38 protein-coding genes are annotated in these 48831 nt (G+C 62.8%); 25 read left to right on the top strand and 13 right to left on the bottom strand.

What is annotated here, in order from left to right:
- Positions 1–184 precede the first annotated feature (184 nt).
- From PQQ96_RS29530 to PQQ96_RS29425, 22 genes are all read left to right on the top strand, one after another.
- Positions 185–1144 carry an AAA family ATPase gene (locus tag PQQ96_RS29530; RefSeq protein ID WP_408299178.1) on the top strand — a complete coding sequence of 320 codons (960 nt, stop codon included), beginning with the start codon at positions 185–187 and terminating at the stop codon, positions 1142–1144.
- A 53-nt stretch (positions 1145–1197) separates the two neighbouring features.
- On the top strand, positions 1198–2169 hold the full coding sequence (locus tag PQQ96_RS29525) for a DUF58 domain-containing protein (protein WP_408299176.1): 972 nt from the start codon (positions 1198–1200) through the stop codon (positions 2167–2169).
- Complete coding sequence (locus tag PQQ96_RS29520; protein ID WP_408299174.1) at positions 2166–2699, top strand: DUF4381 domain-containing protein; 534 nt, start codon at positions 2166–2168, stop codon at positions 2697–2699. Before PQQ96_RS29525 ends, PQQ96_RS29520 begins: the two co-directional genes overlap by 4 nt.
- The gene (locus tag PQQ96_RS29515; RefSeq protein WP_408299172.1) at positions 2686–3723 is read left to right on the top strand and encodes a vWA domain-containing protein; all 1038 of its coding nucleotides are present in this window, start codon (positions 2686–2688) and stop codon (positions 3721–3723) included. The genes PQQ96_RS29520 and PQQ96_RS29515 overlap by 14 nt, the downstream gene beginning before the upstream one ends.
- The gene (locus tag PQQ96_RS29510) at positions 3713–5305 is read left to right on the top strand and encodes a vWA domain-containing protein (RefSeq protein WP_408299171.1); all 1593 of its coding nucleotides are present in this window, start codon (positions 3713–3715) and stop codon (positions 5303–5305) included. Before PQQ96_RS29515 ends, PQQ96_RS29510 begins: the two co-directional genes overlap by 11 nt.
- Positions 5302–6654 carry a hypothetical protein gene (locus PQQ96_RS29505; RefSeq protein ID WP_408299169.1) on the top strand — a complete coding sequence of 451 codons (1353 nt, stop codon included), beginning with the start codon at positions 5302–5304 and terminating at the stop codon, positions 6652–6654. The genes PQQ96_RS29510 and PQQ96_RS29505 overlap by 4 nt, the downstream gene beginning before the upstream one ends.
- Before the next feature lie 259 nt (positions 6655–6913).
- The gene (locus tag PQQ96_RS29500) at positions 6914–9655 is read left to right on the top strand and encodes a winged helix-turn-helix domain-containing protein (RefSeq protein ID WP_408299167.1); all 2742 of its coding nucleotides are present in this window, start codon (positions 6914–6916) and stop codon (positions 9653–9655) included.
- A gap of 157 nt (positions 9656–9812) precedes the next feature.
- Positions 9813–10952, top strand: a complete 1140-nt coding sequence (locus PQQ96_RS29495; protein WP_408299165.1) for an acyl-CoA dehydrogenase family protein — start codon at positions 9813–9815, stop codon at positions 10950–10952.
- Between the two features lie 25 nt (positions 10953–10977).
- On the top strand, positions 10978–12165 hold the full coding sequence (locus PQQ96_RS29490; RefSeq protein WP_201108425.1) for a lipid-transfer protein: 1188 nt from the start codon (positions 10978–10980) through the stop codon (positions 12163–12165).
- Positions 12166–12238: 73 nt separating this feature from the next.
- The gene (locus PQQ96_RS29485; protein WP_408299162.1) at positions 12239–13174 is read left to right on the top strand and encodes an SDR family oxidoreductase; all 936 of its coding nucleotides are present in this window, start codon (positions 12239–12241) and stop codon (positions 13172–13174) included.
- Between the two features lie 36 nt (positions 13175–13210).
- Entirely contained in the window at positions 13211–14779 is a 1569-nt protein-coding gene (locus PQQ96_RS29480; protein ID WP_408299160.1) for an acyl-CoA synthetase, read from the top strand.
- 43 nt (positions 14780–14822) lie between these two features.
- Positions 14823–15980: an acyl-CoA dehydrogenase family protein gene (locus PQQ96_RS29475; RefSeq protein ID WP_408299158.1), complete on the top strand. Its 1158-nt coding sequence runs from the start codon at positions 14823–14825 to the stop codon at positions 15978–15980.
- Positions 15981–16007: 27 nt separating this feature from the next.
- Complete coding sequence (locus PQQ96_RS29470) at positions 16008–17009, top strand: acyl-CoA dehydrogenase family protein (RefSeq protein ID WP_408299156.1); 1002 nt, start codon at positions 16008–16010, stop codon at positions 17007–17009.
- An 87-nt stretch (positions 17010–17096) separates the two neighbouring features.
- A complete protein-coding gene (locus PQQ96_RS29465; protein ID WP_408299154.1) occupies positions 17097–17891 on the top strand; it encodes a crotonase/enoyl-CoA hydratase family protein in 795 nt (264 codons plus the stop codon).
- Between the two features lie 66 nt (positions 17892–17957).
- Positions 17958–18980: an NAD(P)H-dependent flavin oxidoreductase gene (locus tag PQQ96_RS29460; RefSeq protein WP_408299152.1), complete on the top strand. Its 1023-nt coding sequence runs from the start codon at positions 17958–17960 to the stop codon at positions 18978–18980.
- An 87-nt stretch (positions 18981–19067) separates the two neighbouring features.
- Entirely contained in the window at positions 19068–20624 is a 1557-nt protein-coding gene (locus tag PQQ96_RS29455; protein ID WP_408299150.1) for an acyl-CoA synthetase, read from the top strand.
- Positions 20625–21394: 770 nt separating this feature from the next.
- Positions 21395–22456 (top strand): porin, encoded by a 1062-nt coding sequence (locus tag PQQ96_RS29450; RefSeq protein WP_408299148.1) that lies wholly within the window; start codon positions 21395–21397, stop codon positions 22454–22456.
- A gap of 137 nt (positions 22457–22593) precedes the next feature.
- Positions 22594–23952, top strand: a complete 1359-nt coding sequence (locus PQQ96_RS29445) for an MFS transporter (RefSeq protein ID WP_408299146.1) — start codon at positions 22594–22596, stop codon at positions 23950–23952.
- A 137-nt stretch (positions 23953–24089) separates the two neighbouring features.
- Complete coding sequence (locus PQQ96_RS29440; protein ID WP_408299144.1) at positions 24090–25658, top strand: AMP-binding protein; 1569 nt, start codon at positions 24090–24092, stop codon at positions 25656–25658.
- A 576-nt stretch (positions 25659–26234) separates the two neighbouring features.
- Positions 26235–27395: a CaiB/BaiF CoA transferase family protein gene (locus tag PQQ96_RS29435; protein WP_408299142.1), complete on the top strand. Its 1161-nt coding sequence runs from the start codon at positions 26235–26237 to the stop codon at positions 27393–27395.
- A 39-nt stretch (positions 27396–27434) separates the two neighbouring features.
- Positions 27435–28184 carry an electron transfer flavoprotein subunit beta/FixA family protein gene (locus tag PQQ96_RS29430; RefSeq protein WP_408299140.1) on the top strand — a complete coding sequence of 250 codons (750 nt, stop codon included), beginning with the start codon at positions 27435–27437 and terminating at the stop codon, positions 28182–28184.
- A 10-nt stretch (positions 28185–28194) separates the two neighbouring features.
- Complete coding sequence (locus PQQ96_RS29425) at positions 28195–29142, top strand: electron transfer flavoprotein subunit alpha/FixB family protein (protein ID WP_408299138.1); 948 nt, start codon at positions 28195–28197, stop codon at positions 29140–29142.
- Between the two features lie 85 nt (positions 29143–29227).
- Here the strand turns inward: PQQ96_RS29425 and PQQ96_RS29420 are convergent, their stop codons facing one another.
- From PQQ96_RS29420 to PQQ96_RS29380, 9 genes are all read right to left on the bottom strand, one after another.
- On the bottom strand, positions 29228–30307 hold the full coding sequence (locus tag PQQ96_RS29420) for an MBL fold metallo-hydrolase (RefSeq protein ID WP_408299136.1): 1080 nt from the start codon (positions 30305–30307) through the stop codon (positions 29228–29230).
- Between the two features lie 155 nt (positions 30308–30462).
- The gene (locus PQQ96_RS29415; protein ID WP_408299134.1) at positions 30463–31287 is read right to left on the bottom strand and encodes an SDR family NAD(P)-dependent oxidoreductase; all 825 of its coding nucleotides are present in this window, start codon (positions 31285–31287) and stop codon (positions 30463–30465) included.
- A gap of 26 nt (positions 31288–31313) precedes the next feature.
- Positions 31314–31727 carry a MaoC family dehydratase gene (locus tag PQQ96_RS29410; RefSeq protein WP_408299132.1) on the bottom strand — a complete coding sequence of 138 codons (414 nt, stop codon included), beginning with the start codon at positions 31725–31727 and terminating at the stop codon, positions 31314–31316.
- Between the two features lie 12 nt (positions 31728–31739).
- Positions 31740–32180, bottom strand: a complete 441-nt coding sequence (locus tag PQQ96_RS29405) for a MaoC family dehydratase N-terminal domain-containing protein (protein ID WP_408299130.1) — start codon at positions 32178–32180, stop codon at positions 31740–31742.
- Positions 32181–32207: 27 nt separating this feature from the next.
- Positions 32208–33392: a lipid-transfer protein gene (locus PQQ96_RS29400; RefSeq protein ID WP_408299128.1), complete on the bottom strand. Its 1185-nt coding sequence runs from the start codon at positions 33390–33392 to the stop codon at positions 32208–32210.
- Between the two features lie 30 nt (positions 33393–33422).
- Positions 33423–34562 carry an acyl-CoA dehydrogenase family protein gene (locus tag PQQ96_RS29395; RefSeq protein WP_408299126.1) on the bottom strand — a complete coding sequence of 380 codons (1140 nt, stop codon included), beginning with the start codon at positions 34560–34562 and terminating at the stop codon, positions 33423–33425.
- Positions 34563–34607: 45 nt separating this feature from the next.
- On the bottom strand, positions 34608–36497 hold the full coding sequence (locus tag PQQ96_RS29390; RefSeq protein ID WP_408299124.1) for a feruloyl-CoA synthase: 1890 nt from the start codon (positions 36495–36497) through the stop codon (positions 34608–34610).
- A 251-nt stretch (positions 36498–36748) separates the two neighbouring features.
- Positions 36749–39589 (bottom strand): winged helix-turn-helix domain-containing protein, encoded by a 2841-nt coding sequence (locus PQQ96_RS29385; RefSeq protein WP_408299122.1) that lies wholly within the window; start codon positions 39587–39589, stop codon positions 36749–36751.
- A 141-nt stretch (positions 39590–39730) separates the two neighbouring features.
- On the bottom strand, positions 39731–40345 hold the full coding sequence (locus tag PQQ96_RS29380) for a DUF2889 domain-containing protein (protein ID WP_408299120.1): 615 nt from the start codon (positions 40343–40345) through the stop codon (positions 39731–39733).
- 322 nt (positions 40346–40667) lie between these two features.
- Between PQQ96_RS29380 and PQQ96_RS29375 the strand changes: the two genes are divergently transcribed.
- Complete coding sequence (locus PQQ96_RS29375) at positions 40668–41831, top strand: porin (protein ID WP_408299118.1); 1164 nt, start codon at positions 40668–40670, stop codon at positions 41829–41831.
- An 87-nt stretch (positions 41832–41918) separates the two neighbouring features.
- Positions 41919–42269 carry a BON domain-containing protein gene (locus PQQ96_RS29370; protein ID WP_408299116.1) on the top strand — a complete coding sequence of 117 codons (351 nt, stop codon included), beginning with the start codon at positions 41919–41921 and terminating at the stop codon, positions 42267–42269.
- Between the two features lie 85 nt (positions 42270–42354).
- On the opposite strand, the gene PQQ96_RS29365 is transcribed toward PQQ96_RS29370, so the two are convergent.
- The 4 genes from PQQ96_RS29365 to PQQ96_RS29350 all read right to left on the bottom strand — a co-directional run bounded on the left by PQQ96_RS29365 (position 42355) and on the right by PQQ96_RS29350 (position 48025).
- On the bottom strand, positions 42355–43776 hold the full coding sequence (locus PQQ96_RS29365; protein ID WP_408299114.1) for an aldehyde dehydrogenase family protein: 1422 nt from the start codon (positions 43774–43776) through the stop codon (positions 42355–42357).
- A 38-nt stretch (positions 43777–43814) separates the two neighbouring features.
- On the bottom strand, positions 43815–44732 hold the full coding sequence (locus PQQ96_RS29360) for a TauD/TfdA dioxygenase family protein (protein ID WP_408299112.1): 918 nt from the start codon (positions 44730–44732) through the stop codon (positions 43815–43817).
- Positions 44733–44894: 162 nt separating this feature from the next.
- Positions 44895–46583 carry a GMC family oxidoreductase gene (locus PQQ96_RS29355; protein WP_408299110.1) on the bottom strand — a complete coding sequence of 563 codons (1689 nt, stop codon included), beginning with the start codon at positions 46581–46583 and terminating at the stop codon, positions 44895–44897.
- A gap of 125 nt (positions 46584–46708) precedes the next feature.
- On the bottom strand, positions 46709–48025 hold the full coding sequence (locus PQQ96_RS29350; protein WP_408299108.1) for an MFS transporter: 1317 nt from the start codon (positions 48023–48025) through the stop codon (positions 46709–46711).
- A gap of 426 nt (positions 48026–48451) precedes the next feature.
- Here PQQ96_RS29350 and PQQ96_RS29345 point away from each other — a divergent pair, with 426 nt between their 5' ends.
- On the top strand, positions 48452–48757 hold the full coding sequence (locus PQQ96_RS29345; protein ID WP_408299106.1) for a hypothetical protein: 306 nt from the start codon (positions 48452–48454) through the stop codon (positions 48755–48757).
- Positions 48758–48831 lie beyond the last annotated feature (74 nt).

Here is a 48831-nt window from a genome sequence, read left to right as displayed (position 1 = left end):
GAAATATGTCGCAAGCTGGTTAGCAACACCACACGCAGGCTAACAATATTTCAATTACATTTCACTCTTTTTTTTCATTCGCGAGGAAACTTTGACGGAATAGCGCGCGTGCATTAACGTGTCTGGCGGCGGGCGTTGGCATTCGGGTTGTTCCACCATCCAATGATTGGGGAAATCAAGAGCTATGCGCGAAACGATCCTGCGTTTCGAATCGAGTGTCAATGAAGCGATAGTGGGCCAGAAAGCAGTTGTCCGGCAGTTACTCATTGCGCTTCTCGCAGACGGCCACGTACTGCTCGAAAGTCTGCCGGGACTCGCCAAAACGCGCGCCGTCAAGGCCATTGCGACGCGCCTCGCGGCCACGATGAGCCGCATTCAGTTCACCCCCGATCTGTTGCCGTCCGACATCACCGGTGCCGAGACATTGCTGCAAAGCGGCGCGGAACACACCCTCAGTTTTCAGCCCGGCCCTATCTTCGGCAATCTGATTCTTGCCGATGAAATTAACCGCGCGCCTGCCAAGGTCCAATCCGCATTATTGGAGGCGATGGAAGAGCGGCAGATATCCGTGGCGGGAAAAACCCATCGAATGGCGGATCTGTTTCTTGTCATGGCCACACAGAATCCGATCGAACAGGAAGGCACCTATCCCTTGCCTGAAGCGCAAATGGACCGCTTTCTTCTTAAAGTGCTAATTAGCTATCCATCGCCGCAAAGCGAGACCGACATGTTGCGGCTGCTGCGGCGCGAAAGCGGCAAAGTCTCCGACGCGCCCGGTGTCCTCGCGCAAGATGTCATTTTCGCGGTGCGTGAAGAAATCAGGCAGATCACGGTTGCCCCGGCGATGGACGACTATATTGTGTCGCTCGTCAATGCGACCCGGCATGGTAAGGAGTTCGACGCCGACCTCGGCAAATGGATCGAAATCGGCGCGAGCCCGCGCGGTTCGATCGGCCTCGACCGGGCGAGCCGCGTGCAGGCCTGGTTGCAGGATCGAAAGTTCGTCACGCCCGACGATGTGCGCGCCGTCGTTCATCCTGTGCTGCGGCATCGGTTGATCCTCTCTTATGACGCCAATGCCGAGAACGTCAGTGCCGACGCTGTGGTCGACCGGCTGATCGAAAAGGTTGCCGTGCCGGCCTGACGCATCGCGCAATAAGCAACGTCGCATCGACGCGGGGGATCACCGTGGTTTTGATGTCCGAATCTGCAAGCGCTGCAACTTCTGCAATCGGCCGTGTGTATGTCGACGCGGCGTATCTGGCCAAGCTCGAGTTTCAGGCCCGCGGGCTGAGCTTCGTTGCACCCGCGCCGGTATCGAGTGTGCTGTCGGGCAATCACGCGTCGCGATTGCGCGGGCGTGGGCTCAATTTCGAAGAGATTCGCGCCTACCTGCCCGGTGACGATGTCCGCCACATCGACTGGAAGGTCTCGCTGCGCCTCGGCAAGCCGCAGATTCGCGCCTATACCGAAGAGCGTGACCGGCCGCTGCTGGTGGTCGTCGATCAACGCGTGAGCATGTTTTTTGGATCGCGCCGCGCGTTCAAGTCGGTGGTGGCCGCCGAGGTCGCCGCGCTTGCCGTGTGGATGGGCTTCACCGCCGGCGACCGGGTCGGTGGCGTGCTGTTCGACGACAGCCGGATCGTGCCGGTGAAGCCGCTGCGCAGCCGCAACCGGATCAAGGTCCTGTTCGGCGCGCTGGCAGGTATGAACAACGCGTTGCATGCCGATAGCGAAGCGCGCACCGACTATGCTCAACTGAACGCCGCGCTCGAAGGCGTGCTTCAGTTAGCCGGTCACGACTACCTGATCTGCATCATCAGCGATTTCGCCGGCGCGAACGAACGCACGCAGCGGCTGTTGCGGCAGTTGTCGGTGCACAACGACGTTGTCGCGGCAATGATCTTCGATCCCTTGTGGCAGCACATGCCCGAACACCGTGCGCTGGTGGTGAGCGAAGGGCATCTGCAGGTGGAACTGCGTATCGAGCAGGAGCGGGTGCGCGCGCCGCTATCGAGTCTGTTCAGTGGCCGCACCGCCGAGGTGGCGGAATTGCTGCGTTCAAGCGGCGTACCCCTGATGGCGCTCTCGACAGCGGAGCCGACGGTCGACCAGGTGCGGCGGCTGTTCGGCCAGCGCGCGCGGCCGGCCACAGGGAGCGGTCTATGAGCAACACGGCGGCGCTGGTTCCACCTGACTCGTCCGGACAACTCAAGCCCTTGCAGGAGCTGCCGTTGCCTGACACGGTGTCGTATGTGCCGCAGACCATCGGCTGGGTGTTGGTTGCCGTCGTGCTGCTGGTGGCAATCGGGGTAGCGATCTGGTTTGGCAGGCGACGCCGCGAGAAGCAGCGCTACCGGCGGGCCGCGCTCACGGAGCTGGCGAGTATCGAAGCCAGTCTCGCGGCCACTCATGCGGACCGTGAACAACGCGCGCACGCGCTTGCCGACATACCACGCCTCATCAAGCGTACCGCGCTCGCGGTCGTGCCGCGTGAGCAGGTCGCGGCGCTGACCGGCGACGAATGGCTCGCGTTCTTGCAACGCACACACGGCCGCTTCGACGCCAGAAGCGGGGCGCTTCTCGCGCTCGCGAGCTATGCGCCGCCGGAAGTCGTTGCAGCGATTCCCGACGACGACGCGGCAGCCCTCATCGTGCATACACGCGACTGGATCGAGCATCATCATGTGGAAGTTTGATTTCCCGTGGATGTTTGCGCTGCTGCCGCTGCCGTTCCTGGCGTGGTGGCTGGTGCCGGCGTATCGCACCCGGACCTCCGCGGTGCGCATGCCGTTCTTTCATGAAATGGCGCAGGCCGCCGGCGAGAAGCCGGCGCCAGGCGGCGTGCGGCTGCGCCGCAACTGGCTGCAACGTCTGCTGATGCCGCTGCTATGGGTGCTGCTGGTGATCGCCGCCGCCAAACCGGTCTATGTCGAAGCGCCGATCGTGCGCGAAGAGCCCGCGCGCGATCTGATGCTCGCGATCGACCTGTCGGGCTCGATGGCGACGCGCGATTTCGTCGATGCCGCCGGCGTCCGGATGGACCGGCTTAGCGCGGTCAAGCAGGTGGTGGCCGACTTCATCGCGAAGCGCAAGGGCGATCGCCTCGGTCTTGTCGTGTTCGGTGACGCCGCCTATCCGCAGGCGCCACTCACGCTCGATCACGACGCGGTGCAGGTTCTGCTCGATCAGATGCAGATCGGCATGGCGGGGCCACGTACCGCCATTGGCGACGCGATCGGTCTGACGGTCAAGCTGATGGCGAATTCGCAGGCACCGGAGAAGGTGCTGATCCTGCTGACCGACGGCAACGACACCGCCAGCGCTATTCCGCCCGAGCGCGCCGCCGAAATCGCCAGAGACCACAAGCTGGTGATCCATACCATTGGCATCGGCGATCCGGATGCGACTGGCGAAGACAGGGTCGATCTCGACGCGCTTGCGCGTATTTCAAGCATTACCGGGGGCCGGTCGTTTCGCGCACTCGGCCGGCAACAGGACCTGGCCGATGTCTACGCCACACTCGATAAACTCACGCCCGAGAAAGTGAGGCGCGAAATCTACCGGCCGCAGCGCGATTTCTACTGGGTGCCAGCCGGGCTGGCGGTGGCGATTTTCGCGCTCTACCACGTGCTCGCGCTGCTGATTGCCGTGCTGCGCGCCCCGCGTCGCGAGCGGCCGCCGGAGCGCGTGAAAATAGCGGAGGTCCGTCGTGGAAATTGATCTGACGGCCTTCCATTTTCTGCGGCCGGAATGGTTGCTGCTGCTGATTCCCGCCGTGCTGTTGCCACTCGTCTGGTTCCGCCGCAACAGCGTGCGCGCGCGCTGGCGCAACATCATCGATCCGGTGCTACTGGAACATCTGATCGTCGGCGACACGAAGCGCCGCGTGATTCAGCCGGTTCACACGGTGGCTCTGCTGCTCGGCATCGGCGCGCTCGCCGCCGCGGGGCCGACCTGGCAGCAGGAGCGCCCGCCGTTCAATCAGGACAAGGCGCCGCTCGTCGTCGTGCTTGAACTGGCGCATTCGATGGACGCAACCGATGTCGCGCCCACGCGGCTCGAGCGTGCCAAACAGAAGGTGCTCGACCTCGCGAAGGCGCGCAAAGGCGCACGCACCGGGCTGGTGGTGTTCGCCGCGACGGGCCACCTCGTTGTGCCGCCCACCGAAGACCCGGCCATGCTCGAACTGTATGTGCCCGCGCTGTCACCGTCGCTGATGCCGCGCGACGGCAAGAACGCCACCGCCGGACTCGATGCGGCCGAGCGCCTTCTGGCGAACGATCCCACCGCGGGCACGATTGTTTTCATGAGCGACGGCTTCGATACGAGTCAGACCGACGCCTTCGTGCGAAAGGCCAAATCGCTTCGCCATCAACTATTGTGGCTGGCGGTCGGCACGGAAAACGGCGGGCCGATACGCGGCCCCGACGGCACGATCGCCATGGACCCCGAAGGCCACCCGCTGATGGGGACCTTCGATGCTGACGCGATCCGCAAGGTAGCGAACGAAGCTGACATTCCGCTCGCCAGCATGCGCGTGGATGACGACGACGTGGTGTGGGTCCAGCATCGTGCGCAGGCCTATCTGGCGCAAGAGGAGGAGTCGAAGATCGTGCCGCGCTGGAAAGAAACGGGCTACTGGCTCGTGATTCCGTTGCTGCTGCTCGCGCTGTGGAGTTTCCGGCGGGGCTGGACCGTCAAGTGGCTTCCTGTGGTGCTGATCTCGCTAGCCTTCAGCGCTATTCCTCGTCACGCACAAGCCGGAGAGTGGCACTGGATCGACCTGTTCGCTACGCACGATCAGCAGGGCCGTTGGAATTTCGAGCACGGCAACTACAAGGTGGCCGCGCAACGCTTCGACGATCCGATGTGGAAGGGTCGCGCGCAATATCTCGCGGGCGACTATACCGGCGCCCTCGAAAGTTTTTCGCGTCTGAAGACGGCACAAGCGTATTTCTACATGGGCAACACGCTCGCGCATCTCGACGACTACGCCGCCGCCCTCAAGGCGTACGACAACGCGCTCAAACTTCAGCCTGCGCTGCCCCAGGCCGCAGTCAATCGGGACTTCCTGCAACGACTGCTGGCGAAAGACGAGCAGGATGAGATGGACCCGGAGGAGGATCCGCCCGATCAGGTTCAGGCCGACAAAAAGAAAGGGCGGGGCACGTCGACCGTGATCGAGGGGGCGCCGCGTCCGAGCGAAGAACTCTGGATGCGCAATCTGAATACATCGCCGGCCGTGTTTCTACAACAGCGCTTTGAACAGGAATCCACAGCAACAGGAGCGGGCGCGCCATGACAGCGTTTTTCCGACGGCTTCTGATCGTCATCGCGTGGCTTGGCGCCGCTTGCGCTTTAACGCCGGCCTTTGCCGACCCCGCACCGCGCATCATGGTTCGTGCGCATCTCGACCCCGCGGGTCCGGTCGTGGCGGGCAGCGAGGTCAAGCTCGTCGTCGACCTGCTGACGACCACATGGTTTACCGAAGCGCCGAACTGGCCGCTCTTTACTGTTGCCGATGCGATCGTGACCTTGCCGGACGAGCAGGCCGACAACCTTTCTGAAGACATCGGCGGCGTGCACTGGTTTGGCGTGAGCCGGGCCTATCGCATTGCGCCTCAGGCGGGCAAGACTTACGACATTCCGCCTGTTGCGATTGCCGTGTTCCCGGGTGGTGGTGCCAACACCCCGGTGCAGGTCATGACGCCCGCGCTTAAGCTCGTGACGACTTTGCCGCCGGGTGCGCAGGACATGGCCGTATTCTTTCCGACGACGGGGCTCACGGCCACGCAGACAGTTGAACCACCGAAGCAGGCGCTTCGGGTCGGCGATTCGATCACGCGCACCATCACGCAACGCGCAGCCGGCACTGAATCGATGCTGATTCCGCCGGTGAGTCTGGGCGAGGTCGATGGCCTGAAGCGCTACGCTAAAGCGCCCACGACGCGCAACATTGTGCAGGACCGGGTGGGGCTGGTCGCGGGCGAGCGAACCGACAGCGTGACCTACATCGCCGATCACAACGGCCGGTTCAAGCTGCCGCCTGTGAAGATTGAATGGTGGAACACGAAGACGCAAAAGAAAGAGACGATCGAGTTGCCGGGGGCGACGTTTTCCGCATCCGCAGGGCACGAGAAACCCCTCTTTGAGATCCCTGCCGATGTGATGAGCCAAGGTCTGCCGCACAGGATCATTGTGATTCACGGTGGGCAGTTGACCGCCGGCTGTGCGATCGTGCTGGGGCTTATCATGGCAATCTGGGCGCGCGCGCGAGTCGCAACGTTCTTGCGGCGCGCAAGGAAGGGCGCGAGCGAAGCACACAGGCGCTACCTTGAAGGCGACGCCGTTGCATGGCGCAGGCTTTGCCGTGTTGCTCGTCAAGGTGATTGGCAGCGGACCATTCCGGCTTTGTATCGCTGGATGGACAGAACATATGACTTTGGACGTCCGGCTCGGCTGGAAAGCCTTCCTCGCGCAGACGACGCTAGCGTCGCTGAACTGGTCGACGCTGTGACCGTGCACTATGCCGGAGGTGTCGCGCGCGACCTTAGCTGGGAGCATGCGGAAACTGCGTTGCGGCAGGCTGCGAAAACGGCAAGGTTGCAAAAGCTTGAAACGAGATCGCTTCCACCGCTCAATAATTTTTAGGCACATAAAGAGACCTGCCCGGTAATCACCCCCTTGGAAGTGGCATGGGCGGCCAATGTTCCAGCTTCGGATTCGAAGTTGGGATCGTGAGGCCAGAGGGTTTTCACCGGGGCCATCACCCACCCGCATCGGGTGGGTAACCGCAAATTTGCACCGGGACGCTGCATTGCAATCCTATACTCGGGCAGATGCGTTCCGTAGTGACGACCTATGTCGCCTGACTTTGCTCACGTTCTTTGGTCTCTTTAGTCTTCCCAGCATGTCCGATTCCGGTGAACACCCAGTAAACGTGCGCGTCTCGCCCAGCCTTGCGTTCGAGGCCGTGACGGGTACGAGGCTGATTCCGCCTCGTGGCGCACGGCAACTCATGCCGCGCGAAGCCTTGATGGCGCGGCTGCTCAACGCGCGACGGCAGCGTTGCGTGGTGATCCAGGGGCCGGCCGGGAGCGCCAAAACCAGCACAATGCTGGCCCTGAGGCAGGCCATGCTGACGTTGGACTTCGACGTGGCCTGGCTTTCGCTTGCTCCCGAGGACGATGACCTGACCGCGTTCTTTCACGGTCTGCTCGCGAGCCTTGCTACCGTGGATCCGGCGATCGCGCGCGAAGCGGAACTGCTGGTTGGCCGTGAGAGCGACGAGACCGCGGTTGAACACTGGGTGATCACACTCGTTCGCGGTATGGCTCGCCGCAAGCGCGAGCTGGTCCTGATGCTCGACGACGTTCATTACCTTCAGAGCCCCCGGATTCTCGAGGCATTGCGCTGGCTGCTCGACTACGCACCACCGCAGCTTCACGTGGTGTTGGCTTCACGGCGGGCGCTGCCCATCTCGCTGGCGCGCCTGCGCTCACAGGGCCTCGCGACGGAACTCGATCGACAGGATCTGCGCTTTTCGGCCGAAGAGTCGGAGCGGTTCCTGCGCGAGCAACTGGGTGACATCGCAAAGCGGGATGCGCAGGTCGTGCATGAACTGACCGACGGCTGGGCGGCGGGCCTGCAGTTGTTCGCGATCGACCTGAAGACCCGGAAAGGCGCGGCTTTCGCGCCAGCGACCGTGCGCGATGCCGAAACCTTCGCGCGCTACTTTGAACGCGAGGTGCTGGTGCGCCTCGCCCCCGACGATCTTCTTCTGCTCACCCGCGCGGCGCTATGCGAACGATTTTGCGCGCGCCTCTGTGCAAGTTTGATGCGGCATCCGGGCTCCGTTGGAGACGTCGGCTCCCGACTCAGTCGGCTGGAAGGAAACAATCTGTTCATCACCCGGATGGGTGTGGGACAGGAGGGCGAAACCTGGTATCGCCTGCATCCTCTACTGCGCGAGGTCTTGCAGCGCCGGGTCGCCGCACTGCCCGCTGCGGAACGACGCGAACTGCACGCGGCAGCCTGGCAATGGCTCAGTGTGCAAGGTTATGTCGACGAAGCGGTGCATCATGCCGTGCTGGCAGACAACGCACAGGCGGCTGCCGACCTCGTGGAAGGGTGTGCGCACGATCTGCTCGCGCGAGGCGAACTCCGGCAGCTTGCAGGCCTGGTGCGCCGGCTACCCCCGGCGCAGATTGCGGGGCGCTTCGATTTGCGCGTGATCACGGCGTATCTGCAAATGTATGCGGGCGAAACGGACGCGCTCATGCAGAGCATTCAGCAGATCGCAGCGCGCAGCGAGCGACCGGATCCGCGTCAGCGCTACGCGCTCGCGCTGCTTCGCGGCGGCCTGGCGCTACAGCGCGACGATACGGATTCGGTCGTAGCATTATTGCCGGAACTACAGCGCGTCCCGCCAGATGCGGACGATTTCACCCGAGCGGGTCGCGGCAATATCCTCTCGTGGATGTTTATCCATCGCGGCGAGTACGAACAGGCGCGCAAGGTGCTGGAGGAGGGGGCGCCGCATGGTGGCGCACCGCGCGGCATCCTGCTCGGCCGTTGCATGAGTGGCATGACGCACGCCGCCGAGGGGCAGGTGCTACTCGCCGAGCGGGTGTTTTGCGACGTGCTGGCGGAGGCGGAGAAGCAAGGCCCGGCCTACGTCGGCATTGCGTGTATGGCCGCCGCGCTGCTTGGCGAGGCGCTTTACGAACTGAACGATGTCGATGCCTCGTTCAGACTGTTGGACGAGCGTATCGACGTGCTCGAGCGTGTGTCGATTCCGGACACGGTCTTGCGGGCTCTGATGGCGCTTGCCAATGCGCACTGGTTCGCGGGCCGTCGGCTCGAGGCGGGCGATTGCCTCGAACGACTCGAAGACTACGCGAAGCGTCACGGTGTGGATCGGCTCCTCGCCAACGCACTATGCTTGCGCTCACGCTGGCTGCTGGAAGATGGACGTCTTGATGAAGCCGAGGCGGCGCTGCTGCGCTGCGAAGCGCTGGCGGCGCGTTATGCCGGCGCGGTACGCAGCACAGCTTGGGAAATCAGCGTCTGCGCCGACCTCGCGCGTATTCGCATGTGCCTGCATCTGAACGATTTCGACGGCGCGATGAACCGGCTGATGCCCCTCAGCGCACTGTCCGAAGCGGGAGGGCGGTGGTGCCGCGTAGCCGGGCTGCGCTTGCAGATGTCGATTGCCGAGAAGGGACGGCACAACGATAGAGCGGCTCGTGAGCATCTGGTCGAGGCTTTGCGCCTGGGCCACCGGCTAGGGTTGATGCGCAGCCTGCTCGACGAACTCGGTACAGGTCGGCAAATTCTCGAAACCCTGCCGCAGGAACAGGGCTTCGACCCCGTCCTGGCGTTCTACGCCCAGCGGCTGATCGATGCCGGGCAGGCAACGGCGCCTGTCGCACCACAAACGGCCGCGATGCACGTGCCGATCCAGTCGCTTAGCGAACGTGAGAATGAAGTGCTGGGTCTGCTGGCGCTTGCGCTACCCAACAAGAAGATTGCGCGTGTCATGGACGTTTCGCTCGACACGGTGAAGTGGCACCTGAAGAACATCTACAGAAAGCTGGAAGTGTCAGGCCGCGACGGCGCCGTCGCGAAGATGCGCGACGCAAACGCGTGATAGCCGCTTTCTCACTCGCGCCCATCCATTTACCCCACCCCACTCCACGGGGGTAGGCTTGCTCTCCACCCCCGCCGCGCACAATGCGTTTATGGAAGCAGCCGGCCGATGAACCCGGTCCGCGCTGCCAACGCATTTAATCGATGAGGAGCGTGCGGTGGAAATCAAACGTAATGTCTATCGCGAGGATCACGAGATGCTGCGTGAAACCGCGCGGCGTTTCTTCGAGCGTGAATGCCTGCCGCGTCAGGCTCAGTGGGACGCGGCGGGTTGCGTCGATCGTGAGACCTGGCTGAAAGCCGGCCGGGAAGGTTTGCTGTGCGTGACCGTGCCGGAAGAATACGGCGGCGGAGGTGGCGATTTCGGGCATTCGGCGGTCGTCGCGGAAGAGTTGCATCGTTCGGGCGTCTCGGGCTTCAGCTATTCCGTGCACTGCGATATCACCGCGCCTTACATCGTGCGGCTCGGCACGGAAGAACAGAAACGCAACTGGCTGCCGGCGATCTGCCGGGGCGAGAAGATTCTGGCCATTGCCATGACTGAGCCTGGGACCGGCTCCGACCTGAAGTCGATCCGCACGACGGCGGTACGTGATGGCGATGACTACATCATCAACGGCAGCAAGACCTTCATCTCGAACGGTCTCAATTGCGACATGGTGGTGGTGGTCTGCAAGACCGACCCATCGGCGGGTGCGAAGGGCGTGAGCCTCATTATGGTCGAGACGGACCGCGCGGGTTTTCGCCGGGGCCGCAAGCTGGAGAAAGTGGGGCAGGCTGCGGCCGATACCGCTGAACTCTTCTTCGACAACGTGCGCGTGCCGGCTGGCAACCTGATCGGCAACGAGAACGGCGGCTTCATCCACCTCATGGAAGAACTGCCGCAAGAGCGTCTGATCATCGCAGTGTATTGCGCCGCGAAGCTGGAACGGCAACTCGAATTGACGCTGCAGTACGTGAAAGATCGCCGCGCGTTCAATCAGACCGTATGGGATTTTCAGAACACCAAATTCAAGTTGGCCGATGTGAAGGCCCAGGCCGTCGCGGTCCGCACGCTCGTCGACTACTACATCCGCGAGCACATGGAGCGCAAGCTCACGCTGCAGGAAGCGGCGATCGCGAAGCTGTTCGCGACCGAAACGATGTGGAAGTGCATCGACGAGATGGTCCAGCTGCACGGCGGTTACGGCTACATGCTGGAGTACCCCATTGCGCGCGCTTTTGCCGATATGCGGGTAACACGCATCTTCGGCGGCACCAGCGAGGTGTTGCGCGATCTGATCTCGCGCAAGCTGTAAGTCTCCTTACCTTTCAGGAAGCATCATGAGCGAAAAAGTACTGGTAGCAGGCGTCGGCATGATTCAGTTCGCCAAGCCCGGCGCAAGCCAGAGCTACATTGAAATGGGCGCCGAAGCGACGCGCCGCGCGCTGGCCGATGCCGGCATTGCCTACGATCTCGTGCAGCAGGCGTTCGCCGGCTACGTCTACGGGGACTCCACGTGCGGTCAAACCGCGCTGTACGAAGTGGGCATGACGGGTATCCCCATTGTCAACGTCAACAACAATTGCTCGACGGGATCGACCGCGCTGTATCTCGCCCGTCAGGCCATCGCCACCGGCGACGCCGACTGCGTGCTGGCGCTGGGTTTCGAGCAGATGCAGGCCGGTGCGCTGAAGTCGCACTGGGACGACCGCCCGGTGACTCGCGCCCGGTTCGTACCGATCATGCATGGTCTCACCGCCGACCTCGCACATCTTCCGCAGGCGCTGCGCACGTTCGGTGGCGCGGGACGCGAACACATGCAGCGCTACGGCACGCGCATGGAGACGTTTGCCGCGGTGCGCGCCAAGGCGAGCCGTCACGCTGCGAACAACCCGCTGGCGTTGTTTCGCAAACAGCTCACGACCGAAGACGTCATGAACGACACGGTGCTGATGCCTGGCGTGATGACGCGTCTGATGGCCTGTCCGCCGACTTGCGGCGGCGCCGCCGCGATCCTGGTCTCCGAGCGCTTTGCGAAGAAGCACAACTTGCGCACGGGTGTGCAAATCGTTGCGCAGTCGCTTACTACTGATCCACCCGCTTCGTTCGACCCGCCGTCGATGCTCAACTACGTCGGTACGCACATGACGCGTTCGGCCGCGAACAAGGTCTACGAGAAAGCCGGCATCGGACCTGAAGATGTCGACGTGTGCGAACTGCACGACTGTTTCGCGCACAACGAAGTCATCTGCTACGAATCGCTTGGGTTCTGCCCGGAGGGCGGCGCGGAGAAGTTCGTCAGCGACGGCGACAACACGTATGGCGGGAAGGTGGTGGTCAATCCGTCGGGCGGCCTGCTTTCCAAGGGACATCCATTGGGCGCGACCGGCCTCGCGCAGTGCTATGAGCTGACGCATCAGTTGCGTGGCACCGCCGACCAGCGCCAGGTGCAAGGCGCAAAGCTTGCGCTTCAACACAACCTCGGCCTTGGCGGCGCTTGCGTGGTCACGCTGTACGGAAAGCACTGAGCCGCGGGTACCGAACGGTGGGCGCGTCGTGCCTTACGCGAACTTACGTAATAAATAGTACTGAGGATTCGCCATGCAGCAGATTTGCAAAAATCGCGTTGTTGTCATCACCGGCGCCGGACGAGGCCTCGGACGTGAATACGCGCTGGAGTTCGCCCGGCAGGGCGCGAAAGTCGTCGTCAACGACCTCGGTGGTAAAGGCGACGGCTCCGGCTCGGCGAGCGGCCCCGCGCTCGACGTGGTCGCCGAAATCGAAGCGCTCGGCGGCGAAGCCGTCGCCAACTTCGACGACGTAGCCGACTGGGCTGGTGCAAAGAATATGATCGACACGGCTATTTCCGTCTACGGCGGACTCGATGTGCTGGTCAACAACGCAGGCATTCTGCGCGATCGCACGCTCGCCAACATGAGTGAGGAAGACTGGGACTCGGTGATTCGCGTGCACATGCGTGGGACCTTCGCGCCGTCGCGGCACGCCGCCGCATACTGGCGCGATGAGGCCAAGGCCGGGCGCGCGCGGGCGGCGCGGTTGATCAACACCAGTTCGTCGTCGGGGCTTTACTGCAACCCGGGTCAGGCGAATTATGGCGCGGCGAAAGCGGGCATCGCAGCCATGTCGGTGATTGCGGCGCGTGAACTGGAGCGTTACGGCGTGACCGTGAACGCGATTTATCCGACGGCGATGAGTCGCCTGACCGAAGACATCTTCGCGACCCGGCGCGACGAATTTACCGCCGGTGCGGCACCCGGCTTCGAACCGCTTGACCCCAGCAACGTCGCGCCGCTAGTGGCATGGCTCGGCAGTGACGCGTCGAGCGGTGTCACCGGCCGGGTATTCGGCGTGCGTGGCGGCCGCATCACGGTGGCTGAAGGCTGGAGTGCCGGTCCGCGCATCGAGAAGGAAGGGCGCTGGGACGCCGCGGAACTTGGCGCGCTGATACCGGAGATGGTGCAAGAAGCGGCGCCGAACGCATTGACCTCCGGCGAGATTCCGGCAACCGTGGCATAAGCGCCTAAAATCGTCTCGCAGCGCAGGAGAGCATCCATGAGTGGCACCCCGAAGTACCTCGGCGACCATGCGGAATTGAGCCCGGATAAGGCCGCTGCGATCAATAGCACGAGCGGCGACGTTCTGACCTATCGCGAACTCGATGAGCGCTCCAATCGCTTCGCGCAGTGTTTGTACGCCGCGGGGCTGCGGCGCGGCGACCATATCGCGATGGTGCTCGAGAACAATATGCGCTGCTTCGAGGTGTGTTGGGCGGCGCTGCGTTCCGGTCTGATGATCACGCCGGTCAATCGATATCTGACCGCGTCGGAAGCGGCCGGCATTATCGAGGACAGCAATGCGCAAGTGGTGGTCAGTTCGTATGCCATGCGTGAGCTTGCGACCGAACTGACCGGCATGATGCCGACGTGCCGCTCGCGGCTGATGGTCGACGGCACCATCCCCGGCTGGGACAGCTACGAAGCCCTCACGGATCGATACCCCGCGACGCGTCTTGCCGACGAATGGCTGGGCGCCACGATGATCTATAGCTCAGGCACAACCGGCCGCCCCAAGGGCATCATTCGTGCGCAGCCCCAAGGCCGGGTAACCGAAGGTTCCGGTTCCGCGCGCCGCCCGCAGTTCGAGCGTTATGGCTTCGACGCGCAAACCGTTTATTTGTCCCCCGCGCCGCTTTATCACACCGCGCCGCTTGGCTACGGGCTCGAGACGCAGTTCGGCGGCGGCACGGTGGTCTTCATGGAGAAGTTCGACCCGCTCGAGGCGCTGCAGGTGATCGAGCGCTATCGCGTCACGCACAGCCAGTGGGTGCCGACCATGCTGATCCGCCTGCTCAAGCTCGGCCCCGTGGCGCGCAATTCATTCGACCTGTCGAGCCATCGGGTGGCGATCCATGCGGCCGCGCCGTGCCCGCAGGAGATCAAGCGGCAGATGATCGACTGGTGGGGGCCGATCATCGAGGAGTATTACTCGTCGACCGAAGGCAACGGCGTGACGACGCTCAATACCGAGGAGTGGCTCGCGCATCCCGGCTCGGTTGGCCGCGCGCTGCTTGGCATCATTCATATCTGCGACGACGACGGCAATGAGCTGCCGGTGGGGGAGACCGGACTCGTCTATTTCGAACGCGACCAGTTGCCGTTCCACTACCACAACGATCCGGACAAGACCCGTGCCGCACAACATCCGCGCCATCCGGGCTGGACAGCCGTCGGCGATATTGGTCATGTCGATAGCGACGGCTATCTGTACCTGACCGATCGCAAGGCGTTCATGATCATCTCGGGCGGTGTCAACATCTATCCGCAGGCGATCGAAGACGCGCTAGCCGTGCATCCTGATGTGCAGGATGCGGCGGTGATCGGCGTGCCTGATGTCGAGATGGGCGAACAGGTCAAAGCGATTGTTGAACTGGCACCTGGCATAGCGCCATCGGACGCAGTCGTGGAACAACTGTTGGCCTATCTGCGCACGCGGGTGGCGCGCTACATGGTGCCGCGCTCGATCGACTTCATCGACGTCATGCCGCGACTGCCTACCGGCAAGCTATACAAGCAGGCGCTGCGTGAACGCTATGTTGTGCGAACGGAGCGCGCGAATTCATAGCCCGTGGCAGTGAGGCGACTACAAAGAAAACCTGGAGTGAGACGTGAACAACCTGTTGGATGCTTTTCACCTGACGGCGCTGCCCGCTGAAGCAGAAGCCTTCCGCGCGGAAGTGAAGCACTTTCTTGCCGAACACCTCCCGCCGGCGCCTGTCGACGTTCGTGCCCGTTCGTGGATGGGCTTCGACGCGGACTTCAGCCGGCGCCTCGCTGCACGCGGCTGGATCGGGCTGACCTTGCCGGCCAGTTACGGCGGCGCGGGCATGGACGCGTTCCGTCGCTTCGTGCTGGTCGAAGAACTGTTGGCGGCGGGTGCGCCAGTCGCCGCGCACTGGATTGCCGACCGTCAAAGCGGTCCGCTGATTCTGCGCTACGGCACCGAGGCGCAGAAGGACTTCTACTTGCCGCGCATCTGTGCCGCGAGCGCGTTTTTCTGCATCGGCATGAGCGAGCCCGACTCGGGCTCCGATCTCGCCAGCGTGCGAACTCGCGCTGTGCGTTGCGAAGGCGGCTGGCGTTTGACCGGTCGTAAGATCTGGACGACTAATGCGCAGCACTGCCAGTACATGATCGCGCTCGTGCGATCGTCAGGCGTGCCGGAAGACCGGCAGAAGGGCTTGTCGCAATTCATTGTCGATCTTTCGCTGCCGGGGGTGGATGTGCGGCCGATCGTCGACCTGACTGGCGATGCGCACTTCTCCGAAGTGACTTTCGACGACGTTTTCCTCGCCGACAATACGTTGATCGGCGACGAGGGCGGCGGCTGGCAGCAGGTGACGGCCGAACTCGCCTTCGAACGTAGCGGTCCCGAACGGCTCTATTCGAGCGTCGTGCTGCTCGACTGCTGGCGCGCACATCTGCGCCGCCACGGCGCGAGCGACGCCGAACTCACCTTGCTCGGCAGCTTCGCGACGCAACTGGCCACGCTGCGCTGCCTGTCGATCGCGGTCACGGCGAGGCTTGCGCAAGGCGAGAGCCCGGTGGTCGAGGCAGCGCTCGTCAAGGACATCGGCACCGAGTTCGAACAGGCCATTCCCGCGCAACTGGAAGCCGCGATCAGCGCGGACCCCTCGCAGTCTATCGACCCCGAGCTTTATCGTACGGTGGCCTACCTCAGCCAGATTTCGCCGACCTTCTCGCTGCGCGGTGGCACGCGCGAGGTGCTGCGCGGCATGATCGCGCGTGGCCTTGGTTTGCGCTAACCCATCCGGACCAGGAAAGAGACCTGCATGTTTACCGAAGCTATCGAAGCTATCCTGCGCGACCGCGCCACGCCCGAGGCAATCCGGGCGATCGAGAACGGCGGCGCTCCCGCGTCACTCTGGAGCGCAGTCGAGGAGGCCGGATTTCTGGAGTTGCTGACGCCGGAAAGCGCGGGCGGCGCTGGATTGTCGCTGTCGGCGATTGCGCCGGTTTTCACGGCCTTTGGACGTTATGCAGTACCCGTGCCGCTCGCGCAGAGTATCGCGGCGCGAGCGCTGTTGCGCGACACCGGGAGCGCGGTGCCTGCCGGCATGACGACGTTCGCCGGCGCCTGTCGCCGTCGCGAGGACGGCTCATTGGTGGCGCCGCTGGTGCCGTTCGGCATGACCTGCGATCACGTGCTGGCCAACGTCGACGGGGATCTGGTGCTGCTCGACGCAGCACGAGCCGAACGCAAGCCTTGCGGCGTGCACGGCAGCTTGTCCGGCGCGCTGAGTTGGCGTTTCGATGCTGTCCCCGCACCGCTTGCCTCGAATGGCGAAGAGGTGCTGCTGTTCAGCGCTGCGATTCATGCGGCCGCCATCGCCGGTGGGATGGATCGCGTGTTCGCCATGACGCTGCAGTACTGCAACGATCGCTCGCAATTCGGTAAGTCGATTGGCAAATTCCAGGCGGTTCAGCATCAGTTGAGCGTAATGGCCCAGCACGTGGCGTCGGCTGGCATGGCATCCGAACTGGCGTTCTCCGGCGCGGGTGCCGTTCCTGAGCGGCTCGCGACGGCGATCGCCAAAGCGCGCACGAGCATGGCGGTGACGCTGGTGGCATCGACGGCGCATGCGTTGCATGGCGCAATCGGCGTCACCGCCGAATACGATCTCCAGCTCTATACGCGCAGGCTGCACGAATGGCGCATGGCCGATGGCTCGGAGGCGTTCTGGAATCGCATGGTGGGGAACGCAGTACTCACGCAGGAGCAGGCCACGATCGTCGACTTCGCGCGAACCGCGCCATACGGCATGGCCGCGTGAGCGAACGAATGGCTGACAGCCCGTCCGTTTGCGCCTCTTTGGCGTTTGCGGAAAACCTTTACCGCAGCAAAGACGATTAGACATCCTATGAGCCAATTTCTGAACTACGAACAGGACGAACACATCGTCACGCTGACGATGAACGAACCGGAGCGCCGCAATCCGCTCACCGGCAACACGGCGGTGGAGGAGTTTCTGGCGGCGATCGGACGCATCGAAGCTGACCGTTCCGTGCGGGCCGTCATCCTGACGGGTGCCGGCACGGCGTTCTCGTCGGGCGGCAATATCCGCGACATGGAGCGGCATGCGTCGGGCAGCGTGCCCGGTATGGAAATCCGCCAGGACTACCGGCGCGGCATTCAGCAACTGCCGCTGGCGTTGTTCAATCTCGAGGTGCCGGTCATCGCCGCCGTGAACGGCGCGGCAATCGGTGCGGGACTCGATCTCGCCTGCATGTGCGACATCCGCATCGCATCCGAGCTCGCAAAATTCGCCGAGAGCTTCGTCAAGCTGGGCATCATTCCCGGCGACGGTGGCGCGTGGCTGCTGCCACGCATCATTGGTTTGTCGCGCGCCGCGGAGCTGACCTTCACCGGCCAGATGATCGATGCGCAACAGGCGCTCGAATGGAATCTGGTTTCCCGCGTCGTGCCGCACGATGCGCTGCTCGCGACCGCGCAGGGCCTCGCACGCTCGATTGCCGCCAATCCTCCCCATGCCGTGCGGCTTGCGAAACGGTTGTTGCGCGAAGGCATGCATTGCCGTCTGGATACGCTGCTGGAAATGTCGGCGGCTTATCAGGCACTCTCGCATCAGACGGCCGATCATCGTGAAGCTGTGTCGGCGTTCATTGAAAAACGGCCGCCGTCGTTCAATGGTTAGAACGCCCGCCGATCGTCCGCTGCGCGATGCCGCAGCGCGTGCAACGGCTCTCGCGAGGCGGTGATCATGCAGGGCTTTCGCACACGCATTACCGATTGCTTCGGCATCCGGCATCCGATCCTGCTGGGCGGCATGCATCACCTTGGCGAGTCGGGCATCGTTGCGGCCGTTGTGAATGCGGGCGCGATGGGCTTTATTACCGCGCGTTCATTCAGCAACGCGGATGCATTGCGCGCCGATTTGCGCCGCTGCAGGACGCTGACTGATGGTCGGCCCTTCGGTGTGAATTTGACGTTGTCACGCCGCGCCGATCTGAATCGCGACGTCGCCGACTGGATCAGGATTGCGCTCGAAGAAGGCGTGCGTCACTTCGAAAGCGCGGGTGCTTCACCCGAGCAACTGATCGAACCGATTCAACGCGGCGGCGGCTTGCTGATCCACAAATGCCCGAGTGTGCGCCATGCATTGAGTGCACAACGCCTCGGTGTGGATGCGGTCGCGCTGGTCGGCCTTGAAGAAGGCGGACATCCTGGTGCCAATCAGTTGTCCGCATTCGTGAACGGCGCTTATGCGCTGGAGCAGATTCGTATTCCGCTCGTGATCGGCGGTGGCATCGGCAATGGGCGGCAGATCGCCGCCGCCCTTGCGCTTGGCGCCGAGGGTGTGGTGATGGGCAGCCGCTTCATGGTCGCCTCGGAAATCATTGCACACGATGCGTTGAAACAGCGCATCGTCGCCGCCGACGCGCATTGCTCGACCGCGATCCTCGCTTCGCTCGGCGACACCTGGCGTGTGCTGGACAACGAGGCCGCGCGCGAGGTCCAGCGGCTCGAAGCCACGGGCGCTCGCCGGCACAGCGACTTCGGCGATCTCATCCTGTCATCACGGACGCGGCAACGCGTCTATCAGGACGGCGATGTCGAGGCCGGCATCGTATCGCTCGGTCCGGCGGGCGGCTTTGCGGACGCGATCGTTCCGGCCGCGCAGATCGTCGAGCAATTGATGAGCGATGCGGCGCTCGCTGCACGCGCGTTTGCGCAGCGCGTTGTCAACGTGGACGCAAGCTGCTGTTCGGCGCCAGTGGCCTGAGCTATATGCGTCGCCAACGCGTGCAAGATCCTGCGCGGTCCGCGGTGCGGCTCTCTGAATTGCACATACACAGCCAAGGAGACAAGCATGTATTTGACCCAGGGCCTGCATCGCTCGCTGCAGCAGAACCCGGACCGGTTGGCGATTTCGTTCAAGGGGCGCCGACGGACTTTTCGTGAATTCGCGGATCGGGTTGCGCGCCTGGCTACCGCGTTGCGTGGGATCGACATGGCGGAGGGCGACCGGGTCGGCATGCTCGCGCTCAATTCGGACCGTTACCTCGAATACGTGATGGGCGTGTGGTGGGGCGGCGGTGTGCTGAACCCGGTCAACATCCGTTGGAGCGCGGCGGAAATCGCGTATTCGCTGGATGATTGCGACACGCGCATCCTGATCGTCGACGACCACTTTGCCGATATCGCGCGGGAGGTTTGCGCGCTTCTACGGACCGCGCCGATCCTGATTCATGCCGGCGAAGGCGCGGCGCCACCGGGCATGCTCTCGTTCGATGCATTGATTGCAGCGGCAGTGCCGATGCAGGACGCCGGCCGGGGCGGCGCGGATCTCGCATGCATCATGTACACCGGCGGCACGACCGGTTTTCCTAAGGGCGTGATGCAGACGCATCTGAACATGTGGTCGTCATGCATCATGCGGATCGCCGAATCTGCGCCGCTCCCCGGTACTGCCGTGCTGCACGCTGCGCCGTTTTTCCACGTGGCCGGGCTTGGGCGCGCGCTCGTACAGTTCATCGCCGGCGAGGCCCACGTGATCATCCCGGCTTTCGACGCGGGCGACGTGCTCAAGGCGATCGGCGAAGAGCATGTCTGCGATGTGCTGCTCGTGCCAACCATGATCCAGGCGGTGCTGAATCATCCTGATTTCGCCACGACCGACCTGACAGGTCTGAAGCGGCTCACCTACGGCGCATCACCGATCCCGGAGTCGCTGCTCGACCGGGTGATCGAACGCCTGCCCGGCGTCGGGCTGTCGCATTCGTATGGGATGACAGAGGCGTGTCCGAGCATTTCGGCCAATTCGCCTTCCAACCACGATGAAGCAGGGCGAAGGAGCGGCCTGTACCGCTCGATCGGTCGCGGCTTGCCGGGCCTGATGGTGAGGGTGGTCGATGCCGGCGGCGAGGAGGTTCCGCGCGGCACGGTCGGCGAGATCGTCGTGCGCGGGCCGAACGTCATGGCGGGTTACTGGAAGAAGCCCGAGGAAACCGCGCGGGCCGTTCGCGACGGTTGGCTCCATACAGGCGACGGCGCTTATATGGACGCGCAGGGCTACCTGTACATCGTGGACCGCATCAAGGACATGATCGTCAGCGGGGGCGAGAACGTTTACACCGCCGAGGTGGAGAGTGTGATCGTCCGCCATCCCGCGGTCGCGACGTGCGCCGTTATCGGGATTCCGCACGACGTGTGGGGCGAAGCCGTTCATGCCGTGGTGGTGTGCAAGCCCGGCGTGACGCTCAGCGAAGACGACATCCGCGGACATTGCCGCCAGTTCATCGCCGCCTACAAGTGTCCGAAGACCGTTGAGTTCCGGGAGCAACTGCCGTTGTCGGCTGCCGGCAAGATTCTGAAGCGGGACATCCGCGCGCCGTACTGGGCGGGCAGGCAACGCGCCGTCAATTAACCCGCCTCGCCGCCCGGTCGGGGTGGTCAGGGTTCGCGTGCGTTGCTGCGCATTCACTCCCACTTCCAGCGCCCGGGTCCGGTCGAACTGCACGAAGACGACCGCCCGTTTAATCCACCCGCGCTACAAACTGCATCGTAGCCGTCACCTCCAACGGCATCGTTCAGGACTGGAATGTACTGCTCAACGCGAAACGCTTCGAAGTCGTTTCGTTCACTGTGCCGGCTCATCTCCCCATTGGCTCGTACGTTACTACCAACAAAAAGGTGGCCACGATATTTTTTTGTCCGTGGTTACCCGCGGTCTGGTTGGTGGCGGCTTTCGCATGAGCATTCGAGTGTCAATGCATGATCACCTACCCGCGTAGGGTGGGTGGCGAACTATTGCTTGCCATCAGCCATCCTGTCGCAATTACTATGTACCCACACGGACGGCAGACAATTGCCACGGCCAGGAACATCACAGGAGTACGAACGGTGCGAAAACTGACCAGGGAGTGGCACATGGTATGGCGGTATAAAAATCCCTTCAGGTGATTGTTTCACGTGGGGGATCCCCGCAAGATGAATCGCGGCGATCGTTCACTGGCGCCACCCGCGTCGTGGCGTTCAATGCGGTTGAATACATTAGTACAACCAGTACCGAATGTCCGGCCACTACGCGGGTAAGGTGCCGCGATACAAATCTTTCCCGCTCGCAAAAATACGCTTCTTTAAGAATTAAGTTTTTCCGGTTAACTAAGTATAACTAATTTAAGAGGAGAATGATTTGTGAGGAAGTCGCTTCTGACATTGACGCTGGTGGGCATGGCAAGTGGAACCGCATTCGCGCAAAGCAGCGTAACCTTATACGGTGCTGTCGACGCTGGTCTGCTTTACGCAAGTAGAACGCTCAACGCGGAAACCGGAGGCAATGCCGGTTCGAGTTATTCGATGATCGATGGCGGTCGTCTTCCCTCGTTGTTCGGTTTCACCGGTACGGAGGATCTGGGCGGCGGCCTCAAGGCGAAGTTCAAGATCGAAAGCGGTATCAACGTCGCCACTGGTGGGCTCAACAATTCGGATGGCAATGTATTCGGACGTCAGGCCTGGGTCGCTCTGGACGGACGCTTCGGCGAGTTCAAGGCGGGGCTGCAATATTCGCCGTTCTTTCTGGCTGTAGATGAGTCGGACCCACGTTCTTTCTCTCTGTTCGGTAGTGGTGCAACCATCTATGTCGATCACGTCATCGGGACAGGCGTCTTCAATCCCAATGCAGTGTCCTATACCACGCCTCGCCTAGCCGGGTTCCAGGGCAGCGCAATGCTTGCGCTCGGCGGTACCGCCGGTGACTTCCAGGCAGGCCGACAGTATTCGGTGAGCCTGAACTACCGCAACGGCGGCCTGATGGGCAACGCAGCCATTTACGAGGGTAATGCCGGGGGCACGGCAAACACACCGGTTCCGTCCAATTTTTCCTTTGAGGGCCGCACGCTCGGTGCTTCATACGTATTCGGGCCTGTGGTCGTCAAGGCGTCGTTCGTGAACTACAAGGTCGCCGGATCGTTTAACAGCAATGTCTACAGCGGCGGACTGACCTACTACGTATCGCCCGCTCTCGATGTCAATGGTGGCGTCTATGTGACGAGCGATCGTAACAATACGTCTAATCATTCTCTAATGGCTGCTGTGGGTACCGACTATTTCCTCTCTAAATCGACTTCGCTGTATGCGCAGGTCGCAGTAGTGAACAACCACGGAGCGATGAACACGGGGATAAACATCGCGAATACTTTGTATGGTCTGCCGGGTGCGACGACGGGCGTGGATCTTGGGATACGACACACCTTCTAAGGGGAATCGAATTGCCTGCTTGAAGCTGCGAGGACCAGTCGAACGCGGTTTGGCCGTTCAGTGGCTCCGCATGTCATGAATGAAGATATTTCCATAGCACCGCGAATTTTACGGTCCGATAAGATCAGGAGACAGGTATGCCTTTAGCATCGCAGAAAATAGACGTAAAGCAGTTCATCGACGACCGAAGCTTCTCGCTATATCAATGGCTCGTCATCGCATTGTGTTTTCTGATTCTCACAGTCGACGCGTATGACATTGTCGCCATCGGCTATGCGGCGCCGTCACTCATCGGTGAGTGGCATATTACGAAAGCACAACTGGGCACGGCGATGAGTGCTGGCGTGCTGGGAATGACGGCCGGCGCGCTGCTTGGGGGCGTGCTTTCAGACTGGAGCAGCCCTAAGCGGGTGTTGGTCATCATGATGATGACGTCTGCAATTGGGAGCATCCTGACCGCTTTCGCCGGCAGCGTTGCAGTACTCGCGGGACTGCGCTTTATCACCGGCATGGGGTTGGGGGCGGCGATGCCTGTGGCTTTGACGGTTGTGTACGAATACACGCCGACTCGCCGCGGTCCGCTGCTCGTCAATTTTGTGAATTGCGGCGTCATGCTGGGTGCGGCGGCGTGCGGCCTGATTGCGGCGGTCGCAATCCCGGCGTTTGGCTGGGCGAGCATTTTCGTCATCGGCGGGGTGATACCGCTTGTCGTCGCCGTGCTGTCGATATTTGTGTTGTCCGAGCCACTTCGATTCATGGTGTCGCGGGGCTGGCCGTCTGAACGCGTGGCCGCGGTGCTGCGACGCATCGCCCCTGATGCTTCCTTCGATGGGGTTCACTTCGTGCTTTCAGAAGACGTAGAAACCCGGCAAAAGCAGGGCGTGTCGGTGATTCTGTCGCGCGGTTTCCGGTTCGGTACGCTGATGCTCTGGTGCGCGTACTTCTGTGCTGCGTTTGTGTTTTACCTGTTGAACGGCTGGATGCCGCTGTTGCTTCGAGGCAGCGGTATTACTGCCGGTCAGGCTTCGTTCATTACCAGCCTGTTCTCGCTAGGCGGTGCGGGAGGCAGCCTTTTCCTGGGGTGGTTGATGGGGCGGTTCGAGAAGAACAGGGTGGTGGCAATTGCCGTTGCCGTTGGGGCGCTGGTCCTCTGGCTACTCGGCGAGCAAAAGGGCAATCTGGCGCTCCTCGCGGTGAGCACATTTGCTGCAGGCGTGTGTGTGAATGGTGCGGTGATGTCGATGGCGGCTCTGGCTGCGTCGTTCTATCCAACCAGCGGCCGCACGACCGGCGTGTCGTGGATGACGGGCATGGGCCGGTTCGGCGGCATGTTGGGTCCGGTTGCGGGCGGGCTGATGCTGAAATTCAATCTCGACGTGAGTACGGTGTTCACGCTGCTGGCGATTCCACTGTTGATCCAGGCGGTGGCGTTGTGGCTCAAGCGTTCCGTAACCAATGGATCCGCAGCGGTCGAATACCCGTCGAACCTCGCGTGAACCGTCAAACGCTCAAGCGTGGGTCGATTCTGTGAGCTGCCTCGCGGCCTGACGAGAGGCAGCGTAACGATCCCGGGCACCGGCCTGACCCAGCGTGCTCGCGTGCCCGGGCGCTACAGCAAAAAGAGGACGTTGGAATGCCCAGCAAGATTGCCCCGCATGAAGGCGCCACGGTAGGCGCACTGTACCGTTCCGCATTTAAGGCCTTTGCGTCGCGCGAAGCCCTTGTCGGTGACGGCGTACGGTTGAGTTATGAAGAGCTTGCGTCCCGTTGCAAACGCATGGTGGCTTATTTTGAGTCCATCGGACTTCGCCACCAGGATGGCATCGGGCTACTGTCAGGCAACAGTCCTGACGCCGTCGTCGTGCTGATCGCCGCGCAACTGTTCGGACTGCGTCTTATCCCGCTACATCCGCTTGGCTCCGAACAGGACCATGCCTTTGTGCTGCGCGATAGCGAAATGAAAGCGCTGGTGGTGGACGCTGTCCGCTATGCCGGGCACGGGGCCGCATTGGCACGCCGGGGCATCGTCGAGCACGTGCTCACGCTGGGCCCGTCTTCGTTTGGAACAGACATCCGGATGGCCTCGGCCAACATGGATACTTCCGACGTGGAGTACGACACCCAGCCCGGCGACATTGCCAAGATCTCCTATAGCGGCGGCACGACGGGTCAATCAAAGGGCGTGCTTCAGCGGCATCGCACAATCGTAACGATGACACTGCAGCAACTGGCGTGCTGGGAATGGCCGGCGCAACCTCGTTTTCTGGCTGCAACGCCGATCTCCCATGCAGCGGGCGCATTCATCCTCCCCACCTTTTTGCTCGGTGGCACTGTCTTTTTTATGGACAAGTATCATCCGCAAGTATTCCTCGAGACTATTCAAGCCCACGGCATTACCTGCACGTTTCTTGTGCCCAGCCAGATCTACGGACTGCTCGACTCGCCGGTCCTCGGCGAGTACAACCTGGCGAGTCTGCAACGTCTCTGGTACGGGGCTTCTCCCATCACGCCCGCGCGTCTGGCAGAGGGCCTGCAGAAGTTCGGTCAGATTTTTGGGCAGATATATGGTCAGGTGGAAGCCCCAATGACGGTGAGTTATCTGCGCGCGGACGAGCACGATCTTGCGAGGCCGCATCTGCTGGCTTCCTGTGGCCGTGTACTTCCCGGCAACGACGTCAAACTGCTCAACGCTGATCACGCGGAAGTGCCACCCGGTGAGATCGGTGAGCTGTGCGTGCGTGGGTCGCTGGTCATGTCGGGTTACCTGAAGAGGCCGGACGAAACTGACAGGGTCTTCGCCGGAGGCTGGCTGCACACGGGCGACATGGCACGTATGGATGCCGAAGGTTTTTTGTATCTGGTCGACCGGGCCAAGGACATGATTATTTCCGGCGGTTTCAACGTCTATTCCAGCGAAGTGGAGAACTGTCTCGCGCTCCATCCAGCGGTAGCCATGTCTGCGGTGATCGGTGTGCCGGACCCGAAGTGGGGCGAAGCGGTTACCGCCGTGGTCGTGCTGAAGCCACAGGCGACGGCTAGCGAACGCGCGCTGATTGAGTTCGTTGCGGCACGCAAGGGCGTTGTGTCGGCGCCGAAGTCCATAGTCTTCGAAACTGGTTTGCCTCTGACAGCAATTGGCAAGGTCGACAAGAAAGCCATTCGCGCAAAGTACTGGGCTGGTCTCGATCGCCAGGTTGGCTAATGACACGTCATGTATCGCTTCCGGTCCGCTGAGACCCGGGTTGAGGCTGGCGACCGCCCGGTCGTCATTTCGAAGCGCTGGTGCAGATGCGTTATTGATTTCTGGGAGGAAAGTGCGAATGGCAGTGTTGGACGTGACTCGAACTGGCGCCACTGCGGTGCTAACGACGAATCGGCCGGTGTTCGCTCTGATGCTCGCAAGCCGGCTCCATGAAGCACCAACCGGGCAATTGGGATGGCAAAAAGCGTGATGAATCGAACGTTCGAACCTGATCGCCGCAGCGTGTATGCCCAGGAGGCGATGGCTCAAGCGATATGCATGGAGCGTGCCTTTCATCAGGACGCGGTCCAGCGGTTTGTCGAAAATGAGCCCGCGCGGTATCAGTGGCAGTTAGATTGATCCGCGCAGACATATTACGCGCCGTCAATTAATCCGCCCTGCCACCCGGCGGGGGTGGTGCCGGTTTGCGCGCATTCTGGCTTACTGCTATTCAGGCAAGGCCGACTTCAATAGTGGGCGCCAACCAACAGCGGTGCGCGTGGCGCACCGTCATGCAAAACGGAGAGTGGAGGGACAATGGGTGTTTTGAGCGGTATTCGCGTGCTGGAATTCGAGGCGATCGGCCCAGGGCCGTTTGGCGCCATGTTGCTGGCCGACATGGGCGCGGACGTATTGCGCATCGACCGGCCGCTGCCGCCTGCCGATCTGGGTCCGAAGACCAACGGCAAGCGTGTGGATGTCACAGGGCGCGGCCGTCGCTCGGTCACGCTTGATCTGAAGCAACCCGAGGCCGTCGAAGCCGCGCTGGATCTGATGTCGCGCGCCGACGTCGTGATCGAGGGCTTTCGTCCGGGCACGATGGAGCGCCTCGGTCTCGGGCCGCAAGCCGCACTGGCGCGCAACCCACGTCTCGTGTACGGGCGCATGACGGGCTGGGGGCAAACAGGTCCGCTCGCGGAGCGGGCGGGGCACGATCTGAACTACATTGCGCTGTCCGGCGTGCTGTCAGGCATCGGCCGCGCTGACGGCCCGCCGGTGCCGCCGCTGAACCTCGTGGGCGACTACGGTGGTGGCGGCATGCTGCTCGCATTGGGTGTTGTGGCGGCGTTGTTCAATGTGCAGCGCGGTGGCGAAGGCCAGGTCGTCGACGCCGCGATGATCGAGGGCGCGGCGCAGCTCGGCTCGGTGATCTGGGGGCTGCTCGCATCAGGCAACTGGCGGGAAGAGCGCGCCAGCAATCTGCTGGACGGCGGTACGCCCTGGTACGACAGCTACCGCACGCGCGACGGTCAATACATGGCGGTCGGCGCGGTCGAGTCGCGCTTCTATGCGGAACTGCTGAACAGGCTCGGACTCGCGGATGCCGGCCTGCCGGCGCAGCACGATCGAAGCGGTTGGCCTGTGCTGCGCGAACGCTTTAGCGCGACCTTCCTCACGCGCACACGTGACGAGTGGTGTGCGGTGTTCGAAGGCAGCGACGCGTGCGTGGCGCCAGTGCTCAGTTTTTCGGAAGCGCCGTCGCATCCGCAGCATCGCGCGCGCGGCAGCTTTGTCGAAGTGGCCGGTGTGGTCCAACCCGCTCCCGCACCGCGTTTTTCCGCGACGCCCTCGACGATTGCGAAGCCGGCGCCGCAGCGCGGCGAACACGGCCTTGCCGCATTACGCGATTGGGGCTTCGACGAAGCCGCTGTTGCACGCATGCGCGAGCACGGCTTGGGTTATCAGCCCGAAGCGTAAGCGTCGTCAAAAAAGAAAGATTGGTTCTGGAGACAACAAATGAAAGCATTGGTCGCGGTCAAACGCGTGGTGGACTTCAACGTCAAGGTACGGGTGAAGTCGGACGGCTCGGGCGTCGATCTCGCCAACGTCAAGATGAGCATCAATCCGTTCGATGAGATCGCCGTTGAAGAGGCGATGCGTCTGAAGGAAAAGGGCGTAGTGAGCGAAGTGATCGCGGTGTCGTGCGGCGCGAATGCGTGTCAGGAAACATTGCGCACAGCCATGGCGATCGGCGCGGATCGCGGCATTCTGGTCGAAACCGACGCCGAGCTGCAGCCGCTCGCCGTCGCCAAACTGCTGAAGGCGCTGGTCGACAAGGAGCAGCCGCAGCTGATCATTCTCGGCAAGCAAGCCATCGATAACGACTGCAACCAGACTGGGCAGATGCTGGCGGCGCTCGCAGGTCTGTCGCAGGCGACGTTCGCGAGCCGCGTCGAGTTCTCCGGAAGCGGCGCAACCGTCACGCGGGAAATCGACGGCGGCCTGGAGACGCTCCAGCTTGCGCTGCCCGCAGTCGTCACGACCGACCTGCGTCTGAACGAGCCGCGCTACGCGACCCTGCCCAACATCATGAAGGCGAAGAAAAAGCCGCTGGACACGGTGACGCCGGAGCAACTGGGTGTCGATGTCGCGCCGCGTCTGAAGACGCTCAGCACGGTCGAGCCGGCCGCGCGCAGCGCGGGCGTGAAGGTGCCCGACGTCGCGGCGCTGGTCGCGAAGCTCAAGAACGAAGCCAAAGTCATCTGAGGGAATCGATATGACTGCATCAAATCAAGTGCTGGTCGTGGCTGAGCACGACCACGTTTCGATCAGGACGGCCACGCTGAACACGGTCGCGGCCGCGCTGCAATGCGGCGCCGAGGTTCACGTGCTAGTGGCTGGACATCAGGCCGCGGGCGCGGCAAAAGCCGCCGCGGCTATCGCTGGTGTAGCGCGGGTACTGCATGCGGACGCGCCGCATCTCGCCAATGGTCTTGCTGAAAACGTCGCGGCACAGGTTGTCGTCCTCGCCGCGGGTTACGGACACGTTCTGTTCCCGGCCACCAGCGCAGGCAAGAACGTGGCGCCGCGCGTTGCGGCACTGCTCGACGTGGCACAGGTCTCCGACATTATTCGGGTGGTGAGTCCGGACACGTTCCAGCGTCCGATCTACGCGGGTAATGCGCTCGTCACGGTGCAAAGCAGCGATCCGGTAAAGGTACTCACCGTACGCGTGACCGGATTTGATGCTGTCGCGGCCGAAGGCGGCGCCGCGCAGATTGAAATGGTCGATGCGGTAGCGGACAGCGGTCTGTCCACCTTCGTCGAGCGACTGGTCGCAAAGAACGAGCGGCCGGATCTGGGCGACGCGCAGATCGTCGTGAGCGGCGGCCGCGCGCTTGGCAGCAGCGAGAAGTTTGCCGAGGTCCTAACACCGCTCGCCGACAAACTCGGTGCCGCGCTGGGTGCGAGCCGGGCGGCCGTCGACGCGGGCTTTGCGCCCAACGACTGGCAGGTGGGTCAGACGGGCAAGATCGTTGCGCCGCAACTGTATGTCGCATGCGGTATCTCGGGCGCCATTCAGCATCTTGCCGGGATGAAGGACTCAAAGGTAATCGTCGCGATCAACAAGGATCCTGAGGCGCCGATTTTTGCCATTGCGGACTATGCATTGGAGGCGGACCTCTTTGCCGCGGTGCCGGAGCTCGTGGCGGCCCTCGGATAATCTGCGGGGTTACACCGGCTTTACGCGGGGATGCGCCACCATGCGGTGGCCGTCCCCGTTTTGCATGTTGTGCCGGCGCCGGCGATCATGTCTGCGCGAGCGAGTACCACATCACACCGTCGTCGCGCAGTTCGCGATTGACTTCGCCACGCCCCATCAGATAGTTCAGGCATGCCAGGCCTTCGCCCGTGGCGAGACTGAGTTGAGACATATCCGACTCGCTGATGGTGCGAGCAAATAGCGCGCCAAATATATCGACGGTCCGCCGCGGTTCGCTGAGCGCCTGCCGCAACCGTTCGAGGCTGCGGTCCTGGCTGCGCTGCAAATGATCCAGACGCGCGTGCAAGCCGTAGAAACAGTCGTTGTGGGCCGGGAGCACCAGCACGTCGTCCGGGACCTGTTCCTGCAGTTTGGCGATCGACGCATACCAGTCCGCCATGGGGTTAGCGTCCGGTTCTAGCGGATAGACCGATACGTTCGATGAGATCCGTGGCAGCACCTGATCGCCGGAAATGAACAACTTCAGTTCCGGACAATACAGACACGCGTGTTCAGGCGAATGGCCCGTGCCGACGATCACGCGCCAGACGTGTTTGCCAATCACGATTTCCTCCGCGTCATGCAAGCGCCTAAAGCTGTCCGGCAGCGCGTGAATGTGCTGCCCGAAGCGGCCGAACCGTGCGCGATAGAGCTCGATTGCCGCTGCGCTCCAGCCCGCGCGCCGATAGAAGTCCACGCCATCGCCGGGCGCTTCGCGGCCCGTGTCTGAGGCGGCGACGCGGCAATTCAGATATTCGAGGCGAGTCATCCACAGGCGGCAGTCGAAAGTACGCGTAAGCCAGCCTGCCATACCCACGTGATCGGGGTGCATGTGCGTGACGAAAACGCGCGTGACAGGGCGGCTCGCGGAAGACCCGGTGCAAAGGCGACGCCATAAGGCTGTGGCGGCGTCAGTGCGTGCTCCTGTGTCGACGATGGCCCAGCCGTCGCCGTCCGCGATCGTCCACACGTTGATGTGATCGAGCGAGAAGGGCAGTGGCATGCGAATCCATTGCACGCCTGGCGCGACTTCCAGTGCGTTTCCGGGCGTGGGCGGCGAATCGAATGGGTAGCTTACGGAAGGAAGCGCGTTGGCGGCTGACGCGGTGCGAGTGACATGGGTCATGGTTGGGCTCCGCAAGACGTCGGTCAACGGATGGCGCGAGTGAGCGGCCGGCGCGAAGTCCACGCGCGCTCAAGATTCGAAGTGCAAACGCCGGCATGCGTTTTGACGCATGCCGGCGAAGACAAACTCCCGGACGAAAGCCGGGACATTTCACATTACTGCAGATTGCCCGCGACCGCGATGGTCTGGCCGGTGATGTAGTTCGACTCGGGCGAGCAGAACAGGTAGACGCCGCCTGCCGCTTCTTCCGGCGTGCCGCCGCGACCGAGCGGATTGCGTTGCGTGTGCATTTTCAGTGCTTCGGGATTGACGCCCACCCGGATATCGCGTCCTTCGATCTGCACGGTTGCCCCAGCGTGGGCGTCGGCCATCGTCATGCGCGTGTGGATCAGACCAAATGCCACGCAATTCACGTTGACGTTAAAGCGTCCCCATTCGCGGGAGAGCGCTCGGGTCATGCCGATCACCCCGGCCTTGGCCGATGAGTAATTCATCTGCCCGGCATTACCGTTGAGCGCGGACGTCGACGAGATGTTGACGATCTTGCGGTACACATCGCGGCCCGCTTCCTTGTCGGCGGCATGCAGCGCCTTGATGTGCGGGTAAGCCGCACGCAGGATACGAAAAGGCGCCGTCATGTGGCAGTCGATGATCGCGTACCACTGCTCGTCGGTCATCTTCTGGACCACGTCGTCCCAGGTATAGCCGGCATTGTTGACGATGATGTCGATGCTCTTGAACGTGCTCATCGCCGTGTTGACGAAACGCTCGGCGAAGTCCGGCGCGCTCACGTTGCCCGGGCACGCTACGGCTTCCACGCCCATTTTCTTCAGCACTTCGACCGTTTCGTGCGCCGGGTCGGCGTCGAGGTCGTTGATGACGAGGCGCGCGCCTTCGCTCGCCAGTTTCTCCGCAATCGCGCGGCCGATGCCGCGACCCGAACCGGTGACGAGCGCCACCTTACCGTCAAGCTTTCCCATGTTTTCGTCTCCTTGATTGATGCAAATTACAGGGCGATCACGGCGTCGCCGAGGACGCGCGGTTCGCCATATTGATTGGCCGTTTGAATCTCCACTTTCACACGACGCTCGCCTTCGGCCTCGAACTTGTCGACTACGCGGCCACTGCACGTGATCTGGTGTCCAAGATGCGTGATGCCGACAAAGCGCACGCCAAACTGGCGCAGTTGCCGCTGGTCGACCCACAGCGTGAGCAGACGGCCGAGGTAGGCCATCGACAGCATGCCGTGGGCGAATACGTCGGGCATGCCGGCACGGCGCGCGAAGTCGAGGTCGATGTGGACCGCGTTGTGATCGCCTGAGGCGCCGGCAAAGAGCGCCAGCGTCGTGCGGTTGATGGGCGCGAGCGTCAGCGGCGGCAGCGTGTCGCCTACCTTGACGTCGTCGAACAATGTGCTCATTCGTGTCTCTCCTCAGCCGTTGCGGTGCACGAGCACGCTGCGCAAATCGGCCACATGCTCGCCTTTCTGATTAGTCACGCGTGTCTCGCGCACCACGAAATCGAGTGCGCCGCCTTTCTTGTCGTAGATGTCAGCGATGCGGCACTCGAAGTGCAATACGTCGCCCGCATACGCCATCTGGTGATAGGTGAATGACTGTTCACCGTGCAGGATGCGCGCGACCTGAATGCCGATCTCGTCGCGCCAGCTTTTGTCCGGTTGCTCCAGTTCCACTGAGAACAGGAAGGTGGGCGGCACAGGCAGACCGGGGTGGCCCGCGTCGCGGGCGGCGGACTCGTCGAAGTAGACGGGGTTGGTTTCGCCCGTTGCCTTGGCGAAAAATCGCAATCGGCCCGCTTCGACCACGGTGCGAAACGCGGGAATGACTTTGCCTATATGCTTTTTATCGATCATGTCGAACACTCCGTCAGAAGCGGCCCATTAGGCGGCCTTGTACACGGTCGTGACGCACGCGCCGCCGAGCCCCAGGTTGTGCGCCAGCGCGACCTTCGCGCCTTCGACCTGGCGTTGATCGGCAGTGCCACGCAGCTGATGCGTCAGTTCGTAGCATTGCGCGAGGCCGGTTGCGCCCAGCGGGTGCCCCTTCGACAGCAGGCCGCCCGACGGATTGACCACCCACTTGCCGCCATAGGTGTTGTCGCCGTCGTTGACGAGTTTTTCCGCTTCGCCTTCGCCGCATAAACCAAGACCTTCATAGGTCAACAGTTCGTTTTGCGCGAAGCAGTCGTGCAGCTCGATCACGTCGATGTCTTCCGGACCGACGCCTGCCTGCTCATACGCGAGCGCAGCGCCGGCGCGTGTCATGTCGAAGCCGACCACGCGGATCATGTCGCGCGAGTCGTACGTGCTCGGGAGGTCGGTGGTCAGGGACTGGCCGGCAATCAGCACATTGGTGCGCAAGCCGCGTTTGCGGGCGAATTCTTCCGACACCACGATTGCGGCCGCTGCGCCGCAAGTCGGCGGGCAGGCCATCAGTCGCGTGAGCACGCCTTCCCAGATCATCGGCGAGGCCAGCACTTCTTCCGGCGTCACGACGGTGCGGAACACGGCCAGCGGATTGCGCGCTGCGTGCTGGCTCGCCTTCGCGCGAATCTTCGCGAACGTTTCGAGCTTCGTGCCGTACTTTTCCATGTGAGCCCGGCCGGCGCCGCTGAACTGGCGAATCGCGCTCGGCAGATCGGTGCGATCGACCAGTTCATTGACCAGTCTCAGCGCACGTTCGAGCGCCGGTGCACGGTCACTCCACTTCGACGACAACGCGCCCGGCTGCATGAACTCGAAGCCCACCGCGAGCGCGCAATCGACCGCGCCGCTTTGCACAGCCTGACGCGCGAGAAACAGCGCGGACGAACCCGTCGCGCAGTTGTTGTTCACGTTGATGACCGGAATGCCGGTCATGCCTACGTGGTAAAGCGCTTTCTGACCGCAGGTCGAGTCGCCGTACACATAGCCCGCGTAGGCCTGCTGCACGTCCGCGTAATCGATCCCGGCGTCGGCCAGCGCGTCGCGCACAGCGCCCGCGCCCATCACGTCATAGGGATCGCTGGTGCCTGGCTTCTTGAACGGAATCATGCCGACGCCGGCTACGAAGACATTACGAGTCATATTATTGCTCCTTGGTATGGGATGTTCGGATTACAGCTTGCGGGAGATGAGGTCGCGCATGACCTCGCTCGTGCCGCCATAGATACGGTTGACGCGCGCATCGGCGAAGGCTCGGGCCACCGGGTACTCCAGCATGTAGCCGTAGCCACCGTGCAGCTGCACCATGTCGTCGAGCGCCTTGCCGAGCGATTCGGTGGCGAACAGCTTGGCGATAGCGGCTTCTTCCAGCGTGAGACGCCGGCGTACGTGTTCGGCGAGGTAGTGATCGACCAGCACACGCACGGCGGTCGCCTGCGCCTTGATGTCGGCCAGCTTGAACTTCGTGTTCTGGAAGTCCCACACGGTCTGATTGAAAGCCCGGCGGTCCTTGACGTAGTTGATCGTGTGCTCGAGACAGGCTTCGAGTTTTGCGGCAGCGCCGATTGCAATCGAGAGCCGCTCCTGCGGCAGCTCGCCCATCAGATACGCGAAGCCTTTACCCTCTTCACCCAGACGGTTGGTCACGGGCACGCGGACGTTGTCGAAGAACAGCTCGGCTGTGTCCTGCGAGTGCATGCCGACCTTGTCGAGCTTGCGGCCACGGCGGAATCCTTCACGGGTCGCTTCGACGACGATCAGGCTCACACCTTTGGAGCCCGCGCTGGGATCGGTCTTGCAGACCAGAATGATCAGATCGGCGTTCAGGCCATTGCTGATGAAGGTCTTGCTGCCGTTGATGACGTATTCGTCACCATCGCGAATGGCGGTAGTTCGGATAGCCTTCAGATCGCTGCCGGTGCCGGGTTCGGTCATGCCGATTGCGAGAATGGACTCGCCGGTACAGGTCTTCGGCAGCCATTTCTGCTTCTGCTCTTCATTGCCGATGCGGGCGATATAGGGGGCGATGACGTCCGAGTGAACGCCAAAGCCGAGGCCGCTCAAGCCGGCGCGATTCGTTTCCTCATTGAGGATCGCCGCATGGCCGAAGTCGCCGCCGCCGCCGCCGTATTCTGTCGGCAGCGTGAGGCACAGCAAACCCTCGCGGCCTGCCTTTAGCCACGTCTCGCGGTCGACACGGCCGGCCTTGTCCCACTCGGCCTGTTTGGGAGCGCACTCCCGCTCAAGGAAGCGACGCACCGTGGTGCGCAGCATTTCATGGTCTTCACGGAAAACGGTGCGGGTGATTTGCATTACTAAATTCCTTTAAATGAATCTGGCGTTAGTCCGTGGACGGGGTTATCGCGCGCAGGCGATATGCGCGGCGACCTCGGGGTGATAGAGCTCGTCGATCAGATGCGCGCGGCGCGCGCGGGTGACCGCCTGGTTGACGTAGCCTTTTTCAGCGATTTCATTGGCGTCGATCGAAGGGGGCTCGGCCATCAGCATCACGCGTTCGACGGCCCGGCTGGCGCCACCCCCTTTCTGCGAGGCGAGCCGATCGCGCAGCGCGGCGACGACGACTGGATGCTTGACCAGCGCTGCAGTGTCCAGTTCGGCCAGCTCAGGGAAAAGGCGCCGGCACGCCGCCACATTCGGCCACGCGAGCGCGGCGAGAAAATCGTGATCGTGGCCGCAGATCACCGCGTCGGAAATGAGCGGCGCACACAGGTCGAGCAACCCGAGCCGCACCGCACCCGTCCGTACCCAGGTGCCATTGGTGAGTTTGAAGTCCTCGACCACCCGGCCGGCGAACAGCAGACCCTCGCCTGGATCGGCGGGGTCGGCGAGGCGCACGGCGTCGCCCAGGCGGAAGTAGCCTTCTTCGTCGAAAGCAGCCGCGGTGAGCGCAGGGTTGCCGATGTAGCCGGCGAAGACATTGGCGCCACGCATGCGTATTTCGTAGCGCCCGTCATCGCCTTCGAGCGGCAGCAGTTTGACTTCCGAGCCGGGCACCGGACCGCCAATGTTGCCGAGATCGCTGGATGGCCAGCCGCAATAGGTACCCATTCCGCTCGTCTCGGTACAAGCGAGGCCCGTGGAGAATACGATGCGTTTGCCGACGGTCTTGACGGCGGCTTGCTGGATGCGGTGCCAGACGGCCGTCGGCAGGCTCGCCCCGCCGTAGCCGAAGTACTGCACGTCAGCGAACAGGCTGCGGGCCAGCACAGGGTCGCGCTCGAGTTCACCCGCCAGCACGGCCCACGCGGAAGGCACGCTGGTGAAGATGGTGGGCGAGACTTCGCGCAGGTTGCGCACGGTCCGTTCGATAAGCCCCGGCAGCGGCCGGCCGTCGTCGATATGGTGGGTTGCACCGAACTGGATCGAGCGCCCGAGGTTCAGGACCCCGCCCAGGCCGTGATGCCATGGCAGCCAGTCGAGAAATACGGGCTGGGATTCCCGAAGCCAGCCAAGGTTGTCGGCGTAGTAGGACGCGACCGCCTTGAAGTTGCGGTAGGCGAGCGGCACGCCTTTCGGCGTTCCGGTCGAGCCTGATGTGAAGAGCACGCGAACGGTGTCGCTCTCGCGAATCGCTGCATGCGCCGTGGCGACCGCCTCGACACGCGCTGGGCTTAGGTCGGTGGCGAGCAGGCCGGCCCATGTGCGATGCGCGTTGACGCCGTTGCGGACAGCGATGACCGGTGTTTGCGCGGGTGCAAAAGCAGCGAGGGCCGTGATGGCCCGTTCGAACTGCGTTGCATCCTGCACGAACACGGCTGCGGGCGGGACCAGTTCGAGCACGCCTTTCAGACGGGCAAAGTCCTTGCTGACCGTCGAATAAGCGGGCGATACCGGCGCAGTAGGAATGCCGACATACTCGGCCGCGAGCAGTAGCACGGCCTGCTCGATCGAGTTGCCCGACAGCAGGATCAGTGGACGCTCCCGGCCCAAGCCCATTTCCAGAAGCGCGGCCGCGACGGTCTGCAACTGCCGCCACAGCTCGCGCCAGCTGATCGAGCGCCATGCCCCGTTTTCATCCCGTTCGCGGAACGCCGGGCTGTCACCGCGGAGGGCTGCCCAGGCTGGAATGAAGTCGGCGAAGCTGTTCTCGGTGATATTGGGGGGCGAGCTGGCCGAACTCAGAATCAGCGTGCCGTCGGAACGGCGTTCAACCAGCGGACGCCGCTCCGGAAAGCGTACGGGACGGTAGGGGGCTACCGCGTATTCATCAGCCGTGAGCGTAGTCATTACGCCTGTCTCCTGAGCTTCAGTGCGCGTCATGGTGCGCACTGGCATTGGGTTTTATGGGGTGCGCCTGCCGCGAATCGGCTGCGGCAACTTCTTGAGTTGTAGGATAGTGTGTCCTGGCCGCAACGGAACCACCCAAGGTGGGTGGCGCGAGGCCTCGGGTTTGCGGCCTGCAGGGGCGTTTCTCATGGAGGCATGAGCTGGATCCATGGCTGGACGCAGCGGGATGCCTCAGCGCGCCTGCTGGCGCGTCAGTCTGCCTCGTCGGCCGTGCCGCTAACAGGTGGCGAACCCAGTTCGAAGTCGCGCACGCGTGCGACCGCCTCGTCGCGGCTCGTCACGCCAAGCTTGCCGTAGATGTTCTTCAAGTGCCATTTAACGGTTTCAGGCGAGATACCGAGCGTGCGGGCGATTTTCTTGTTCGGCAATGCCTGCGCGAGCAAGCTTACGACGCGGGTTTCGCGCTCGCTGAGCATCTCAGCGCCGACAATGGGCGCGCTCCGGCCGGCGCTCTGAAGCGTCGGCGCCGCGCCGCTGCTGAGGGTCGCCTGGTGAGCGGCTTGCAGCCGACTCACATAAAAGGACAATACCGGGTCGTGTGGCTCGCCTTGCACGACCTTCACGATGAGATCCAGTGCGCCGGGGTCCGCATCGAGCAGGCTACGCACCAGGCCGAGCCGATGGCCGCGGCGCAGCGCCGCGAGTACGGCGTGGCGCGCGGCGTCGGTTCGGCCGCGCCGGGCATCGACCACGGCGGCTTGCATCTGGAAATAGGCGACATGCCGTTGCCAGCCGCGCGTTTCGCAAAAGGGAATCAGCAACTGAAGGCGCATCGCGGCGCCCTCGAAATCCTCGTGGGCAACACACCAGTCGATATGCGAGCGTTCTGCCATCGCGTGGATTTCCGCGATGGTTCCCGACGGCGTGGACGCGAACCGTGCCGCCATCATGTCAAGGCGCGCCAGTCCGGCTTCTGCTGCATCGAACTGACCGCATAACAGATGCCGATGGATCTGCTCGGCCACACTGTGGGCGACGAGCCGCTGCAAGCCGTGCTGCAAAGCGTATTCCTCGAGGCGTTCGAGGTACGCGAAGGCGTCCAGCCGGTGTCCGGCTACCCAGTGAACCGCCGACAGCACGGTCAGGACGCGCAGCACTGAGTCGGGAATGGACACGCGCTCGAGCACGTCGATGCGGTCCTCCAGCAGTTTGCGTGCCGCCTCCAGGTCGCTGAACTCGTATAGCACTTCACCGAGCAGCGCGGCTGCGAAACACGCGGCTTCCGCGGCGGCGCTGCCACGCTGATCGGCCTCGAACAGCACGTCACGGCTGATGCGCTCGACCTGAATGAACTTGCCTTCCAGCGCATAGCTGAACCCCGCGATGCAGCGGCCGTTCAACAGGCCGGCCGACGTGCCCATGATCGGCTGGCCGTCCACCAGAAGATGCGGTGCCTCACGCTGAATGCGCCGTGCCTCTTCGTACTCGCCGCGTCGCATGTAGACCCACGACAGCAGGTTATTGCGTCCGCCCACGGTCAGGCTATCGGCGTCCGCGGGGATTTGCTGCATCAGCGGCAAGACGGACATGGCCTCGTCCGTGTCGTCGCGTTGCACCGCAAGCGCGGCCTGCAACAGGATGAGACGGTAGCGCGAATGCGTGTCGCTTGCGGGAATGTCGCCCTGCAGACGGGCAATGCCCGCGGCACAGGCGTCGAATTCACGTGCATACAGATGCAGATGCACCATCCATAGCCGCAGGCCAATGCGGGTCTGCACTTCGGCGACGGGTAGCAGGCGGATCAGCCCGATCAGCTTGCGCAGATCACCTTTGATCTGCATGGTGCGGGCGACCCGCAGGACGAGGTCGGCCGCGGCCGCCGATTCGCCGGCGAGCAACGCATGGCGCACCGCCTCGTCGGGTTGCTCGTGATCGCGGAACCAGACCCACGCGGCCAGATGCACCTCGCGTTGATGCAGTTCGCTGCGGGCGTGAAAGCGCTCGAGCAGTGTTTCGCGAAAGAGGGGATTCAGTCGGTACCATGTCTCGCTGCCTGCACTTTCGATGGGGGCGATGAACAGGTTGTCGCTTTCCAGTCTTGCCAGCAGCGCATGCACTTCGGCAGGCGATTGCTCATCACCGATCAATGCAACGCATAGCGGCGCGCACAACCGCGTGCAGCTCGCCATTCTGACCAGGAGTTCCACCTCCGGGGGGGCAAGGCGCGACAACACCTCGCGCTCGAAATATTCAGCGAAGCCGCGGGCGTCATGAAGCTGGGCGTGCGCGAGCGAATCGGCCGACGTATTGTCCTCCGCGCCTTGCTTCTTTTTTTTCAGTCGCATGGCGAAGAGTTGCAGGCCTGCGACCCAGCCATCTGTCTGTTCGTGCATGCGCCGTGCATCGCGCTGATCGATCTCGCCAAGCTGTGCTTTGAGGAATGCTTCGGACTCGGCAGCCGTAAAGCGCAGGTCGCGCATGTCCAGTTCCAGCACGAGTCCCTGATCGCGCGGACGTCCCAGCGAAAGGGGTACCGTGCCGCGCGAGACGAGCACGAGATGAAGGTTCGCCGGCGCGTAGTCGAGCAGCCATTGCAACGCTTCATGGTTTCGCGCGTTGGCGACGTGGTGCAGGTCGTCGAGCACCAGCACGACGTCGTTGGGATGGCTGGCGATGCCGCGTACCAGCGCGATCACCGTGCGTTCGACGGCTTCGTCGTCCATGCCGCGGCCGCCCAGCAACGTGGCTTCGCGGCACATGGCGGGGTCGACCTGAGAGAGGCTTGCGACGAGGTAGTCGAGAAAGTGCGTGAGGTCGTTGTCTTCCGGTGCGAGCGTCAGCCAGGCGATATCGAAGCCGAGCGACAGCAGCGCCTCGCGCCATGCAATCACCACGCTTGTCTTGCCACACCCGGCGGGCCCTTGAAGGACCACGCAACGTTTGCGCCTTGCGTCGAGCAACTGCGTGAGCAGCCGTTCACGCGCGACGATGCGCGCGGCGCCGCGCGGCGGAATCAACCTGGGATCAGCTTTGGATTTTGCTGTGCTGGGGTTGGCACGGCCCTGGTCCTCGGGACGGGGATTCTGCGGCATGGTGACCTGCGCTTTGCGCGCCCCGGTTTCGCGCCGCGTCGGCGCCAGCCAAAGGACGAAATGAGTGTTGGCACATTGTAGCGCAGCACAGGTAACGTTTTCACACACGGAAGGCGGCGTCTTTCGCCGTCATCCGCTCACTCATCCCTTTTGATCGGCGCGTTGGGCGCCAGCTTGACCTTCAGTGTGCGCGGCGCCGTGTTTGCGCTGCGACACAATTCTGACGACATCGCCGCCGGCGCGCCACGCATAGCAGCTGTCGACCATCGGATGTGCCTGAGCGCTGCTCGCGTTGTCAGCCGGCGCGCTCTTTCTGGCAGTGCTGCTGCGCAAGCCCATCAGCGTTTGAATGGCCGTCGTGGCGATGGGGCCAAGCAGCTCGGTCAAATGCGTGCAGCCGCTTGGGCCGGCGAGACGGTTTTTCACCTCTTTCATGAAGCCCGCGCCAATGGAGAGGCCCTTCAGGCTGCCGTAAGCCGCATTGATTTCGGCGCAAAAGCGGCTCGGGCCGACGTCGGTATGGGCCTCGATATGGCGAATCACGAGTTGTGCGTCGATCGTGACAACCAGGCGCATTTCGTGAATTGGCGAGCCGGCCGGCACGACCTTGAAAAGCAGATCGGAATCATGGCCTTTCGTATCGACCATGCTGCCCTCGATGTCGAACAGGCCGTCGTCCCGCTCATATCCCATGCAGACGATGCGGCGGGCATGCACGAGCCGCCGCATGGATTGATCCGATCGGGTTTCGGACATAGCTATCTCGCTTGTAGAGGAGTTCATTCGATTGGCGCCTGGCACATCAGGACTGACTCTCGTCGAAATCCATCATGCAGTCGCCACCCGGATCGGGTGGAGAGGCCCGGTACGCGCTCTGTATGCCTGAATAAATTCGCCCGGACCCGAACCGGGTGGTGAAACGCATCGCGTTTGCGCGATGCCTTCCCCGCTCGGGGTATTCCCGTCCCCCCTCGGTTCGGGTAGGTGATCTGTCCGAACCTCCCTGCAATATGGGCTCGCAATGATTGGCCGTGCGATGGCGCGGCCCTCATTCTGCAAACATAACAAGGAGACATGCATGCGTTTCATGAGTCAGGGTATTTGCGGGGCTACATTGTTGCTTGCCGCGGGCGGCGCAATGGCCCAGTCGAGTGTGACTTTGTATGGGGTGGCCGACGTATTTGTTCAGTACCTTGACAATGGCGGCAACCATTCGTATTCCGAAAGAAGCGGCGGATCGACCGGTTCCTTATTCGGCTTGAAGGGTAATGAGGATCTCGGCGGCGGATGGAATGCGGTGTTCGACGTCGAAAACGGCTTCAACATCAACAACGGCGCTTTTTTTGCCGACAGCACTGCGATGTTCTATCGCCAGTCGTGGGTGGGGCTGAAGGACAACACGTATGGCTCGCTGACATTCGGCCGTCAATACCAGCCGAGCTTCTGGGCGGTTTATTTTACCGACCCGTTCCGCGGCAACGAAGTGATGTCGCCGCTCGCGGCGGCCGACCTGGCCAGCGCCACGGACAAGTCGACCCTCGCCACGCAGTACGTTTCCGGGCGGACCAGCAATTCGATCGTCTATACGTCGCCGGATCTGCGAGGTGCGCACTTCTATGCGATGTACGCGATGCCGTCGACAGTGACCCAGCCGGTGCCGGTCTCGTCAGGCGCGATGCTCGATCTGGCCGCGAACTACTCGGGCTATGGTTTCTACGCGGGCGTGGGTTATCAATATCAGCACGGCTCGCAGGAGACGGCGCCGTTGGTCGCCACGGCGCCGACCTTGCTGACCAGCTTCAATCTGATGGCAACCGAGCACTTTACGGGCGCGATCGCTTATCGCCTCGGCATCGTAAACTTCACGTTCAACTATTCATATAATCGGCCCAAGGATCCGCCTGCCGGCGCGCTCGTGACGATTACGCCCGCGGTGAAGCTTCCGCTTGACTCGCTGGTCCACGCGTACAGCATCATGGAGCTGGGTGCGACGATTCAGGCCACGGCTGCCGATAACATCGAGATCGCCGGCATCGAACGGGACGTGCGAGGTGTTCACGACAACACTCCGGGTATCGAGGTTGGCGTCGATCACAGCTTGTCGAAGCGCACGAGCCTCTACATGCGCGCGGGCTACCTGAAGAACAACGGCAGCGCGAACATGAGCTGGCCTGGCGTGACGGGCGTAGCTGCCGGTTCGAAGCAGGTCGTCGCGGTAGTGGGGATGACGCATCGCTTTTAACGGGATTCATGCGGCGGGCGGCGTTGAACTCTGAGGCCGCTTGCCAGCCTGTTCTATCTAATAACCGAAAAAACGGAAAGAGTATCCATGAAAGCTACCCATGCAATCCGCCTTGTTTGCGGCGCGCTCGTCGTGCTGACGTCTCTGAACCTGTCTGCTCAGGAAAGCGCTGCGGCTTCCGCAACCGCAAAGCCTGCCGCATCCGACGCGAAGGCCTTCAAGGCCGCCGACCGTGCGCTGCAAAAGGATGTGCTTCGCGCGCTCAGCAAGACGAAAGGACTCAGAGTCGCAGCGATTACGGTTCGCGCGCGTAACGGCGTTGTGACGCTGGAAGGAACCGTGCCGGAACAGTCGCAGGTTGGGTTGGCGACTCAGGTGGCTGAAGGTGTCGAGGGTGTGAAGTCGGTGACGAATGCGCTGACCCTGTCTACGCTGTAACCGCACTTCAGGCATCTTTGCCGTAGCGAAAAGGGCTGCTCATCGAAAATGAGCAGCCCTTTTTCACGACAATACGCGCAACACGTCAGATCGTTACCGACTTGCACTCCAGGAACTCCGAGAGACCCTCGTGTCCATACTCGCGGCCGTTGCCGGATGTTTTATAGCCGCCGAAGGGCACCGTAATGTCCAGCATGGCGCCATTGATCCGCACCGATCCGACCCGCAGGCGGGCAGCCACGCGGCGTGCGCGTTCGGGATTGCTGGTGGCGATGTAGCCGGCAAGACCAAAGTCGGTATCGTTGGCAATCGCGATGGCTTCTTCTTCGCCGTCGTGCGGGATCATCACGAGCACCGGGCCGAAAATCTCCTCGCGCGCGATGGCCATGTCATTGCGTACGTCAGCGAAGACGGTGGGCCGGGCATAGAAACCGCGTTCGAGTCCTTCCGGGCGTCCGGGGCCGCCGGCGGCGAGTCGCGCGCCTTCCTCGATGCCAACGCGAATCATGTGCTGCACCTTCTCGTATTGCGCGCGGTTGGAGATCGGGCCCATCTTCGTGGCGGGGTCCGCCGGGTCGCCCACCTTCACCGCGTTGGCGACCGCGGCGGCGATGGTAACCGCCTCGTCATATCGATCCCGCGGCACCAGCATGCGTGTCGGCGCCACGCAGGTCTGCCCGGAGTTGACCATGCATTGGGCTACGCCGCTCGTCACGGCGGCCTGCAGGTCGGCGTCGTCAAGGATGAGGAGGGGCGATTTGCCGCCGAGTTCCTGCGCGACCCGTTTGACTGTGGGCGCCGCGCTGATGGCCACTTCCACACCGGCCCGCGTCGAACCGGTGATCGACACCATGTCCACGTCGGGATGGGAGGACAGGCGCGATCCCACGACGCGTCCTTCGCCATAGATCATGTTGAAGACACCGGCCGGTGTGCCGGCCTCGTGCATGATCTCGGCAAAGACGATCGCGTCCAGCGCGGAGATTTCGGACGGTTTCAGCACGATCGTGCAGCCCGCCGCGAGGGCCGGAGCGACCTTGGCGGCGATCTGATTGAGCGGCCAGTTCCATGGCGTGATCAGCGCCGCGACACCGACCGCTTCACGACGCACATAACTCTTGCCGTGGCTGCTTTCGAACTCGAAGGTACGCAGCGTTTCCAGCGCCGCCTGGAGTTGCGCGAGACCAATGGGCGCCTGCAGATTCTTGCATAGCGTGACGGGCGCGCCGATCTCGGTGCGCACCGCTTCGGCGATATCGTCGAGGCGCGCGCGATACCGTTCGATAATCCGTTCGAGCAGGGCGATCCGCTCCTCGCGGCTCGATTCCGACCAGGCCGGAAACGCAGCGCGCGCGGCGGCGACGGCACGGTCGGCATCTTCCACGGTGCCCATCGCGAGCTTGCCTGTCAGCATCTCCGTGGCCGGATCGACCATGTCCATCAGCGTGCTGCCGGTGGAGGGGGCGACCCATTTGCCGTCGATGTAGAAGCTGTTCAGTATTTTCATTTCGTTTTCCTCAGGTTATCCGGGGATGCTTCCGGATCTCAAGCGCTGATTGGGCGATCGCCGATCACTGTCGCACGCATCATGTGACGTGGCGCTGGGAAGTAGTCCTGCACTGCGTAGTGCTGGCACGAACGGTTGTCCCAGAACGCGATGGTGTTCGGTTGCCATTTCAGACGGACCTGGTATTCGGGCGCCTGGGCCTGGCGGAACAGATACTGCAGCAGATCCATTTCGGCGAGCTTGTAGTCGAAGCCGATGCGATAATCGCGCGCCGTCGTGCGGCCGTAATTCGACAGGTGAGTGGTGAAAGCTTCGTTGACGTAGAGGATTTTCTCACCGGTTTCCGGGTGGATGCGTACCACCGGATGCTCGACAGGCGGGAATTTAACGCGCATCGCATCGTGCTGATCTTCGGGAACGGCAATGCCGAATAGCGGGAGAAAATCGTGAACTGCCTTGAGGTTCGAGAGGCGCGCCTTGACGTCATCGGGCAGATTCTCGTAAGCCGCCACCATGTTGATCCAGATGGTGTCGCCGCCCACCTCGGGGCATTGCACGCAACGCAGCATCGAACCCATCGACGGGATCTCGCGCCACGAGACATCGGAGTGATAGAGATTTTCACGTCCGCGTGTCTTGTCGTTGCGACCCAGTATCACCAGTTCCGGGTGGTCCGGATGATGCGGAAACGCGGGATGGACTTCCAGTTCACCGAAGCGCCGCGCCACCGCGACGTGCTGTGCCGGGCTGATGTCCTGGTCGCGGAAGAACAGCACCTTGAACTTCAACAGCGCGCGGCGCAGCGCCAGGTAGGTCGCGTCATCGAGCGGATTGCGCAGGTCTATGCCGCCAATCGCGGCACCGATGGTGGGTGTGTAACGCTCGACGGTGAACGGCCAGGCTTCGGAATCCGCTTGCGTCGTTGCAGGATTGGGGGCGGTCGCTGTTGCTTGCATGTCATGTCTCCGTTTGACTGGAGCCCGCAGACACCGCGGGACGTGTCTCGTCGCCGCGGCTGGCGGGCAGTTGCTGATAGGCGGACGCGATTCGCGTAAGCCTGATTACTGCTTCTTCCATCGGCGTGCAGCCCGCCTGGGCCACACGCAGCCGGCGAGGGTTTAGCTGCCGCCGGCGCGGATCAGATCAGCAGCTTTCTCGCCGATCATGATGGCGGGCGCGTTGGTGTTGCCGCCGATCAGCGTCGGCATGATCGACGCGTCGGCCACACGCAGACCTTCTATACCGCGCACGCGCAAGCTCGGGTCGACCACCGCCATCTCGTCGATCCCCATCTTGCAGGTGCCGACCGGGTGATAGACGCTATCGGCGCGACTGCGCACGAACGCGCGAATCGCGTCTTCGTTCGAATCGTCCGGTCCGAAGTCGTCGGTGTGCAATTCCTTGCCACCCGCGTTGGCCAGCGCCGATTGTGCGAAGATGCGGCGCACGATCCTGACACCGGCGACGAGCGTTTCGAGGTCCGCCTCGGCCGACAGAAAGCGGGGGTCGATTAATGGGGTGTCACGCATGTCCGCGGTGCGCAGCCGCACGTTGCCGCGGCTCTGGGGGCGCAGGATGTAAGCATGACAGGAGTAACCATGCCCCAGTTGGCGGCGGTTCGCTACGCTGCCATTGCCGAGCAACGCGAGAACGAAGGCCAACTGCAAGTCCGGGAGGGCCAGGTCGGGACGGCTCTTCACGAAGGCGCCCGCTTCCGCGAAGTTGGAGCTGATCATGCCGGTGCGATCGCGCCGGTAACGCAACACCTCGGAGGCGAGCCGCAGAAAACCGGCCGTCGAATAGCCGTACAGATCGGTGGACTTCACCTGTTTGTTGACGATGACGTCCAGGTGATCCTGCAGATTCTCGCCGACGCCGCGCAGGTCTTGCACCACATCGATGCCGAGGCTGCGCAGATGCTCCGCCGGACCGATGCCGGAAGTCATGAGGAGTTGCGGCGAGTTGAAAGCGCCGCAGCTAAGGACGATTTCGCGCCGGGCGCGCAATGTCTGCTTGACACCCGCTCGCACTACGCTGACGCCGCTTGCCCGTTTGCCTTCGAACGCGAGGCGCAGCACGTGCGTATCCGCGAGCACGTCGAGGTTCGTACGGCCGCCGTTCAGGCCGGCATCGCGGGCGTTTCCGCCATGCAGATAAGCGCGCGCCGCGTTCCAGCGCTCGCCGTTATATTGCGTGACCTGATAGAGGCCGGCGCCTTCCTGCTCTGCGCCGTTGAAGTCTGCGTTCAGCGGATAGCCGGCCTGCTGCGCTGCTGCGACGAAACGCTGCGAGAACGGATTGGGCGTACGCAGGTCGCTGACGTGCAGGGGGCCCACGCCACCGTGCCACGGATCGTCGGTGCGTCCGGCGACGCGTTGATTGCATTCGCTGCGGCGGAAGTAGGGCAGCACGTCGTCGAAGCCCCAGCCTGAGCAACCGAGGCTCGCCCATTCGTCGTAGTCGTTGCGGTGCCCGCGAATATAGACCATGCCATTGATCGACGAGCTGCCGCCCAACCCCCGGCCGCGCGGCTGGAAGGAAGGCCGGCCGTCAAGGCCGGCCTGGTGCTCGGTGTGGTACGCATAGTTGCGCGGGCCAGCCTTTCTCGCCGTTGCTGCCAGGCCGATCGGAGCCCATACGCTGATGTGATGGTCATGCGGACCGGCTTCCAGCAGAGCGACCGTGACCGCGGGATCTTCCGCCAGTCGGGCGGCCACCGCGCAGCCGGCCGAACCTGCGCCGACGACGATATAGTCGTATTCCGCTGCGAACGCTTTGTTGTCAGCGCCTTTTCCAGGTTTGTTCATGACACCTTTGTCGGTTGAATGGAGCTCGCGCTGCGATCGGGGTTTCGCCCGGAAGCTGCCGGCCCGTCACGCGAGCCAGATGCGCGGGATGTCTGCTTGTGTCCGCTTGTGTCCGCTTATGTCAGTTATGCCGCGGCTTGCGTGACAAAATGGTTCAGCATCCTGTGCGAACGCTCAGGATGAAGCCAGCGCAGCGCGGCGAGCGCGGAGACGGTTAACAGCGCGGCACTCACCACGAAGCCGAGTTCATACGCATGGCTATTGCCGCTGCCATACAGCTGGACGAGCCGGCCCATCGCCACGGGTGCGAATGCGGCGCCAAGGCTTGCGAGCGCCGTGTGAATGGCGACCAATGAACCGCGCTGGACGTCCGGCACCATTTCGGCGAGCAGCGCAGGAGCGAGCGTGAAACTCAGCGTCGGCAACGCACATGCCATTGCCAGCAGCGCCACTTTCTGCAGGGGCAGCAGATGGAACAGCGTCGGCACGATGTAGATCAGGGCGCCGCCGACGGCGCTCAGACAGATCAGATGAACCCGCGCCCGGCGGGTCGTGGCGCCGCGTTCGAGCATGCGCTGGGATAGCCAGCTCAGTCCGACATTGACCGGCGTGGCCGTTGCGATCACGACGGCAAAGCAGCGGCCTGCTTCGACACCAGTGAAACCCAGACCCCTTTCCAGGTAGGTTGGCAGCCATGTCAGGGTCAGGCCCAACGTCCAGTAGGCCGTGAATCCCAGTGCAAACACGCAGAGGATTGAACGGTCCGTCAGAATCCGCCGATAGGGCAGGCGGTACGATGGCGCGGTCGCCGAGCTCCGGTCCACATTGCTCTGCGGGGAGGAGGCGGCTCGCTGCTTGCCGAGGTCCCCTTCGCGACCGAAATACAGCCACAGCGCGCTCCATATCGCGCCCACCGCGCCGAGTAGCAGAAAGTTCATGCGCCAGCCCCACTGTCTTGTGACGAGCGGGATCAGCAGGCCAGCCAGCAACATCCCCATGGCCGCCCCCTGGTTGATCATCGCGACCGGCAGATTGCGTTTGCGGTCGGGAAACCATTTGTACAGCGCATGCACGGACACCGGAAACGACGGTCCCTCGGCGGCCCCGAGCATGACGCGGCAGATCAGCAGCCCAACCGCGCTCGTCGTCATGGCCTGCGGCACCTGGAGCAGCGCCCAGCTAAGGCCCATCGCGAGCAGCAACCAGCGGGTCGGGAAGCGGTTTGAAAGAAATCCCACCAGGACAGTCGACGTCGAAAAAAGCCAGAAAAAGCTGCCGGCGACCAGTCCGAATTTTTCCGGCGATAGATGCAGTTCGGCCGTCAGCGGGACGGCTACCAGCCCCAGCACGATTTTGTCGAGGAAATTGATCAGGGCGAGACCCGTCAGCAGGAGGGTCATCGTCCATGCCGATCGTGCCCGGAAATCAGAGGAAGCGGTCATGGGCAGTCTCATTGACGTACGGTGCCGTCGCGTCGGGGCGCACCGGAAAGGACTCGACGCGAGCGACGGTGCTTGACCGCGCGGCGCCGGTGGCCGCGGGGCTCCTTGTTTCCATCTATGTCTCCTTTAATCTTTTTTCCCTGGTGGACTTCGCTGTCCGTCCCGGTACTGCTGGTTTGTAGCGTCACGGTAATGGTTTGGGGAGGGGGGGCAACCACCCGGAACAGGTAGTCCAGGGAAAACCTTGTTCGCTGGGCCGTGCTGCGCGCCATGACCGGCGCTCCACCCGATCGGGGTAGTGGCGTTGAAGCGACGCGGGCTTATCGTTGATGCCGGAGTTTTTGCATGGACGGGGGATGTTTAGTCAATCGCCGTCGCGCACGTGGCGCTATGCATGGATGCTGGTCTGGGACAAGTGGAGTCGCATTGAGAACCGAACAATCGTCGTTGCGCGGTCTGGTCGAACGGTGGCTGAGGCCGGGTTCGCAGATGCGTGTGCGCGTCACGCGCTTCGGGTATTGCCGGACGAACCGCTGGCGTTACGCCTGCGTGGAATCGGCGCGGCCCTCGGGCGACCTGTCGATTATTTTCTTCCGCCACGAAGACGGCTCGTGGCACGTATTTCCCCCCGAAAAGAAGCGTCCGGCGATGAATGTCGCGCGAATGCCGGCCTCGCCGTGCACGGACTTTGGTTATCGAAGTGAAATGTCAGGCTCCGTGAGCTTGATGTAGGACATATTTTAAAAAATTTGGAGACCGACGCAGTGTGTATCTCGACAGTCCTCGAAGATGACTTTGCGCCAACG

The sequence above is a fragment of the Paraburkholderia sediminicola genome, assembly GCF_046027825.1.
GTDB classification, from domain to species: Bacteria; Pseudomonadota; Gammaproteobacteria; order Burkholderiales; family Burkholderiaceae; genus Paraburkholderia; species Paraburkholderia sediminicola_D.
The sequence above is the reverse complement of the archived record's forward strand: the minus strand, read 5'-3'. Positions and strand labels throughout refer to the sequence as shown.

What these genes read in the sequence shown, in the direction of transcription:
- PQQ96_RS29530 (WP_408299178.1), top strand. Translation starts at nt 185, where the DNA reads ATGCGCGAAACGATCCTGCGTTTCGAATCGAGTGTCAATGAAGCGATA.
- PQQ96_RS29525 (WP_408299176.1), top strand. Translation starts at nt 1,198, where the DNA reads ATGTCCGAATCTGCAAGCGCTGCAACTTCTGCAATCGGCCGTGTGTAT.
- PQQ96_RS29520 (WP_408299174.1), top strand. Translation starts at nt 2,166, where the DNA reads ATGAGCAACACGGCGGCGCTGGTTCCACCTGACTCGTCCGGACAACTC.
- PQQ96_RS29515 (WP_408299172.1), top strand. Translation starts at nt 2,686, where the DNA reads ATGTGGAAGTTTGATTTCCCGTGGATGTTTGCGCTGCTGCCGCTGCCG.
- PQQ96_RS29505 (WP_408299169.1), top strand. Translation starts at nt 5,302, where the DNA reads ATGACAGCGTTTTTCCGACGGCTTCTGATCGTCATCGCGTGGCTTGGC.
- PQQ96_RS29500 (WP_408299167.1), top strand. Translation starts at nt 6,914, where the DNA reads ATGTCCGATTCCGGTGAACACCCAGTAAACGTGCGCGTCTCGCCCAGC.
- PQQ96_RS29490 (WP_201108425.1), top strand. Translation starts at nt 10,978, where the DNA reads ATGAGCGAAAAAGTACTGGTAGCAGGCGTCGGCATGATTCAGTTCGCC.
- PQQ96_RS29485 (WP_408299162.1), top strand. Translation starts at nt 12,239, where the DNA reads ATGCAGCAGATTTGCAAAAATCGCGTTGTTGTCATCACCGGCGCCGGA.
- PQQ96_RS29480 (WP_408299160.1), top strand. Translation starts at nt 13,211, where the DNA reads ATGAGTGGCACCCCGAAGTACCTCGGCGACCATGCGGAATTGAGCCCG.
- PQQ96_RS29470 (WP_408299156.1), top strand. Translation starts at nt 16,008, where the DNA reads ATGTTTACCGAAGCTATCGAAGCTATCCTGCGCGACCGCGCCACGCCC.
- PQQ96_RS29465 (WP_408299154.1), top strand. Translation starts at nt 17,097, where the DNA reads ATGAGCCAATTTCTGAACTACGAACAGGACGAACACATCGTCACGCTG.
- PQQ96_RS29460 (WP_408299152.1), top strand. Translation starts at nt 17,958, where the DNA reads ATGCAGGGCTTTCGCACACGCATTACCGATTGCTTCGGCATCCGGCAT.
- PQQ96_RS29455 (WP_408299150.1), top strand. Translation starts at nt 19,068, where the DNA reads ATGTATTTGACCCAGGGCCTGCATCGCTCGCTGCAGCAGAACCCGGAC.
- PQQ96_RS29445 (WP_408299146.1), top strand. Translation starts at nt 22,594, where the DNA reads ATGCCTTTAGCATCGCAGAAAATAGACGTAAAGCAGTTCATCGACGAC.
- PQQ96_RS29440 (WP_408299144.1), top strand. Translation starts at nt 24,090, where the DNA reads ATGCCCAGCAAGATTGCCCCGCATGAAGGCGCCACGGTAGGCGCACTG.
- PQQ96_RS29435 (WP_408299142.1), top strand. Translation starts at nt 26,235, where the DNA reads ATGGGTGTTTTGAGCGGTATTCGCGTGCTGGAATTCGAGGCGATCGGC.
- PQQ96_RS29430 (WP_408299140.1), top strand. Translation starts at nt 27,435, where the DNA reads ATGAAAGCATTGGTCGCGGTCAAACGCGTGGTGGACTTCAACGTCAAG.
- PQQ96_RS29425 (WP_408299138.1), top strand. Translation starts at nt 28,195, where the DNA reads ATGACTGCATCAAATCAAGTGCTGGTCGTGGCTGAGCACGACCACGTT.
- PQQ96_RS29420 (WP_408299136.1), bottom strand. Translation starts at nt 30,307, where the DNA reads ATGACCCATGTCACTCGCACCGCGTCAGCCGCCAACGCGCTTCCTTCC.
- PQQ96_RS29415 (WP_408299134.1), bottom strand. Translation starts at nt 31,287, where the DNA reads ATGGGAAAGCTTGACGGTAAGGTGGCGCTCGTCACCGGTTCGGGTCGC.
- PQQ96_RS29410 (WP_408299132.1), bottom strand. Translation starts at nt 31,727, where the DNA reads ATGAGCACATTGTTCGACGACGTCAAGGTAGGCGACACGCTGCCGCCG.
- PQQ96_RS29405 (WP_408299130.1), bottom strand. Translation starts at nt 32,180, where the DNA reads ATGATCGATAAAAAGCATATAGGCAAAGTCATTCCCGCGTTTCGCACC.
- PQQ96_RS29400 (WP_408299128.1), bottom strand. Translation starts at nt 33,392, where the DNA reads ATGACTCGTAATGTCTTCGTAGCCGGCGTCGGCATGATTCCGTTCAAG.
- PQQ96_RS29395 (WP_408299126.1), bottom strand. Translation starts at nt 34,562, where the DNA reads ATGCAAATCACCCGCACCGTTTTCCGTGAAGACCATGAAATGCTGCGC.
- PQQ96_RS29390 (WP_408299124.1), bottom strand. Translation starts at nt 36,497, where the DNA reads ATGACTACGCTCACGGCTGATGAATACGCGGTAGCCCCCTACCGTCCC.
- PQQ96_RS29385 (WP_408299122.1), bottom strand. Translation starts at nt 39,589, where the DNA reads ATGCCGCAGAATCCCCGTCCCGAGGACCAGGGCCGTGCCAACCCCAGC.
- PQQ96_RS29380 (WP_408299120.1), bottom strand. Translation starts at nt 40,345, where the DNA reads ATGTCCGAAACCCGATCGGATCAATCCATGCGGCGGCTCGTGCATGCC.
- PQQ96_RS29375 (WP_408299118.1), top strand. Translation starts at nt 40,668, where the DNA reads ATGCGTTTCATGAGTCAGGGTATTTGCGGGGCTACATTGTTGCTTGCC.
- PQQ96_RS29370 (WP_408299116.1), top strand. Translation starts at nt 41,919, where the DNA reads ATGAAAGCTACCCATGCAATCCGCCTTGTTTGCGGCGCGCTCGTCGTG.
- PQQ96_RS29365 (WP_408299114.1), bottom strand. Translation starts at nt 43,776, where the DNA reads ATGAAAATACTGAACAGCTTCTACATCGACGGCAAATGGGTCGCCCCC.
- PQQ96_RS29360 (WP_408299112.1), bottom strand. Translation starts at nt 44,732, where the DNA reads ATGCAAGCAACAGCGACCGCCCCCAATCCTGCAACGACGCAAGCGGAT.
- PQQ96_RS29355 (WP_408299110.1), bottom strand. Translation starts at nt 46,583, where the DNA reads ATGAACAAACCTGGAAAAGGCGCTGACAACAAAGCGTTCGCAGCGGAA.
- PQQ96_RS29350 (WP_408299108.1), bottom strand. Translation starts at nt 48,025, where the DNA reads ATGACCGCTTCCTCTGATTTCCGGGCACGATCGGCATGGACGATGACC.